General features: G+C 63.0%; 42 protein-coding genes and 1 pseudogene (1 of these 43 running past the window's edge). 15 read left to right on the forward strand and 28 right to left on the reverse strand.

What is annotated here, in order from left to right; all coding sequences use genetic code 11:
- Window positions 1-12: 12 nt before the first annotated feature.
- The 4 genes from urtA to BLP99_RS14885 all read right to left on the reverse strand — a co-directional run bounded on the left by urtA (window position 13) and on the right by BLP99_RS14885 (window position 4390).
- Complete coding sequence (gene urtA, locus BLP99_RS14870) at window positions 13-1278, reverse strand: urea ABC transporter substrate-binding protein (protein WP_072397855.1); 1266 nt, start codon at window positions 1276-1278, stop codon at window positions 13-15.
- 372 nt (window positions 1279-1650) lie between these two features.
- The gene (locus BLP99_RS14875) at window positions 1651-2661 is read right to left on the reverse strand and encodes a FecCD family ABC transporter permease (protein WP_072397854.1); all 1011 of its coding nucleotides are present in this window, start codon (window positions 2659-2661) and stop codon (window positions 1651-1653) included.
- Complete coding sequence (locus BLP99_RS14880) at window positions 2658-3605, reverse strand: ABC transporter substrate-binding protein (RefSeq protein ID WP_072397853.1); 948 nt, start codon at window positions 3603-3605, stop codon at window positions 2658-2660. The genes BLP99_RS14875 and BLP99_RS14880 overlap by 4 nt, the downstream gene beginning before the upstream one ends.
- Window positions 3602-4390, reverse strand: coding sequence for an ABC transporter ATP-binding protein (locus BLP99_RS14885; protein ID WP_072458621.1), 789 nt, complete (start codon window positions 4388-4390; stop codon window positions 3602-3604). The genes BLP99_RS14880 and BLP99_RS14885 overlap by 4 nt, the downstream gene beginning before the upstream one ends.
- A 305-nt stretch (window positions 4391-4695) precedes the next feature.
- Between BLP99_RS14885 and BLP99_RS14890 the strand changes: the two genes are divergently transcribed.
- Together BLP99_RS14890 and BLP99_RS14895 are read left to right on the forward strand one after the other, a co-directional pair.
- Window positions 4696-5001, forward strand: a complete 306-nt coding sequence (locus BLP99_RS14890) for a hypothetical protein (RefSeq protein ID WP_072397851.1) — start codon at window positions 4696-4698, stop codon at window positions 4999-5001.
- Between the two features lie 178 nt (window positions 5002-5179).
- Entirely contained in the window at window positions 5180-5524 is a 345-nt protein-coding gene (locus BLP99_RS14895; protein WP_072431718.1) for a hypothetical protein, read from the forward strand.
- Between the two features lie 8 nt (window positions 5525-5532).
- Here BLP99_RS14895 and BLP99_RS14900 read toward each other — a convergent pair whose 3' ends face one another.
- From BLP99_RS14900 to BLP99_RS14940, 9 genes are all read right to left on the reverse strand, one after another.
- Complete coding sequence (locus BLP99_RS14900; protein ID WP_092180651.1) at window positions 5533-6912, reverse strand: PepSY-associated TM helix domain-containing protein; 1380 nt, start codon at window positions 6910-6912, stop codon at window positions 5533-5535.
- A 190-nt stretch (window positions 6913-7102) separates the two neighbouring features.
- Entirely contained in the window at window positions 7103-9217 is a 2115-nt protein-coding gene (locus BLP99_RS14905) for a TonB-dependent copper receptor (protein ID WP_092180654.1), read from the reverse strand.
- Window positions 9218-9300: 83 nt separating this feature from the next.
- Window positions 9301-9717 (reverse strand): DUF2946 domain-containing protein, encoded by a 417-nt coding sequence (locus tag BLP99_RS14910; protein ID WP_072397907.1) that lies wholly within the window; start codon window positions 9715-9717, stop codon window positions 9301-9303.
- 57 nt (window positions 9718-9774) lie between these two features.
- Window positions 9775-10254 carry a copper chaperone PCu(A)C gene (locus BLP99_RS14915; protein WP_072397847.1) on the reverse strand — a complete coding sequence of 160 codons (480 nt, stop codon included), beginning with the start codon at window positions 10252-10254 and terminating at the stop codon, window positions 9775-9777.
- Window positions 10255-10300: 46 nt separating this feature from the next.
- The gene (locus tag BLP99_RS14920; RefSeq protein ID WP_072397846.1) at window positions 10301-10699 is read right to left on the reverse strand and encodes a DUF2946 domain-containing protein; all 399 of its coding nucleotides are present in this window, start codon (window positions 10697-10699) and stop codon (window positions 10301-10303) included.
- A gap of 169 nt (window positions 10700-10868) precedes the next feature.
- Entirely contained in the window at window positions 10869-11597 is a 729-nt protein-coding gene (locus BLP99_RS14925; RefSeq protein WP_072458618.1) for a cobalt-precorrin-6A reductase, read from the reverse strand.
- Window positions 11594-12691, reverse strand: a complete 1098-nt coding sequence (locus BLP99_RS14930) for a cobalt-precorrin-5B (C(1))-methyltransferase (RefSeq protein WP_072397844.1) — start codon at window positions 12689-12691, stop codon at window positions 11594-11596. Before BLP99_RS14930 ends, BLP99_RS14925 begins: the two co-directional genes overlap by 4 nt.
- Window positions 12684-13895: a precorrin-6y C5,15-methyltransferase (decarboxylating) subunit CbiE gene (gene cbiE, locus BLP99_RS14935; RefSeq protein WP_072397843.1), complete on the reverse strand. Its 1212-nt coding sequence runs from the start codon at window positions 13893-13895 to the stop codon at window positions 12684-12686. Before cbiE ends, BLP99_RS14930 begins: the two co-directional genes overlap by 8 nt.
- A gap of 118 nt (window positions 13896-14013) precedes the next feature.
- A complete protein-coding gene (locus tag BLP99_RS14940; RefSeq protein WP_072397842.1) occupies window positions 14014-14925 on the reverse strand; it encodes a zeta toxin family protein in 912 nt (303 codons plus the stop codon).
- A 331-nt stretch (window positions 14926-15256) separates the two neighbouring features.
- Between BLP99_RS14940 and cobG the strand changes: the two genes are divergently transcribed.
- From cobG to BLP99_RS14965, 5 genes are all read left to right on the forward strand, one after another.
- On the forward strand, window positions 15257-16576 hold the full coding sequence (cobG, locus tag BLP99_RS14945) for a precorrin-3B synthase (protein ID WP_092180656.1): 1320 nt from the start codon (window positions 15257-15259) through the stop codon (window positions 16574-16576).
- On the forward strand, window positions 16569-17195 hold the full coding sequence (locus tag BLP99_RS14950) for a precorrin-8X methylmutase (protein ID WP_072397840.1): 627 nt from the start codon (window positions 16569-16571) through the stop codon (window positions 17193-17195). Before cobG ends, BLP99_RS14950 begins: the two co-directional genes overlap by 8 nt.
- The gene (locus BLP99_RS14955; protein WP_072397839.1) at window positions 17195-17926 is read left to right on the forward strand and encodes a precorrin-2 C(20)-methyltransferase; all 732 of its coding nucleotides are present in this window, start codon (window positions 17195-17197) and stop codon (window positions 17924-17926) included. The genes BLP99_RS14950 and BLP99_RS14955 overlap by 1 nt, the downstream gene beginning before the upstream one ends.
- Window positions 17923-19623 carry a precorrin-3B C(17)-methyltransferase gene (gene cobJ / locus BLP99_RS14960; RefSeq protein ID WP_092180659.1) on the forward strand — a complete coding sequence of 567 codons (1701 nt, stop codon included), beginning with the start codon at window positions 17923-17925 and terminating at the stop codon, window positions 19621-19623. Before BLP99_RS14955 ends, cobJ begins: the two co-directional genes overlap by 4 nt.
- Window positions 19624-19912: 289 nt before the next feature.
- Entirely contained in the window at window positions 19913-26983 is a 7071-nt protein-coding gene (locus BLP99_RS14965) for a TcdA/TcdB pore-forming domain-containing protein (RefSeq protein ID WP_092180663.1), read from the forward strand.
- Window positions 26984-27019: 36 nt separating this feature from the next.
- Here the strand turns inward: BLP99_RS14965 and BLP99_RS14970 are convergent, their stop codons facing one another.
- A complete protein-coding gene (locus tag BLP99_RS14970; RefSeq protein ID WP_072431723.1) occupies window positions 27020-27670 on the reverse strand; it encodes a hypothetical protein in 651 nt (216 codons plus the stop codon).
- A gap of 214 nt (window positions 27671-27884) precedes the next feature.
- Between BLP99_RS14970 and BLP99_RS14975 the strand changes: the two genes are divergently transcribed.
- A complete protein-coding gene (locus BLP99_RS14975; RefSeq protein WP_072397835.1) occupies window positions 27885-28703 on the forward strand; it encodes a hypothetical protein in 819 nt (272 codons plus the stop codon).
- A gap of 12 nt (window positions 28704-28715) precedes the next feature.
- Here BLP99_RS14975 and BLP99_RS14980 read toward each other — a convergent pair whose 3' ends face one another.
- From BLP99_RS14980 to prmA, 8 genes are all read right to left on the reverse strand, one after another.
- Window positions 28716-29312 carry a MarC family protein gene (locus BLP99_RS14980; protein ID WP_072397834.1) on the reverse strand — a complete coding sequence of 199 codons (597 nt, stop codon included), beginning with the start codon at window positions 29310-29312 and terminating at the stop codon, window positions 28716-28718.
- A gap of 62 nt (window positions 29313-29374) precedes the next feature.
- Entirely contained in the window at window positions 29375-32146 is a 2772-nt protein-coding gene (locus BLP99_RS14985) for a hybrid sensor histidine kinase/response regulator (protein WP_072397833.1), read from the reverse strand.
- Window positions 32147-32245: 99 nt separating this feature from the next.
- Window positions 32246-33541 (reverse strand): phosphoribosylamine--glycine ligase, encoded by a 1296-nt coding sequence (gene purD, locus BLP99_RS14990; protein WP_092180666.1) that lies wholly within the window; start codon window positions 33539-33541, stop codon window positions 32246-32248.
- Window positions 33542-33695: 154 nt separating this feature from the next.
- A complete protein-coding gene (gene purH / locus BLP99_RS14995) occupies window positions 33696-35303 on the reverse strand; it encodes a bifunctional phosphoribosylaminoimidazolecarboxamide formyltransferase/IMP cyclohydrolase (RefSeq protein ID WP_072397831.1) in 1608 nt (535 codons plus the stop codon).
- A gap of 83 nt (window positions 35304-35386) precedes the next feature.
- The gene (gene fis, locus BLP99_RS15000) at window positions 35387-35707 is read right to left on the reverse strand and encodes a DNA-binding transcriptional regulator Fis (RefSeq protein ID WP_025211617.1); all 321 of its coding nucleotides are present in this window, start codon (window positions 35705-35707) and stop codon (window positions 35387-35389) included.
- Window positions 35704-36711, reverse strand: a complete 1008-nt coding sequence (dusB, locus tag BLP99_RS15005) for a tRNA dihydrouridine synthase DusB (RefSeq protein WP_072397830.1) — start codon at window positions 36709-36711, stop codon at window positions 35704-35706. Before dusB ends, fis begins: the two co-directional genes overlap by 4 nt.
- A gap of 184 nt (window positions 36712-36895) precedes the next feature.
- Complete coding sequence (locus BLP99_RS15010) at window positions 36896-38125, reverse strand: DUF3426 domain-containing protein (protein WP_072431725.1); 1230 nt, start codon at window positions 38123-38125, stop codon at window positions 36896-36898.
- A 30-nt stretch (window positions 38126-38155) separates the two neighbouring features.
- The gene (prmA, locus tag BLP99_RS15015; RefSeq protein WP_072397828.1) at window positions 38156-39034 is read right to left on the reverse strand and encodes a 50S ribosomal protein L11 methyltransferase; all 879 of its coding nucleotides are present in this window, start codon (window positions 39032-39034) and stop codon (window positions 38156-38158) included.
- A 321-nt stretch (window positions 39035-39355) separates the two neighbouring features.
- Here prmA and BLP99_RS15020 point away from each other — a divergent pair, with 321 nt between their 5' ends.
- On the forward strand, window positions 39356-43186 hold the full coding sequence (locus tag BLP99_RS15020) for a dermonecrotic toxin domain-containing protein (protein WP_256327860.1): 3831 nt from the start codon (window positions 39356-39358) through the stop codon (window positions 43184-43186).
- Window positions 43187-43263: 77 nt separating this feature from the next.
- Here BLP99_RS15020 and accC read toward each other — a convergent pair whose 3' ends face one another.
- From accC to BLP99_RS15045, 5 genes and pseudogenes are all read right to left on the reverse strand, one after another.
- Complete coding sequence (gene accC, locus BLP99_RS15025; RefSeq protein WP_072397826.1) at window positions 43264-44619, reverse strand: acetyl-CoA carboxylase biotin carboxylase subunit; 1356 nt, start codon at window positions 44617-44619, stop codon at window positions 43264-43266.
- 17 nt (window positions 44620-44636) lie between these two features.
- Complete coding sequence (gene accB / locus BLP99_RS15030; protein ID WP_076405638.1) at window positions 44637-45101, reverse strand: acetyl-CoA carboxylase biotin carboxyl carrier protein; 465 nt, start codon at window positions 45099-45101, stop codon at window positions 44637-44639.
- 48 nt (window positions 45102-45149) lie between these two features.
- The gene (gene aroQ, locus BLP99_RS15035; RefSeq protein ID WP_072397824.1) at window positions 45150-45602 is read right to left on the reverse strand and encodes a type II 3-dehydroquinate dehydratase; all 453 of its coding nucleotides are present in this window, start codon (window positions 45600-45602) and stop codon (window positions 45150-45152) included.
- Between the two features lie 185 nt (window positions 45603-45787).
- A pseudogene (locus BLP99_RS26970) lies at window positions 45788-46312 on the reverse strand (methyl-accepting chemotaxis protein); the annotation flags it as partial.
- Window positions 46313-47785: 1473 nt separating this feature from the next.
- Window positions 47786-49456 (reverse strand): GGDEF domain-containing response regulator, encoded by a 1671-nt coding sequence (locus BLP99_RS15045; RefSeq protein ID WP_092180673.1) that lies wholly within the window; start codon window positions 49454-49456, stop codon window positions 47786-47788.
- Window positions 49457-49730: 274 nt separating this feature from the next.
- Here BLP99_RS15045 and BLP99_RS15050 point away from each other — a divergent pair, with 274 nt between their 5' ends.
- From BLP99_RS15050 to BLP99_RS15075, 6 genes are all read left to right on the forward strand, one after another.
- Complete coding sequence (locus tag BLP99_RS15050) at window positions 49731-50798, forward strand: DUF2333 family protein (RefSeq protein WP_092180676.1); 1068 nt, start codon at window positions 49731-49733, stop codon at window positions 50796-50798.
- A 3-nt stretch (window positions 50799-50801) separates the two neighbouring features.
- The gene (locus BLP99_RS15055; RefSeq protein ID WP_092180680.1) at window positions 50802-51359 is read left to right on the forward strand and encodes an NUDIX hydrolase; all 558 of its coding nucleotides are present in this window, start codon (window positions 50802-50804) and stop codon (window positions 51357-51359) included.
- Between the two features lie 170 nt (window positions 51360-51529).
- Complete coding sequence (locus tag BLP99_RS15060; RefSeq protein WP_072397819.1) at window positions 51530-51901, forward strand: translation initiation factor Sui1; 372 nt, start codon at window positions 51530-51532, stop codon at window positions 51899-51901.
- Between the two features lie 130 nt (window positions 51902-52031).
- Window positions 52032-53945, forward strand: coding sequence for an arginine decarboxylase (gene speA / locus BLP99_RS15065; protein WP_072397818.1), 1914 nt, complete (start codon window positions 52032-52034; stop codon window positions 53943-53945).
- 303 nt (window positions 53946-54248) lie between these two features.
- Window positions 54249-55562, forward strand: a complete 1314-nt coding sequence (locus BLP99_RS15070; protein WP_072397817.1) for a type VI secretion system Vgr family protein — start codon at window positions 54249-54251, stop codon at window positions 55560-55562.
- On the forward strand, window positions 55559-56356 hold the full coding sequence (locus BLP99_RS15075) for a DUF4123 domain-containing protein (protein WP_072397816.1): 798 nt from the start codon (window positions 55559-55561) through the stop codon (window positions 56354-56356). The genes BLP99_RS15070 and BLP99_RS15075 overlap by 4 nt, the downstream gene beginning before the upstream one ends.
- Before the next feature lie 4 nt (window positions 56357-56360).
- Here BLP99_RS15075 and BLP99_RS15080 read toward each other — a convergent pair whose 3' ends face one another.
- A protein-coding gene (locus tag BLP99_RS15080) for an MATE family efflux transporter (protein ID WP_072458607.1) crosses the window boundary here: on the reverse strand, window positions 56361-57671 show its 3' portion. 39 nt of this gene lie beyond the right edge of the window; 1311 of the gene's 1350 nt are visible here — the last part of the coding sequence; its start codon lies off the right edge, out of view; it ends in the stop codon at window positions 56361-56363.

The raw sequence follows: 57671 nt of genomic DNA on the forward strand, positions 1-57671 counted from the left end.
ACACCCATGGACTCAGTTGCTCTTCACCGCATAGTCAGGCTTCTTGTCGTTGCCGGCGATGAACGGGCTCCACGGTTGGGCACGGATCGGGCCTTCGGTCTGCCAGACCACGTTGAACTGGCCGTCGGCCTGGATCTCGCCGATCATCACCGGCTTGTGCAGGTGGTGGTTGGTCTTGTCCATGGTCAACGTGTAGCCCGACGGTGCCGCGAAGGTCTGGCCGGCCAGGGCTTCGCGAACCTTGTCGACGTCGGTGGACTTGGCTTTTTCCACCGCTTGCGCCCACATGTGGATACCCACGTAGGTGGCCTCCATCGGGTCGTTGGTCACGGCCTTATCGGCGCCCGGCAGGTTCTTGGCCTTGGCGTAGGCTTTCCAGGCTTCGACGAATTTCTTGTTCGTCGGGTTATCCACGGATTCGAAGTAGTTCCAAGCGGCGAGGTTGCCGATCAACGGTTTGGTGTCGATGCCGCGCAGTTCCTCTTCGCCCACCGAGAACGCCACCACCGGCACGTCGGTGGCCTTGAGGCCCTGGTTCGCCAGTTCCTTGTAGAACGGCACGTTGGAGTCGCCGTTGACCGTGGAGATCACGGCAGTCTTGCCACCGGCCGAGAATTTCTTGATGTTGGCGACGATGGTCTGGTAGTCGCTGTGGCCGAACGGGGTGTAGACCTCTTCGATGTCCTTGTCCGCCACGCCTTTGGAATGCAGGAATGCGCGCAGGATCTTGTTGGTGGTGCGTGGGTAGACATAGTCGGTGCCCAGCAGGAAGTAGCGCTTGGCGCTGCCGCCTTCTTCGCTCATCAGGTATTCCACCGCCGGGATCGCCTGCTGGTTCGGCGCCGCGCCGGTGTAGAACACGTTCGGCGACATTTCTTCGCCTTCGTACTGCACCGGGTAGAACAGCAGGCCGTTGAGTTCTTCGAAGACCGGCAGTACGGATTTACGCGACACCGAGGTCCAGCAGCCGAACACCACTGCGACTTTGTCCTGGGTCAGCAGCTGACGACCTTTTTCCGCGAACAGCGGCCAGTTCGACGCTGGGTCCACGACCACCGCTTCAAGCTTCTTACCGTTGACTCCGCCCTTGGCGTTGATCTCGTCAATGGTCATCAGCGCCATGTCCTTGAGGGACGTCTCGGAGATCGCCATGGTGCCGGACAGCGAATGCAGGATGCCGACCTTGATGGTCTCGGCGGCCTGGACGGTCCAGGCCATGCCCATCGCGGCAATGCTGGCCGAGAGTGTAAAAGCCTTGATCAAGCTACGACGCTTCATGGTGCGATCTCCGTGGACTTATGAATTTTTTTCGAAGGCAGATGCAGACGCTGAAGGCGCTTTTGCAAGGGGTGTGCCCGGTCGGAAAAACACCCGTAAACAGGGAGTTGGCAATGACGGGAGCAGAACTTCTGCACCATCAGCGAACGCGTCATGGGTATTGGTGCGAAGGGATGCGCCACATTGGCGCGCAGTGGGGCAAGTGCCCTCCGGGAACAAGCCAGCTATGGCGAGGGGATTCATCCCCGCTGGGCTGCAAAGCAGCCCAACCAGATAGATGGCGACGGCAGGTTCCTGGGACTTCTGCGCAGCCCGACGGGGCGGTGCGACGTTTCGCTCAATCCCCTCGCCACAGGGCGAGTCGGTGACAAGTCAGCGGCGGCGCATCAGGCCGATGAAAAACAACCCGCCAATGGCAGCGGTGGCCACACCGATCGGCAAGTCCTCCGGTGCGATCAAGGTCCGGGCGGCCACGTCCACCCACACCAGGAACAGGCTGCCCAGCAGTACGCAGGCCGGCAGCAGTCGTCGATGTTCGGCACCCACCAGGCGCCGGGCGATGTGCGGCACCATCAGCCCGACGAACCCGATCGAGCCACTGATGGACACCAGCACGCCGGTCATCAGCGAGGCGATCAGGAAGATCCATACTCGCACTTTCGGCGCATTCAGGCCCAGGGTCACGGCGGTCTGCTCGCCGGCCATCAATGCATTCAACGGGCGAGCCATACCCAGCAGCAACACCAGCCCCAGCAGCACACTGGCAGCCGGCACCGCCAGCAATTCCCAGCGCGCCAGGCCCAGACCGCCCAGCATCCAGAACATCACCGCGGAGCTGGCGCGATGGTCACCGACAAACAGCAGCAGATTGGCCACCGCCATCATCACGAAGGATACCGCCACGCCGCACAGCAGCAGACGATCGCTTTCCAGGCGGCCCTGGCGGCTGGCAATCGCCAACACCAGCAGCATGCTCAGCAAGGCGCCGATGAACGCCGCCAGGGGCAGGGTCAGCAGGCCGACGATTTCGCCGACATGCAGCACCACGATCACCGCGCCCAGGGTCGCGCCGGAAGTGACGCCCAACAGATGTGGATCCGCCAGTGGGTTACGAGTCACCGCTTGCAGCACCGCACCGATCAGCGCCAGTCCCGCTCCAACCAGGGCGCCGAGGAGCAGGCGCGGGACGCGGATCAGCCACACGATGTGTTCCTGGCCGGGTGTCCAGTGGACTTGGCCTGCCCCGAAAGCCTTGTTCAGCAGGATGTCCCAGACCACCCCCACCGGCACCCGCGCCGGCCCGAAGCCCAGGGACACCACGCATGACACCAGCAGCAACGCGCCGAGCAGCACCAGCAGCGCGCCATAGCGACGTGTGGTCATCGGGCGTGGAATCCCTTCGCCAGGGTTTGCACCGCCAGTACGTTATCGATGCCCGGCGTGGCCTGGACATAAGGGATCACGATGAAGCGCCGCTGCCTGATCGCCTCCACCGACTGCAGGGCCGGATTGCTCAACAGGAACTGCTTTTTCTGCTCGGCGCTGACTTCACCGTAGTCGACGATCACGATGACCTGGGGGTTGCGCTCCACCACGTTCTCCCAGTTCACCCGGGTCCAGCTGGTCTCCACGTCGTCGAGAATGTTGCGTCCGCCCGCCGCCTCGATCAGCGCCTGGGGCATGCCCAGGCGCCCGGAGGTCATGGCCCGGTCTTCGCCGCTGTCATACAGGAACACCCGCGGTCGATCGGCGGGCAACTGTTCGCGGACTTCGGCCACTTGCGCCTGCATCGTGGCGATGAGTTCATTGGCGCGATCCTGGACGTCGAAGATCTTGCCGAGGTTGCGCAGGTCGTTATAGGTATCTTCCAGGGACGCCGCCGGACGTTTCATCACGAACGCGCAGGACTCGGTCAGCTCATACACATTGACCCCCAGGGGTTGCAGGGTCTGCGGTGTCAGGTCGCCGCCCACGCGCATGCCGTAGTCCCAGCCGGCGAAGAAGAAGTCCACGTTGGCATCGAGCAGGGTTTCCACGGAGGGGTACTTGGCCGCCAGCTCCGGCAGGCCTTCGAGGATCTTCGCCATCTCGGGAGTCACCGACTTCCAGCCACTGATGCCGCTGTAGCCCACCATGCGTGGCTTGAGCCCGAGGGCGAGCATCATCTGGGTCATGTTGATGTCATGGCTGACGGCGTGCCGGGGGGCCTGGTCGAACACGACCTGGCGGTTGCAGCTTTCGATCGTCAGCGGGTAGCGGGTGGCTTCGGCCAGGGCGTGGGCACTGCACAGCAGCATGGGCAGAAGCAGCAGGGAACGCAGGGTCATTGTTGGGTTATCCAGGTGATTCGTGGGTAGCCGGCCAGGGGATGTTCGTCCACCAGGGCTTCGATACCGAACACTTCGCGCAGCAGCGCGGCGGTCAGGACTTCTGCCGGCGTGCCGCTGGCGACGATCTGGCCGTGGTCGATCACGTACAGCCGGTCGCAGAAGGCAGCGGCGAGGTTCAGGTCATGGAGGCTGGCGAGGGTACCGATGCCGAGGCCCTTGATCAGTTGCAGCAGTTGCAGCTGATAGCGGGGATCGAGGTGGTTGGTCGGCTCGTCGAGGATCAGCAGTTGTGGCTGCTGGGCCAGTGCGCGGGCAAGGATAACCCGTTGTTTTTCACCGCCCGAGAGGGTCGCGAATGCATGGTCGCCAAAGCCTTCCAGACCGGCCGATGCCAGTGCCTGGCGCACAAGCCGCCGATCCTCGTGATCGTCGCCATCGAACAGGCCTTTATGAGGAGTGCGGCCCATGGCGACTACTTCTTCCACCGTCAGGCCGAAGGCGTCGGGAAACTCCTGCAGCACCACGGCGATGCGTTGAGCGCACCAGCGCGAGGATTGTTGCCAGACGTTGTAATGGGCCAGCTTCACCTCGCCATGTTCCGGTCGGCTGAAACGATAGGCGCAGCGCAACAGGCTGGTCTTGCCACTGCCGTTGGGCCCGATCAACCCGACGAATTCACCGGCCGCCACCTGCAGCGTGACGTCCCGCAGCTGGAACTGATGGTGGCAGTGACCGTGGCCCAGGGGCGTCCAGGCGAGATGGGTGAGGGACAGGGAGGTCATGCATCTACTCAAGTCATGGTGGCGCGCGCATCCCACAGGGTTGTGTTCGCGTTTTTCCAATAGCGGGCGCGATTGTAATGGTTCACGCCGCTTTCCGTTAACGCGCCGTCTTCAACCGCAGGATTAGATTGGCTCCGGTTGACAGCTCATCCCGCAACCGGGGCAGTGATTGCGTTGTAGCTTTGCCGTCTAAAAAAGAGCGAGGTAATTCCTAATCAGTTAAATGCACTGTCATTTATTACAGTTTATCTGGTTGCGGTTGGCTTTACTCTGGAGTCTCCACTACTCATCATGAGGATGAATCGATGAACCGATTGATAAATGGACTTACCCTGGCAGCATTGCTGGCAGGTATTCATCAAATCGCGCTGGCGGATGACTGCACCGAGGGGTGGCGCAAAAGCTCGGCCGCCCAGAGTTGCGGGGCGCAAGGCCAAGGAATAGGGGGCGGCTGGGCCGATATCAAGGATGAAGGCAACGGGCAGTGCTTGCTTCATACCTGGTGCACGGTAGGCCCAACCCACAATGGCATGCCAAACTCCTTCCGTGGCACGCCCGATACGCTGTCCAAGCTGCAAAATATCAACGGAGTGCTCAAGGTCGCTCCATGACTTTGAAAGGCGTCGAGGTCGGGCAGCGCGGAATCAGCGTCGACTCCGCGCTTGCCGTTTTGCCCCGAGTGCTGTCGCTTGCGACCGAAGTGGTCTGAAGCGGCATTGGTATCGAGAATGACCGCAAGGCCTGTTGGATGCGGGTCGGCCTGCTTCTCCTCAAGCGAGGTTGAAAGCCATGACAATGTCCAGGTTTCGGGTGTTTGTCGGCGTGCTGACCTTCTGGTGTCTGTTCATCCGCCCTGCTGCTACTTCCGAGCTTTCCTGCGAGCAGGCATGGGGAGCCAACCCCATCAGCTCCAGCTGCAAGGCGACGGTGAGCGCCGTGGAGGGGCGCCCACCTCGCGCGATGATCGAGCCTCAGGGCAACGGGCAATGCCGGATCACCGTGACGTGCAGAAACGCCTACGGTGGAGGCACGCCCAACGAGGTCGAAGGGGTCAGCGTCATCGAGGTGAAAAGTCTTCACATCTGCAACGGCATCCTTCAACGGGAGTCCTGTGGGGACCTGTTTCGACCCTGATCGTTTTTTCAGCGTACGGCATCGCTGTTGGTGCCTGGCGCCCAGCGCGAAACCAACACGCGGTCGACGATCCAGATCACCACCAGCGACGCGCCCACCAACGGAAACACCACCGCCAGGGCCAGCATGATGAACACCCCGGTCTTCCAGGTCGGCAAGTCGTGACGCAACGGCGGCACGCCGAACTTGCCCTGGGGCCGGCGTTTCCACCAGATCACCAGACCGCTGACGGCACTGAGCAGAATCATCAGGCAGATCAGCAGCACGATGATCTGGTTCAGCGGGCCGAACATCTTGCCTTCATGCAGCATTACGCCGGTTTCGGTGGCGCGGGCGACGATGCTGTACTGCTCCCAGCGCACGTCCGCCAGGACCTTGCCGGTGTATTGATCGATATGCAGGGTGGCGTCGTTGCGCGGGTCGTCGGCGAAGACGGCAATGGTGAATACGCCGCTGGCGGTCTTCGGCAGGGTGATGCTGTAGCCGGGCGTCACGTTGCGTTCGCTGGCGATGTCCTGCACAGCCTGCAGGCTGACCGTCGGGGCGGCGGGGCCTTCATGCTGGCGGCCATGGCCCATGTGTTCGGCATGGTCGCCGGACATCGGCATCGGAGTGTTTTCCACGGCCCAGGGCACGGTCTGGCGATGAGCGTTGTTGAGGCTGCGGGCCTCCACGTCGGACTTGGGTACGTCGTTCCACATCGCCGCCGGAAAGCGATTCCAGAGGTCGGCGTACTGCTTGCCCCAGAAGCCGGTCCAGGTCATGCCACTGAGCAGCATCACCAGCAGCAAAGCCGCGCCCCAGAAACCCATGACGACATGCAAGTCGCGCCAGAACAGCCGGCCGCGAACGTGCCATCGGGGCCAGAGTACACCGGCCGTCGATTGCCCGCGTGGCCACCACAGGTACAGCCCCGACACCACCAGCACCACGCCCCAGCCGGCGGCCATTTCCACCAGCCGGTCACCGATGGTGCCGATCAGCAACTCGCCGTGGATGGCCCGGGCCATGGCCTGGAGGTTGTTCTTCGCATCCTGTTCGCCGAGCACGTCGCCATGGTACGGATCGATGTACACATTCAATTCCCGGCCCTTTTCGATCACCACGAATTGCGCGCTGCGCCCGGCGTCGGGCGGCGGCAGGTATTGGGTGACCTGGCCTTCGGGGTAGGCCTGGCGAACCCGCTTGAGCAGGTCGTCCGCCGCCAGGGTGTGATGCCCGGCGGGTACGTTCAGCAGGCTGCCGTACATCAATGGGTCGAGCTGTGGCTTGAACAGGTAGATGATACCGGTCAGGGCCAGCATCACCATGAACGGCGCCACGAACAGCCCGGCATAAAAATGCCAGCGCCAGGCCAGGTTGTAGAAATTCGGTTTCGGTTGGCTCATTGCAAAGCGCTCCGCAGGGCAAATAGGTCGTTATGTTGTGCCGTCAGTCAAGGTGGGATCGAACCCTGTGGGAGCGAGCTTGCTCGCGATAGCAATGGTTCAGCCTGCATCGATGTTGAATGTGCCTTCGCCATCGCGAGCAAGCTCGCTCCCACGGTTTGTGTCCTTGCTGACGGATCTCCGGTGCCGGTTAGAAACTCATGTCCACCTTGGTCCAGAGCGTGCGCCCCGGTTCGTTGATGGCCTGCGGGTCGCTTGCCGGGTAGCCGAACCCGGCATTGCCGGCCAGGTTCAGGTGTTCGGCATAGGCTTTGCCGAACAGGTTGTCGACGCCGCTGCTGACCTTCCAGTGTTTGTTGATGCGGTAGGCACCGTTGAGCGAGAACACGCCGAAGCCCGAGCTCTTGCCATAGTCCTTGCCCACCACGTTGCCCCTGTTCTCGTCGACCCGATGCTGCGCCGCCACCACACGCCACAAGGCGCCGGCGCTCCAGCGGTCTTCGCTGTAGGTCAGCCCGAGGCGGGCATCGAGCGGTGGCATCTGCGCCAGGGCGCTGCCATCGCTGCTGTTCTTGCCCCAGGCGTAGGCCAGGGTCGCATCGGTCTTCCAGTGGTCGGTCAACGGGTAGGCCGCGCCCAGTTCGCCACCCATGATTCGCGCATCGATGTTCTCGGCACGGGAGGTGGTCCCCATCATGCCGGGCGTGTAGTCGAACAGGATGTAGTCGCGAATCTGCCCGACATAACCCGAGGCCCAGGCTTCGAGGGTTTCGCTCTTGTATTGCAGGCCGAAGTCGAGCTGGGTGGTCTTTTCCGGCTTGATCGAGTCGAAGGCATTCAGCGAACCGCTGGGGCCCGCGTTCGGCGAGAATAGCTCCCAGTAATCCGGGAAGCGTTGGGCGTGGCCCAGGCCCGCGTAAAGAGTGGTCGGGCTGTCGGCCAAGTCATGTTCATAGCGGACAAAACCGCTGGGCAGGGTGTCGGCCCGGGTCTCGTCGGCGGTGGGGTTGGGGCGGGCCGACATGCCGGAACCGATGCTCTGGCGATAGTCCTTGGCCGAGGCGCGGTCGAGCCGGGCGCCGCTCACCAGCCGGTCGCGGTCGGCGACGTACCAGGTCATTTCGCCGAAAACGCCATAGTTGTGGAAGTCGGCGTCCTTGGTGTACGGCAGATCCTTGTAGGTATCGATGCCCATGCCGCTGCGCTGGCGATGCTCGTTGGTCTGGGCGTCCAGTCCGCTGATCAACTGCACGTCGGCCCAGCGCCAGGTGGCCTTGATACGTGTGCCCAGGGTGCGGCGGTCGACATTGGAAGCCATGGGCCCGGCCATCATCCCGGTGCCGGATGGCGTGCGCAGGGTGTAGTTGTCCATGACGTGGTCGGCATAGTTGTAGTAGACCTGGGCCTCGACCTTGTCCAGCACGTCACCGATGTTCGATCGCTCGAAACGCAGCCCGAGGCTTTCGCGCTTGAATTGCGAACCGTCCATGCCTCGCCCTGCGTAGCGCGCTTCACCGTCGCCCTTGCCCGCGGTCAGTTCCAGCAGGGTGTCGGCGTCCGGCGTCCAGCCAAGGGTGACGTCGCCGTTCCACTTGTCGTAGCGCGATGGCACGGTGTCGTTGTTGCCGTCACGATAATCGTCCGAGTGGGCCGTGTTGCCGATCACCCGTACATAACCCAGTGGGCCGCCGGCGGCGGCATCCAGCACCTTGTCGAAGCGACCGTTGGAGCCGGCCAGCACACTGGCGTTGACCCGGGTGCCCAGTTCGCCGAACTGCTCCGGCTCGCGTTCGAACAGGACGGTCCCGGCCGATGCGCCAGGGCCCCAGAGCACCGTTTGCGGGCCCTTGATGACGGTGAGCTTGTCGTAGGTTTCCGGCGAAATGTAGGAGGTCGGCGCATCCATGCGGCCCGGGCAGGCGCCCAGCAGCATGCTGCCGTTGGTGAGGATATTCAGTCGCGAGCCGAACATGCCCCGCAGCACCGGATCGCCATTGGTGCCGCCGTTGCGTACCAGGGCAAAGCCGGGAATGGTCTTGAGGTAATCGCCGCCGTCACTGGCCGGCACCGGCTGGCGCGGATCCTTGGGATCGGTGACGACGGTCAGGGGTGAACTGGGGGCGATGGCGGTGATGACCGTCGGGCTCAGCTCTTCGAGCTGGCCTTCGTGATGATCGTGCTCATCGGCCAGCGTGTGTTGGGCCAGCAACAGGCCGCACAGCGCAGCGACCATAGGGCGTAAACGAACCCGTGGCTCGTTCGGGAGGCATCGAACCAAAGCGATGCCGGCAGAAAACCTGGACATGAGGATTCCATCGAACAGACGTAAACGACACGGTCGGGCAGCCTGGGGCTGTCTTGTGCGACCGGGTGAAGTAAGTGTCGGGCTTACGCGGCGAAGGGCGGTGCGCGGGTGCGGGCACCCGGGAAGAAGGAGGGCCGGACATGGCCCAGGCGTGGGGACGGGCTGGTGTGGGTGTTGGCCGTTGGCGTGTCGAAAACGGCGAAGGATTGTCCGCCCGGCAGGGCAGGGCAATTGAACAACAGGCTGCAGTAGCCGCACTTTTCCCACAGCGCATGGTGCTGGCTCTGGGGGGCACAGTGCTCGGCGGCTGTCGCGTCGTGCTCGGCTTGGGCACTCGTCGACATGTCCATCGTGTCCATGCCCATCATGCCCATGCTCATGTCCATATTCATGGACGCAGGCATAGGCCGATCCATCGGCATCGACTGAGAAATCAGTGGACCGATGAAGATCATCAGCATCGCGAACAGGCTGATCCAGCTGCCGCGTGCCAGGCTCATGGGCTGGCGACGGGGACGGGCCGGGCTGCTGCGGGGGTTACCCATGGACAAGCTCGATCAGTGTGCGTGCATCGACGGCTTGCTGCCGTCGGGGGCTTTTTTCTGCACCGCGACGTCGACGGTGATATCCCCGGCTTTTTCGAAATGCAGTGTCATGGGGAAACGCTTGCCGTCGCTCAAAAGGCTGCGGTCCTTGAGCTCCAGCAACATCACGTGATAAGCCATCGGCGCGAAGGTGACGGTAGCGCCGGGGGCGATATCCACCACGGGCACCGGCTGCATCTTCATCAGGTCGTCTTGCTTCACGTGCTCGTGGAGCTCGGCCTTGGCGGCAATCGGCGATTCGACGCTGAGCAGTCTGTCGGCACTCTTGCCGGTGTTGTGAAGCACGAAGTACGCAGCCACGGTGGGCGCGTTGGGTGGCAGTTCCTGGGACCACGGGTGGCCGATCTCCAGTTCCCCCGCTTTGTACTGATGTGCGTGGGCGAAGCCGACGGGAAGCAACAGGGCGGCCAGCAGGATGAGTCTGTTCAACATGGCAGTTCTCCGAAGTGATTCAGGGCGCAGGTATGTGCGAAAGGAATCAGACCAGAGGCGAGGCGCGGGGGTTGAGACTTGGCCATTGCTGGCGCGCAGTGAGGCTGTCGAGCGTCGGAGGGACGGCGCCGGCGTGGGCCAGTCGCGCATCCACGTACAATTGCGCAGGTTGCCCGGCCAGCGCCACCAGCGGCGCGGAACCGGAACAGCACCAGCAATGCTGCATCGTCGAGTGATCGTCGTTCTGCGGCGTATTCTGTTCGAACTTGCCCAGGGAAATCGCCACCATCTTCGTGCCGCTGGACGAACAGAAACTGCCCCAGAGCAGTTGCTCGGCCGGCGCGTTTGCAGTCGCTGAAGCGTTCCCGGAAAGCGGCATGGCGAGCATGTTGAACAGCACTGCGAAGCAGGCGATCCAGGCAAATGCAAGCCGTTGTCGGGACATGGGGCAATCCGCTCGGTTGGGCGATCAGGTGGCGGTATTTAGCCTGATCGAGGGGCAGAAGTAAAAAAGCCATGTGCGGTGTAGGGTCGCAGGGCTCGTATTAACAGTAGCAACAGATTCGCAAGGGAGCGTTCTGTCGTGGTGGCGACAAAATCCATGGCGCTTGATCTCAGGATCCGCGCGACGTGGACAGCGCTGCCAATAGCTCGTCGAGCGTCCCGAATTCCCGGTCCACTTCCGGCAATGGGGGGCGCTTCAATACCAGCACCGGTATCCCGCGTTCGCGAGCCACTTCCAGCTTCGGCTCGGTGGCCGTACTACCGCTGTTCTTGCTGATAAGCACATCGATCCGCCGTCGCTCGAACAGTTCGCGTTCGTCGTCGATATTGAACGGCCCGCGGGCGCCGATGACTTCGCAGCGTTCATTGCCGGGGTAAACGTCCAGGGCACGCAGGGTCCAGAACTGTTCGGGGGGAATTTCGTGCAGGTGCTGCAACGGTTCGCGGCCCAAGGTGAACAAGGGGCGGCGGAACGGCTGCAGGGCCTGGATCAGCGCGTCCCAGTCGGCCACCTCGCGCCAGTCGTCACCGGCCAGGGGGTGCCATGCCGGACGGCGCAGGGCCCAGCAGGGGAGGCCACAGGCGCGGGCCGCCTGGGCGGCGTTATGGCTGATCCGGGCGGCGTAGGGATGAGTGGCATCCAGCAACAGGTCGACGTGGTGCTCGCGGATGAATTGCGCCAGCCCTTGCGCGCCGCCGTAACCGCCCACGCGAACCTGGCACGCCAGGTCCGTGGGAACACGGCCGATGCCCGCCAGGCTGTAGATATGGTCAGGCCCCAGCGTACGGGCGATGGCCAGGGCTTCGGTGACGCCGCCCAACAACAGGATTCGATTCATTGCAGGGCTCCGGCATGACCGACGATCCCGCCCTGGCGGTCGATGGCGAAGACTTCGACCTGAACCTGGGCCGGTACGATGCTCCGGGCGAAGGCCAGGGCGTGCCCGCACACCGCGTCGCCCAGGGCGATGCCGGCGGCGCTGGCCATTGCCAGGGCTTGCTGGCTGGTGTTGGCATGGCGGATGTCATCTTGCAGAGCTTCATCGGCACCGACAGCGGCCGCCCATGCCGCCAGTTGTGGCAGGTCGATGCTCGAATGACGGCTGTGCAGGTCCATGTGCCCGGCGGCGAGCTTGCTGATTTTGCCGAAGCCGCCGCAGAGGCTGAGCTTTTCCACCGCAACCTTGCGGACATGCTTGAGTACGGCGCCAACGAAGTCGCCCATTTCGATCAGGGCGATTTCCGGCAGGTCGTAGACCCGGCGCATGGTGTCCTCACTGGCGTTGCCGGTGCAGGCGGCGATGTGCAGGTAGCCGTTGGTCTTCGCCACGTCGATGCCCTGGTGGATCGACGCGATATAGGCCGCGCAGGAAAAGGGCCGGACGATGCCGCTGGTGCCCAGGATCGACAGGCCGCCGAGAATGCCGAGCCGTGGGTTCATGGTCTTCAGCGCCAGGGCCTCGCCGCCCTCGACGTTGACGGTGACCTCGAAGCCCCCGGTGTAGCCGGTCTCCCCGGCCAGGCGGCCGAGGTGATCGCCGATCATCTTTCGTGGTACCGGATTGATCGCCGGCTCGCCGACCTCCAGGACCAGTCCCGGCCGCGTCACGGTGCCCACGCCGCGCCCTGCCAGGAAGCGGACCCCGGGCTCGGGCATCAGTCGGACCTGGGAAAACAGCAGCGCCCCGTGGGTGACATCCGGATCGTCGCCGGCGTCCTTGAGCGTCCCGGCCTCGGCCCCCAGTTCGGTCAGTCGACAGAACTCCAGGCGCATCTGCACGTGCTTGCCCTTGGGCAGGACGATCTCCACGGCGTCGGCACTGATGCCGCACAGCAACAGGCGCGCCGCCGCGAGGCTGGTGGCGGTGGCGCAGCTGCCGGTGGTCAGGCCGCTGCGCAGGGGGGCGGGTTGCTCGGCGGTTTCGTCACGCATCGAGGGGTTTTACCAATTCCAGCAACGTGATCGGCAGCGCCTGGCGCCAGGTGTCGAATCCGCCCAGTGGCTGGGCCTGGGCGACATGAATGCGGGTCAGCTCGCCGCCATGACGTTCGCGCCAGGCCATGAGCGCCACCTCGCTTTGCAGGGTCACGGCGTTGGCCACCAGGCGTCCGCCGGGCTTGAGCCGGCTCCAGCAGGTCTCGAACACGCCTTCACGGGTGACTCCGCCACCGATGAATACGGCATCCGGAGCGTCCAGCCCCTCCAGCGCCTCTGGGGCTCGCCCACGGATCAATTGCAGGCCGGGCACACCGAGGGCGTCGCGATTGCGCTCGATCAGGTCCTGGCGTTGCTCGTCCGCTTCGATGGCCAGGGCGCGGCAGCTTCGATGGGCGCGCATCCATTCGATACCGATGGATCCGCTGCCGGCGCCAACGTCCCAGAGCAGTTCGCCGGGCGTCGGGGCGAGGCGGGCCAGGGTGATGGCTCGGACATCGCGCTTGGTCAACTGGCCGTCATGTTCGAATGCGTGATCGGGCAAGCCGGCCAGGCGTGACAGGCGCAACGCCGTGGGGTCGGCCCGGCACTCGATGGCGATCAGGTTCAGGTCGGCGACGGCCGGATCGGCCCACTGGGCCGCGCTGCCCTGGATTCGCCGTTCCGCCGGGCCGCCGAGATGCTCCAGCACGGTCATGGGGCTGGGGCCGAAGCCGCGCTCGCGCAGCAGCGCCGCCACTGCCGCCGGGCTATGACGGTCATTGCTCAGCAGCACCAGCCTGACGCCCGTGGACAGACAGGCGTTGAGCGCCGCCAGGGGGCGCGCCACCAGCGACAGGGTGAGCACTTCCTGCAACGGCCAGCCCATGCGTGCCGCCGCCAGCGAACAGGACGAGGGTGCCGGGATGACCCGCATCTGCTCCGCAGCCACCTGCTTGGCCAGGCTGGCCCCCACGCCGTAGAACATCGGATCGCCGCTGGCCAGTACGCACACCGGCTCGCCGCGGCGTGCCAGCAGCGGTTCGAGGGAAAACGGACTGGGCCATGGCTCCCGCTCGCTGCGGATGCAAGCCGGCAGCAACGCCAACTGACGGGCACTGCCGACGATACGCGGGGCCTGCAGCAGGGCGTGGCGAGCCGTGCGGCCCAGGCCTTTGAAGCCGTCTTCGCCGATGCCCACGATGGTCAACCAGGGGGTCATCTTTGTTCCTCGAATGGGGTTGTTTGATTGGCGAACCGTTGCGTTCGCGAACCGGGCCGCCATCATAACGCGCCGAAACCCGTGGAAGCAGGATCCGCGCGACAAGTCGATGCCAGCCTTATCGACAGACGTACCTGAGGATATAGGCGTATAGGTCGTTGAAAACGGCGTCGGGCACGTGTTCGGCGTGTACTCGTGCCTCGTGGAGCGCCAGGTGGCATTGCCTGACCATTTCCTCGCGATCGCCAATGAGCTGGAGTCGATTGTTGACAATGGCTTCAAAGACACTTGCGTAGGCCACCTTGGGCCCGTCTATGACCAGGGCCCCGTTCGAGCCCCGGGTATAGGTATTCTGGACGCGCAGCAAGCGCTCCCGGAGCTGGCCGAGCCCGCGCTCGTAGAGGAACATCCGAGAGCCGTCGACTGCTTTGGCAGCGGTCTCGAGAGCGAGGATCGTCGCCTGGGCGTTAGCCAGGCTGGCATTGAGCGCCGACAGCGGGACGAACCTTTCCATCTCGTTTTTTTCCAGGCTCCTGAGTGCCCGGTGAATGCTCGACAGGTGCGCGAATTCTTTCTTGCAGGCAACGATGTGGGTTTCGAACTGGTACCCGGCGGCTGTCGCCATGGGGGGGAAGGTAACGAAGTCGATGCTGTCGAAGGCGCATTCCATGATGATGTTGTACCTGCACTGGAAGGCCTTCTCGAAGATTTTCGTGCTGACTTCCCGGACAAACGCCTCCGTATGCTCATAGGCGTGCGATGCGCCGTGCTTGATCATCTGTGGGTACTGCGGATGTTTTTCCCGGTACTCGGGCAGGTACAGGCGTACGTAGTTGTCGTAGCGCCGGGAGGGCAGGAGGTTCTTTTCCAGCAGATAGGTTTTGCCCGAGCCTTGCGCTCCGGCAGTGACCAGCATCCTGGGAACCGCCTCGGCCGTGATGCCACTCAGCAGCGTGGCAATGATTTCCTCGTACGCGGCGGTGACCTGCGCCGATGTGTAGGTGTAGGTGTGGTTCGGAGCGTGTGACATCCCTGATTTCCTTATCGAGGATTGGTTGAAGTAATCGCCTGCCCTTTGAATAAAGCGGTGTTTTCCGACTTGTTCAAACCAGTCCTGGTTTCAATTCATGTCACTGTTTTTAAAGGTAAAAAGTACTACGAGGCAGGCGACGGGATCCCACGCTCCGGGGGCTTGTCTGCCTTCGGCAGAAACTCGCTGGCGAGGTCGTCGGCCAGGCCGTGAGGGACGCGATTGGCAAGGGGGTTGCGCAATCCGACCGGCAAGCTTTTCATGACCCCCGGCAAAGCAGGCATAATGGCCGTCCTTCGCCGCCGTGGCGTGCCTCATTGACCGGTTTCCCTTGAACGAACGTCCATCCTCCTGCGTCATCCGCCCCTCGGGTTGTCCGGGGTTGCTGCGTGTCGTCCAGGCGCTGGACGGCGGGATCTGTCGGATCAAGCTCGACGGCGGGTCCATCCAGGCAGTCCAGGCTGAAGCCGTGGCGTCGGCGGCCGAGCGGTTTGCCGGTGGCGTCATCGAGGCGACTAATCGTGCCAACCTGCAGATCCGCGGGATCGGCCTCGAGCAGGAGGCCCTGATCGCCCAACTGCTGGCCGTCGGCCTCGGCCCTCATAAACCGGCCGGTGACGATGTCCGTAACCTGATGCTCAGCCCGTCGGCCGGGATCGACCGGCAGATGCTGATCGACACCCGGCCGCTGGCCGCGCGGATCCTGCTCACCCTGCAGACCCATGAACGCTTTCATGAGCTGTCGGCCAAGTTCGCCGTGCAACTGGACGGCGCAGAGGCCATGGCGATGCTCGAACACCCTCACGACCTGTGGCTGTCAGCCCTGGTCCAGGACGGTGAGCCTTGGCTGGCTTTCGGGTTGGCCGGCTCGCCACTGGATAAGCCGGCCGGGAGGGTGCCGCTGGGACAGGGGCACGCCCTGGTGGTGGCGGTGCTGGAACTGTTTCTCGACCTGGCCCGCCCGGACCAGACGCGCATGCGCCACCTGCTGGCGCAAATCACGGTGGATGCGTTCATCGCTCGATTGGCTCAACGCGTCCCCCTGCAACCATGCGGAGACTGGCGACGTCTCCCGTCCGAGGATGGATTGCACATCGGCATCCATTCTCAGCACGACGAGCGATTCTACGTCGGCGCCGCGCCCCCCTTGGGGCGGCTCGACGCCGCCATGCTGCGCGGCGCGGCGCAACTGGCACGGGACAAGGGCGATGGCAGCCTGCGCCTGACCCCCTGGCAAAGCCTGTTGTTGCCCAACATCGACCGCCAGGACGCGGACGAAGTGCTGGCGCGGCTCGAAGAGCTGGGCCTGGTGGGCTCGCTCGCCCGCCCCCTGGCGCACCTTATCGCCTGCACCGGCTCCAGTGGTTGCGGCAAGGCCCTGGCCGACACCAAGGCCGATGCCCGGCAATTGGCTGAACGGCTGCATGGCCAGGGCCGCGCCTTGAAAGTCCATTTGTCCGGCTGCCCGCGTTCCTGCGCGGCGGCCCATATCGCGCCCGTCACCCTGCTGGCGGTCGCCCCCGGTCGTTACGACCTCTATCTTCGCGATGCCGCGCTGCCGGGTTTCGGCGCGTTGCAGGCGCACAACCTGACAATCGAGTCGGTCGGCCACTGGCTCGACGCTCACCCCCGGAGTCCCCTTGATGCTTGATTACATCCGCGACGGTCAGGAGATCTATCGCAACTCCTTCGCGATCATTCGCGCCGAGGCGAACCTGGCGCGTATCCCGGCCGACCTGGAAAAACTCGCCGTGCGGGTCATACACGCCTGCGGCATGGTCGAGGCCGTGGATGGCCTGCAGTTTTCCGAGGGCGCGGGTACCGCCGGGCGCCAGGCGCTGGCCGCCGGTGCGCCGATCCTTTGCGATGCGCGCATGGTGTCCGAGGGGGTGACCCGGGCCCGGCTGCCTGCCAACAATCCGGTGATCTGCACATTGCGTGACGAGCGCGTGCCGCAACTGGCCCATGAGCTGGGCAATACCCGTTCGGCAGCGGCCCTGGAGCTGTGGCGCCCGCACCTGGAAGGCAGTGTCGTGGTGATCGGCAACGCGCCGACCGCGCTGTTCTACCTGTTGGAGATGCTCGATGCCGGCGCGCCGAAACCAGCGTTGATCCTGGGATTCCCGGTGGGCTTCGTCGGTGCCGCCGAGTCCAAGGCGATGCTGGCGGCCGACAGTCGTGGCGTGCCGTTCGTGATCATGCAAGGCCGGCTTGGCGGCAGCGCCATGGCCGCCGCCGCTGTCAACGCCCTCGCCACGGAGATTGAATGATGCAGCAGCCTGGACGTCTGATCGGCCTCGGCGTGGGCCCCGGTGATCCTGAACTGATCACGCTCAAGGCGCTGCGCCTGCTGCGGGAGTCGCCGGTGGTGGCGTACTTCGTTGCCAAGGGCAAGAAAGGCAATGCCTTCGGCATCATCGAAAGCCATCTGCAAGCCGAGCAGACGTTGCTGCCACTGGTCTACCCGGTCACTACCGAGGCGCTGCCGGCGCCGTTGTCCTATGAACAGGTGATCGCCGATTTCTACGATACCGCCGCCCAGCAATTGGCGGTGCATCTGGATGCCGGTCGCGACGTGGCGGTGATCTGCGAAGGCGATCCGTTCTTCTATGGCTCCTACATGTACCTGCACGATCGCCTGGCCGAGCGCTATGTGGCCGAAGTCATTCCCGGCGTCTGTTCGATGCTGGGCGGGGCCTCGGTACTGGGAGCGCCGCTGGTGTATCGCAACCAGAGCCTGTCGGTGCTGTCCGGTGTGCTGCCCCATGAGGAACTCAAGCGCCGCCTGGCCGATGCCGATGCGGCGGTGATCATGAAGCTGGGGCGCAACTTCCCCAAGGTCCGCCAGGTGCTCGGTGAGCTGGGCCTGGACGGGCGGGCGCTCTACGTCGAGCGGGCTACCATGGCCAATCAGAAGATCGTGCCGCTGGATGAAGTCGAGCCGATGTCCTCGCCGTACTTCTCGCTGATCATCGTGCCGGGCGAGCGGTGGCAAGGATGACGTCCGGGACTGCAGCAATCGTCATCCTCGGCCCGGGCAGCCTCGCAACGGCCCGGCGGATCCAGCAGCGCTATCCCGACGCGTTGATTCACGGTCTGGCCGGGCGGGTCGAGGGTGTGGATCGCTCCTACACCGAGTTTGGCGCGACGCTGCGCGAGCTTTATCAACAAGACACGCCGATCATCGCCCTGTGCGCGGCCGGCATCGTCATCCGTACCCTGGCGCCGCTGTTGCTGGAAAAAGGCGCGGAGCCGCCGGTGCTGGCAGTGGCGGAAGACGGCAGTGCCGTGGTGCCGCTGCTGGGCGGCCTGGGCGGCGTCAATGTCCTGGCCCGGGAGATTGCCGATACCCTGCAGGTCGCTGCGGCGATCACCACCAGCGGCGAATTGCGTTTCGGCACTTGCCTGTTGAATCCGCCGGGCGGCTATCGCCTTGGCGACCTTGAACAGGGCAAGCGCTTTGTCTCCGACCTGCTGGCCGGCGAGACGGTGCGCATCGAAGGCGCCGCATCCTGGCTGGACCAGGCGCAGTTGCCCCAGGACGCTCAGGCGCGCCTGGCGATCCGTATCGATTGCAGTGCGGCCCCGCCGTCGCCTGACGAGTTGCGCATCTACCCGCGCCAGGTGGTGGTGGCGACAAGGACAGGCAGGTCGGAGGTTGCCACTGTCGTCGCAGATGCCTTGCGCCAGGAGGGCCTGGCGGTGCAATCGCTGGCGTGCCTGCTGGCCCCTGACACCGACATGGCGCGTCCCGGGTTGCATCAGGCGGCCTCGGCACTGGAGGTGCCGCTGCGCTTCGCCCCGGCCGGTAACGATATTGCCCGGTGGATGAGCGAGTCCCTCGGCCAACCGGCATCGCTACGGGTCACCGCTGACCTGGCCATCGCTGTGGCCAAGCACCCCGTCGACCCGCAACGGATCGGCCGTCCCCGGGGGCGTCTGGCGGTGATCGGCCTGGGGCCTGGAGCGGCGCAGTTGATGGTGCCGGCGGTACGCGCCGAACTCGACCTGGCCACCGATGTGCTGGGCTATGAAACCTATGTGCGGATGGCGGGGCCGTTCCGGGCCGATCAGGTGCAGCATTGCACCGACAACCGTGAAGAAATGCAGCGTGCCCGGCATGCCTTCGAGCTGGCCGCCCAGGGCCGACGCGTGGTGGTGGTATCGTCCGGCGATCCAGGCGTGTTCGCCATGGCGGCAGCGGTGCTGGAAGCGCTCCATGAGTCGCCGGATGTCCACTGGCACAACGTCGATCTGCAGATCCTGCCGGGCGTCTCGGCCTCCCTGGCTACGGCCGCCCAGGCCGGTGCGCCCCTGGGGCACGATTTCTGCGTGATGTCGCTGTCGGACAACCTCAAGCCCTGGTCGGTCATCGAGAAGCGTCTGGACCTGGCCGCACAGGCAGACCTGGCCCTGGCGTTCTATAACCCGATTTCCCGGTCGCGGCCCTGGCAACTGGGACGAGCGCTGGAAATCGTCGCGCACCATCGCAGCCCTGAGACGCCGGTGGTCCTGGGGCGCGACATCGCGCGCCCGGGCCAGACGCTGCGGGTCACCACACTGGGCCAATTGACGCCGGACCAGGTGGATATGCGCACCATGGTGCTGGTGGGCTCTTCCACCACCTGTGTCTTTCCTCGCGCCGAAGGTGGCGACTGGGTATATACCCCACGCTGGTATGGCGAAAAGCCTCTTTGATGCAACTCGGCAGCCCGCTCGGGCTGCCATCACCCCGAGGTCTGCTTGGTTGCATGCGGTCGGTAAAACAGCAAGTTGTCGATAAGTTTGGCTGGTTACATGCTGTTCGGTTTTTATTTGGTAATTCATTCGGTTTGAACGACGAAGAGTGGTGAGTTAGTTTTGCGCCACCTTATCGGGCGTACTGCGTTCTGAAAGTTTATGTCCACGTGCCTGGATGCACGTGCAGTTTGCTGTTGCCGAAAACCGGCTTCGGCATGTTCGTATGCAATAAATGGAATTATTGGTGATGAGTGAGAGCGGAATAAAATCGACGCAGGGTTACGTCGATTTCATGGGTTTATTGAAACTCAAGGATCTTGAACAGGCATTGATGCCGCATAAAGGCACTGATCGATACGAGGCGGTGCTGCGTTATTACTTTGGCTGTATCGCCTCGCTGGATTCGCCATCGATGTTGGAGCCGCTCGGGTTGCTCAAGCAGGCGTTGAAGGCATTCCAGGGCGTCGGACGTCATCGGCGCACGGCGGAACCGGCGCCGTCCGGCGCTGCCGAGTCGATGGACCTGGCGCACATCTGCACTGCCGTCGAAAGTTTTGAGGCGCGTCTGCAAAACAGCGTCGAAAAGTTGAGGGCAGCGGCGCTCGAAGTTCCGAAAAATTTGCATTTCGTCTGGCTGGGAGGCGGCATTGGCGCTATTCAGCGCGACTATATAAATATCTGGCAAAAGGTGATGGTCGACGATGGTTATCAACTTAATCTCTGGTATGACAGCGATGCGTTGTTGGCTTATGAAACCAATCGGATCATTGTCGAAGCCGCCAAGGCCGATGCCATGCTCAATGGTGCATTGGACATTACCGATGCATTTGAATTGGGCGACCGCTACGAAGAGCGGGTGATTGTCCTGAAGCAGCAGATGTTTGCGCATATCAAGGATGTGGTGGAAAGCGGCGGTAGCGCCGATGACGCGAGGATCGATCTGCTGGTCCGAGCCTATGGCCAGGACAAGGCTCGGCTGACGGCCTTGAAGGCGGCCAACCTGCTCAGCCTTTCGGCAGTGGCCGAAGGGAGCCTGGCATTGCGCGATCTTGCCCGGGGCGAGGCCCCCTTGCAGTTGCAGGATATCTACGAGCGGGAGATCAACCTGCGTTGCAACCTGGCTTCCGGCTCGGATGTCGTGCGTGTAGAAGCGCTTTTCGGCGAAGGCGGGTTCTACGCTGACGTCGATAACCTGCCGCCTTTGCTGGATAAACTGGGCGCTGTGGATATCAGCGCCTTCCAGACGGACGCCCGCCTGGGTGTGCTGCAACTGTTGCTCGATCACAACCCTGAGTGGATGCCGGGTCGCCAGGCATTACGCAGCCGATACAAGGATTATCAGGACCAGGTCCCATTGCAAAGTCGTGAGGCCCTCGAGCGTTTCGCCGACAGCAAGCCCGGGCTCAAGCAGGTATTTCGCATACCGGCGCAGCGTCTCGCCCGGCCTTACGAACTGCGCGCTGTAGCCGAGCAGCATTCGATGAGCAACGCGTTCCTGATGGCTCATCCAGGGGCGGCGATGCTCAAGACCGTCATCGACCGCTTCAGGCTCAACTATGAACTCGTCGATGCCACCGCGCACCTGGCCGATGAGCAAAACGTTGCCTTCACCGATATCCGCACCATGGAACAGCTTGCTTCCCAGGCCGCGACAGCGATCTTCGGCAACTTGCACGAGCTACCCCCGGAAGAGGAGATGGCGATTTCTTTCCTGGCTCAGGCCGCCGCCACTTACTACAGCGACGGCATCCGCCCCCAGAGCGAAGTGACCATCTACCTGACCGGGCCCGGAGCCATGCGCGCCGCCATGCTGGATTATCAGAAGGCCAATTTCACCCCTCGAAGTGCCGAAGGATGGAGTAGCGAGCTCGCCATACCTGCTGTCGCAACGGTGAACCGGGCCACCGAGGAAGAACTGGACCATTCCTGGAAAGAAAACGAAAGCGACGTCGTGCAATGGCTGGGCAATGAGAAAAAACGCTGGCAACAGGGCCTCTTCCAGGCGCGTTACGCCGGTGAGCTGGCGGAACTGCTCAAATACCGCACGCTTCAGTTCGATGAAGGCTGGCCGGTGGTTGAAGGGCGTCACGTGCTGTCCACCGACTTGCTGCAGCATCTGGCCGATCAGTTGGGCGAGCCTTTCATGGCGATGATGGGGCGCAGCCATACCGGCGTGGTGGCCTTCGACCAGCCCATACCGCTGAGTTTCGATGCGCGCCAGGCAATTCGCGCCCAAGGTTCCAGCCTGTTGGCGCCTGCCTCGTTGGGCGATCCGCAGACGCAGCGGCTTTCTGTTGCCGAAGTGCTGGGCCAGCTCGCCGATGGCGATCTCGACGTGGTCCAGTTGAGCCCCTTGCAACGCCTGCTGTTGGGTACCTTGATCGGCGCGAAGTCCCTGGACAACCGCAACTTCGATGCACTTCGCCCGCACCTGGACAACCTGGCCAACAACCTTGGCGAGCGGGGGACCGTGGGCAGCTACGCCATGATCGAGCAGGCGTTGTACCGACAGCAGGCGCCGGCATTCCTGGCCGGACTGGCTGACCCGGTCGAATATTCGCTCCTGCATTCGGACACTGCCCTGGGCCTGAAGAAAGACGCCTTGGAGCGGCCGCTGACATTGCGCCAGTGGGGGCGCCAAGTGGCCCGGATCCAGCGACTGGCGCAGCTCGAGTTCCGTATCCGGGTCACCGAGCGTGTCGGAGTCGTACTGGATGGTTTCGAGGCCGACGTGACCAAGCCTGTGCCCCAGGATCTGCTGCTGCAGGGCGAAGGGGACAGGGTGGGCGGACGTTGCTATCCATTGACCCTGGCCATGGCGGCGGCCTTGTCGACGGGAAAAGCGGCGGTCAACACCTTGCGCGAGCGCTTCTACCTGGGAGCCATCGAGCCCGAGGCAAGCGATTGCGTGACCTTCCTGCAAGGGGTGGAAGCATTGCGTGAGGTGCAGGTCGGTGACGTCGGCAGCGCGCTGGCGCGCTCGGACCTGAAGCAGGTCGTGGAGGCGTTGCAGGCCAGGACCACCACCAGCACGTTGATGCTCAGCTCCGACAACCACGCCATGCTGGTGGCCAGGACTGTCGAAGGCGAGCGCAGTACCTATCATTTCTACGATCCGAATTTCGGTGTCTTCGAGTTCGAGCACGCCACGCGGTTCAGGCAAGCGCTGGAGCGGTTTTTCCTCGATCAGGGAATGGCCGGTTATTACGCCGCCTACGGCGACGCGACGCGTCCCACCTTCGATTTGCTTGAACTGGACGGTACGCGCGTGTCGAAAATTGCGTTACCGGGTGCGATCAAGGTCTCGGACCTGCTGCATCCCGGTGCCTTGCCAGGACAGGCGCAACATCCTGTCCAACAGCGGCTGGCCTCTGCCCGTGGGCAGTCGCTGATGAGCAATCCCCGACTCGGCAGTTGCCTGCTGGCGCTGGATGGTCATTGGTGGGGACAGCAGATCGCGCAAGTGACTACCGGCCTGCGTCAGCAGGATCAGTTGGCCCCCCGGCTCGTGCCTTTGTTCGAGACCCTGGAGATCATGTCGGATGGCACGTACCGGGTGAGCCTGATCGATCCTGAAGAGCCCGAGCACCTGGTGCGGGTCACGTCGGATGACCACCGGCTCCTGCGGATCAAGAGCTACCTGTCGGAACGCTTCCTGGCCTTGGCCAACAAGCCTTCCCTGCCCAGCGATCCTGCCGAGGTGGGCAGTGTCCACACCCTCAATGCCGGCTTCGCCATCCAGGCGCTGATGATGGCGCTGACCGCGCATGAAGGGCCTGATCGACCGCTGTCCCTGGCAGTCCGGCTGCACGCCTATGTCAATTACGCGCAATTGGTGCATGGCGTCGTGTCCGATGTGGCGGGCCTGGTCGGGCTGGTCCGCCAGGCGCTGGCAGAAGAGAAACTGATCGCCCGCACCGTCGCTCCCGTGGTCAAGGCGGCCGTGGGGTCTGGCTTGAGCGAAGCGACCGGCGGCCTGCTGCAACTGGCGAATGTCGGGTTCGACATCTATCAGTTGGCCACCGCGACCAACGAAGTCGCACGTGCCCAGTTCGGTACTCAATTGGCGTTCGACTCGGCCGGCCTGGTGTTGTCGGCCGGAGCACTCGCTGCGGGCTCCGCCACCGCAGGGGCTTTTCTAGGCGGGGCGGGGGTGATCCTGGGCGGGTTGGCGGTGGGGGTGGCGGCGTTGGCCCAGGGGTTCGCGACCATTGCCGAAGAAGCCAAGCAGGTCGGGCTGTTCTTCGACGAGATGACAAAGGCGCATCTGCAGCCCTATCGGTTTGACGCCCATGGCAACGCGTGGCTCCCGAACGCCTCGTTGATTGTCCGGACACTGGACCTGGCGCGCGGCCAACTTCAGCTGGACAGTCCCAGGTTGTACCCGTTGCGGGATCATTTCGGTGTGCCGACGTTCGATCTCGACTATGACCGTTCGATCGACATCCGCAGCGAATTGCGCCTGCCCGGTCGGGTCATGTTCACACCGCCCGCCGGGCAGGCCATCATGCTGCCCGGCACGCCGCAAGCCTGCTATCGCTATGAGTACAAGGCGCTGCCATTCGCCAGCCTGCGCCATGATGCCGGGTTCGACACGGCACGGCGCCTGGAGAAGAGGAAAGCCGATGGCGGCTGGCTGTTCCTGTTTTCGTTCTATTCGTTTCCCAGCGACTACATCCTGTACCGCCTGGTCCCGGATTACCGGCCAACGGTCATCGATGTGCTGCTCGACGACCACGAGCGTTCACTGGTGGTGCCTGCCATCCCCACGGACTGGCGCGGGAAGATCGCCTATCAGATCCGCAGCGCCGGCAAACGCTGTGCGGTAACGCTCAATCCTGGCGTGAGCCTCACCCTGGAGTCGTTGAGCCTGCAGGAGGCCAGTTGGGTGCTGGACGCTCCTTGGGCCAGCGAGGACGATATCCGCCTCGAGCGCTACACCAGGATGTTCGTTGGCGATGTCCAGGTGAACTTCACGGGGACGCGCCGCCACGCCATATTGCTGCGCATCAGCGGGAATCAGGTGTTCCAGGTCGAGATGACGCAGCTCAAGCTGGCCCTCATCGAGCAGGACGTGCCGCCAGGCATGGATCGGCAGGTGTTGCAGGCGCACCTCAAGGCTCTGGCCCGCGAGCATCGCCTGGTGATGCCCTACACGCCTGTGCACCACTATCTGGTTCCGTTCGAAAAGCCGGACGAGCCCCGTTATCTCACGGCCTGGTATGACGCCCGGGAAGATCGTTTCCTGTATATCCGCGACGATGTACCGGGTGCCGAGGATGCGATCCTGGGGACCGTGGTGGGCGGCTACGCCTACTTTTTCGAGCCGGCGAACCTGATCGTCTGGCAAGTCGATGCGGTCACCGGGCTGCTGAGCCACCGTTATTGGCTATGGCCTGCGAAAGACAGGCAGACGATCATCAAAAGTGTCGAGGCGGATGCCCAGGGGGTGGTGCATGTGGCGCAGGAAATCACCCGCGAGGACCAGACCACCGAGGTGCTGGTCTATGTCATCCACGATGGGCAACTGCTGCTGAGTTCCGTGACCCGGGATCTCGATCCGACGCTTGAATCGGTGTTCAGCGCCAGCGAAACGCTGGCCGACTGGTCGCAGGTACTGGGTGCTGGCTACTCCTTTACACCGTACGTCGCTGACCGTACCTATGCCACCGTCAACTGGCAGCCGGCCCCCTTTGTTTCGGTCTGCTGGAAGATCGACGAGACGTTGCGAGACATGGCCTGGGTTCGCCGCAGCGATCAGTTGATCATCCGCCCCTCGCCGAGACGCAATCATTACCGTGGGTGGCCGGACTCGATCAAGAACCTCACCGATCTGACGCTGCTCACACCGGCGCAGGGGAGCGATGTGTTCGTCATCTACGACAGGACCAGGCAGGAGCTGTGCCGCAGGCAGCGCACCCTGGTGGAGGGAAAAGGGCAGTGGTCCAACCGATGGCTACGCTCCGAGAAACTGGACAATATCATCGCCGTCGAGGACGGCTATCTGGCACTGATGTCCGATGGCCTGTTCTACAACCTGACGGACCAGGGACGCCAGGAACTGGGCGGTGTGACCGAACATTGGTTCAAGGACCGCGCGTACTGGTGGTCGGCACTGGACCCGTTGGCCCGGCGCTATCCGGGCAGGCCCCTCGCCTTGATCGGCCTGGCCAACTTCAAGGGGGATGCGAAGCTGGGGGCCTGGTACATCGACAACAGATTGCTGTTGATCGACCCGGGGCATGGCAAGGAGTTGCGACTGCTCAGGACGACTCCGGACGGCGAGGCGGCCTGGCTGTTCAATGTTTCAAATGGTGAAGTCTATCGCCAGGCGTTCATCGATCCGCAACGCCTGGAGCCGGCCTTTGGCGAAGGCTCGCAATTGTTGCAGGCTGACGCCCTGCCCGTCCCGCAACGTGTATGGGCGCCCTGGCAGTTCGCCGAACTGACGGTCGAAGGGGCTGGCTTGCGTGGCGTGACATTCGAAGGCGTGGTGGTCTCGTTGCGAGAGCCGGAGCCGGCGTTCATCACCGGTGTCACGCTGGAGTGGAGCATCGCTCAGGGGGGGCGCGAGCATGAAGGACTCAAGCGATTGCTGGAGTATCCTTTCCATGGCCCGCTGTTGTCGGTGGAGGATCCCGATAACCTGAAATGGTTCGTCACCCAGAGCAAACGCCTGATACGGGTTCCACGGACCGCGATTCCCGAGTCCTTCGAAGTGCTTGGGACGAAGAAGCAAACCAACCTGCTGATTCACGAAAGCCGCCATGGAAAACTGCTGACCTATCCGGACATCGGGCATGCGGGGCCCCTCAGTTATGTGCAGCGCGTTGGCGAGGTCATGGTCATGGAAGGGCAGACCAAGATCGACGATTTCCTGCCGCTCATGCCCGACGGCATCACGACCCTGGTCCTGCGCATGGGGCAAGGCACGCAGAGCTACCGATTGTCGAAAGCGGCCTGGTTGAGGCTCGAGTCGGTCATTCTCAACTGCCGGCATACCCTGGACAACGCAGCGACAGAGCCGGGCAAGCTGATCTGGGAATTGGACGAACCGGAAAAGCTGCTGCTGAGTCTTGTCGATGAACACCTGGTAATCATCGACCCGGACAATGGGCACAGTGTGATATTCCGAGAAGCCTATGCCGCGGATATCAATCTGCGTGGAGAAGTGCTGCTCAGCTTTGAAGAACATCGGCGTTATGCTGTTTCGACGCTGGTCAAGCGAATGGACGCTCGGCAGAAGTCTCAGGACAGCATAACGCTGAAAGAGTTGCTGAGCGTCCCGCAAGTATTAGAGAGCAACCTGGTGGGTTGAGACGGCCTAAAGTGCTGAATTAGATCATTCTGCCATTCATGAGGCGATTCTCCTTAAATTGAATCGCCGCATGGATTGCTCGTTCAGTTTGTTCCTGATCAGTCCGCGCTTGCGCTCCAGTTCGCTCCTGTCCAATCTTAAAAAGATGCGTTGCTGGGTGATTGTGGCCGAGCGCTGTTCCCAGTTCCAGAACAGAAAACCACGCTTCTTGATGTTCACGTTCAATTGGAGTTTATACACGGCGATGTTCAGATTGTTTTGGGTGTCGTAGCGAGCCGGAATGATCTGGAACGATTCCCCCTCCCGGGTTTCATTGTCGAATGAAAGCATGGCCAGGCGCTCGATCTTCAACGCGTCGAGGGTGTCGATCATGGCGTTCGCCTGCCGCGAATCCCTCATGGACCAGGCGCTTTGGACCAGGAAGTCGGCCACGGAGCCCGATACGAGATGTTGCGTGCGGGTGAAGATGGAGTCGCCATGTAGCGCCCAGCCGAGGAAGTTCAGGGTGCGGGCATATTCTTCGAACCAGCCCTTGGCGTCGGTGTAGCGGTCATGGCCGAGGTCCGCCGATTGGGTGGCGATGTTGTTGCAATCGGCAATATCGTTGTGGTCCTGCAGGGACAGCGTTTCGATATAAGACAGCAGATTGGGGCCTGTGACCAGTCCGGTCAATGATTCGTCGTTCATGGAAGATTCTCCTTGGGAATGTTTTTTTATAAATACAGTGCAAGGAGAAAAGTGTGTATGGCTAACGCCGCTTATTTTGAGGCTGAATATTTTATTGTAATGAGCGGTTGTAACTACATACGCTGTAATGGGGCGGAGTTGTAGTGCGTTTGAATAATAAATTAGATTGACGCTGGTCCGCAGGAGCGGTCATTGAATAACCAAGGAAAGTTATATGGAACAGTTTGAAAGTAAAATCAGCGTTGAACAAAGTATTGAACTGATCGGCGCCCGTATCGACAGGCGCAAGGCGCTGGCTTCTGCCCATCGACGCGTGCGTCGTTCCGCAGAAATGCATGACAGCCCTACCAAGGCCCTGGATGCACTGATGCTGGGGGATGCGTTGCTGGGCTACGGCACGAACATGTCGCTCACCAACATGGCGATCATGGAAAACCTGATGACCATGGCGATCATGGAGGCCAACTACGAAGTGCCTCGCGGCAAGAACACCCTGGCCTGGTACGACGCCTTTATTCACTGTCTGCGGGACCTGGGGTGTTTCGTGGCCGATGATGGCTACACCCGCTACTCCGAAAGCTCCCAGCGGGTGGACATGGACAATGTCATCAGCGATATCGTCAAGGGGATCATCGACGGGGTGAAGGCCAGCGTGCCGGCGGCTTCGGTGCTCGGTGCCGTGGTGAACACCACGATCGACGGCCTGAAGCAGGACAACAACACCCTCAACCTGTTCAACAGCCAGGTCAAGACGCCCGAAGGGGCGCGCCTGTCGGTCATCCCTTGCGAGCAGTTGGCCAACGGTACCCTGATCGCTTCGTCTGCCTCGATCAGGCAGGTCGGTACTTCGAGTAACGGCGGCGTACTGTTCGTGAACTGGCAGTCCTCGGCGCGGGAAATCTTTCGCGGCAAATCGTTGGTGACCTTCAATCCGGCGCGCTACGAAGAGTTCCGGCAGGACATCGAAGAGTACCTGGGCGAGCACCGCAGGGAAGTCCTGCGCCAGCGATTCAACCGTCGCAGGCTGGGGTGAAGGGGCGTCGGGCTATGGCCCCAGATAGCCTTTCACCCCTGTGAAGATGATCTGCGCCGCCAGCGCGCAGACAAACAGCCCCATCAAGCGACTGACGATCTGCAAGCCCTGGTCACCCAGGATCCGCTCGATGCGGCTGGACAGGTAGAGCACGACGCCGACAGTGAAGCTGGCCAGGGCGATGCTGACGATGGCGGTGAGTTTGTCGTCCCAGTGCGGCTGGCTCACGCCCATCACCAGCAAGGCGCCGATGGTGCCAGGGCCGACAGTCAGGGGAATGGTCAGCGGGACGATGGTCACGTCCTGCTGAACGTTGTCGGTCTGTACGGCCGACTTGCCCTGGGCCATCCCCAGCGCCGAGATGAACAGCACGCTGCCAGCGCCGATACGGAACGCATCCACGGTAATGCCGAACACAGTGAAAATCACCCGCCCGAACAAATACAGCAAGACGCTGGAGACCAGCGTTGCGATCGCGACCTTCCAGGCCAGGCGCCGTTGTTCCTTGCGCGAATAGCCACGCGTCAGGCTGATGAAACAGGACAACACGAAGAAGGGGCTGTAGAGCACCAGCATCTTCAGGTAAACGCTGAACAGCACATGGAGCATGGTCGAGGCTCAAGGCAGAGAAGGACGACGGGAGTCTATCAGGCGATGGGACGTCTGTCGGCTCAGGACGTTTGCGCCGTGCGGTTCTGCTGTTCGCGCTGGGCCACCCAGTGTTCGATCAGCTCACGCAGTTGCGACAGTTCCACCGGCTTGGCCATATGACCGTCCATCCCTGCCTGGCGGGCCCGTTCCTTGTGTTCGGCCAGGATGTGCGCCGTCAGGGCGACCACCGGCGTGCGGGTCCGCTGGTTGCCCATCTCCCATGCACGCAATTGCTGGGTGGCGGAGAAACCGTCGAGGATCGGCATCTCGCAATCCATCAGGACCAGGTCGTAGCGTTGCTCCTTCATCGCCTTGAGGGCTTCTTCGCCGTTGCTGGCGGTGTCGGGTTGCAGGTTGAGCTTGCCGAGCATGCCGCGGATGACCTTGGTGGAAATGCTGTTGTCCTCGGCCACCAGGATGCGGAAGTCGCTGGGTACCTTCACCGGGGCGGTAGGCCCCGCGCTTGCCGGGGAACTGGGGGCGTGGCCCCTGTTGCGCTGGTTCAGCTCGTCGGCCAGGGTGGTCTTGAGGGTATAACCGGCCACCGGTTTGGCGAGGATGCGCTTGACCCCGCTGTTGCGTGCCACGATCTTGCTCGGCGCGTTGCTGATGCCGGTGAGCATGATCAGCAGGATATCGTGGTTCAGGCTCGGATCTTCCTTGATCTTGGCCGCCAGTTGCATGCCGGTCATGCCTGGCATGTTCTGGTCCAGCAGGACCACGTCGAAATAATCGCGCAGGTGCGCCTTGGTGCGCAGCAGCGCCAGGGCCTCCTTGCCCGATGGCACCGCGCTGACGTTCAGGCCCCAGGCGCTGCATTGCTGCACCAGTACCTTGCGGCAGGTTTCGTTGTCGTCGACCACCAGCACCCGTGCGCCTTGCAGTGGGCTGTCGAGGTCGGAGGTCGGGTGTTCGAGGCGGTCCGGGTCCAATGGCAGGGTCAGCCACAGGGTGCTGCCCTGGTTGCCGCTCTTGATGCCGAACTCGCCGTGCATCAGCATGATCAGCTGGCGGGCGATGACCAGGCCCAGGTTTCCACCCAGGCGCGTGGCCGAGAGGAAGTTCTTGCTGTGCAATTCGGCGTGCATCAGCGTGTCGCGCTCCTCGGCATCCATGGGCGATCCGCTGTCCTGCACCGCGATGCGCAGGCGCGGCTGCTTGCTGCGCTCGTCGAGGGCCACGACGATCAGTACTTCGCCTTCGTCGGTCTTCTTCAGGGCATTTTCCAGCAGGCTCAGCAACGCCTGGCGCAGCCTCGTCGGGTCGCCGCTGATTACCCGGGGTACCTGGGGCTGGATGAAACTGATCAGTTCGACATTCTGCTGTTCGGCCTTGGCGCGGAAGATGCTCAGGCAATCCTCGATCAGCGCGTTGAGATCGAACTGTACGTCGTCCAGCTCGATCTGGCCGGATTCAAGCCGGGAGATGTCGAGAATCTCGTTGATCAGGGTGAGCAGCTCGTTACCGGCGCTGTGGATGGTCTGCACGTAGTCGCGTTGCTTGACCGACAGTGGCGTGCCCAGCAACAGTTCGGTCATGCCCAGCACGCCGTTCATCGGGGTGCGGATCTCGTGGCTGATCTTGGCCAGGAATTCCGCCTTGGCATTGATCTCGGCGTTGCTGGCAGCCAGGTCGCGGCTGATGCTGAAACGACTTTCGTTGATCGAGCGCTGGCGCTCGCCCAGGGCGACGCTCATCAGCAGACCGCTGATGCAGATGAACACCAGCAACGTGACGATCAGGCCCTGGGGTGCCACTTCGGTGAGGCCTTGCAGCGCGGGCAGGATGATCAGCGTGCCGAGGTTGAAGACCACCATGGCCGCGACGAACAGCCGGGCCGGGCGGTAGCCCTTCTGCCAGTGCCAGGCGCTGACGAACAGCATGCTCAGGCCGGCCAGGGCCACCAACGCATAGGTCATGATGTTGAGCGGCAGCGTGTTGACGAACAGCAGCAACAGGCAGCACAGCATGATGAAGACGATGTCCCCCAGCAGCAGCCGATTCAGCGGGTGCGGCCCCAGGGGCGCGAAAAAGCGGTAGGCGAACATCAGCCCGCAGGGCGCGGTCAGCAGCAGGGCCAGGTAGGCGCCAGGCGTCTGCACCGCTGGCCAGTCCGGTAGCCAGCCTCCCGCAAGGTTCAGCAACAGCACCAGGCTTAGCATCAGCAGCCCTTCACAGGCCGCCAGCCACAGGCAACTGCGTGAGCGGGTGTAGGCGTAGCGGGTGAGGTTGTGCAGGATCAGCATGGCGATGCAGCCGAACAGCAGCCCATAGATCAGGGTCTGGTTCTGGTCGGCGGCGGCCATGATTGCCGGTTGCAGTGTGATATAGGGACGCAGTTCGTGCCGCGATGCCAGCCTGAGGTAGACATCCAGGGGCTTGTCGCTGCGGGGCAGGGCCAGCATGACGTCGCTGCTGGGCACCGAAGGCTCGGTGCGAGGCTGGGCATTACCGCCGATCTGCTGGTCGATCAGTGCGTCGCCGTCCAGTACGTAGAGGTTCAGGCGCGACAGGTCGGGCGCGAAGATACGCAGGATCTGTTCATGTTTGTCGGGCGCCAGGCGAAAGCGCAACCACAGCGCGCCCCCCGGTTCGGCCGCCTTGAGGCGGTCCAGGTCGATGGGGCTGAATTGATTGGTGTAGCGGGCGGAGCGGATGTCGCTCAGCTTCAGGTCGCCCTGTTCGTCGAGCAATACCGCCCAACCACTGCCTGGCGCGGCCTGGGCCGGGAGCATGCAGAGCAGCGTCAGCAGGGTAACGGTAAAGCCTATGGCAATCCTGAGCCAGCGCACGGCGAGTTCCCTTCAAAGGTTGATGCCAGATTATAACTATGCGCGGCGTCCCGGCAGACAGGCAAGGGCCACACGCCCCTGCCTGGCTGAAAGGCCGGGTTATTGCAGATTTTCACCACGCTCGCGGGCAATGGCACGATAGCCGATATCCTTGCGGTAGAAACAGCCTTCCCAGTCGATGGCGGCGGCCAGCCTGTAGGCTTGCTGCTGGGCGGCGTCGACGCTGGCGCCCATGGCAGTGGCGCACAGTACGCGACCGCCGGCGGTGACGATCTGGCCATCCTTGAGCGCAGTACCGGCGTGGAAGACCTTGCCTTCCTGCTGGGCCGCTGCGTCCAGGCCATGGATCACGCTGCCCTTGGCGTAGTCGCCCGGATAACCTCCGGCAGCCAGTACGACGCCGACGCTCGGGCGCGGGTCCCACTGGGCTTCGACCTTGTCCAGCGCCTGGGCCAGGGCGGCTTCGACCAGCAGCACGAGGCTCGACTGCAGGCGCAACATCACCGGTTGGGTCTCAGGATCGCCGAAGCGGCAGTTGAATTCGATGACTTTTGGGTTACCGGCCTTGTCGATCATCAAGCCGGCATAAAGGAAACCAGTATAGACGTTGCCTTCCTCGGCCATGCCGCGCACGGTCGGCCAGATCACCTGGTCCATCACGCGCTGGTGCACCTGGGCGGTGACCACCGGGGCTGGGGAGTATGCGCCCATGCCACCGGTGTTCGGACCGCTGTCGCCGTCGCCGACGCGCTTGTGATCCTGGCTGGTGGCCATCGGCAGGACGTTCTTGCCGTCCACCATGACGATGAAACTGGCTTCTTCGCCGTCGAGGAACTCTTCGATCACCACGCGGGAGCCGGCATCGCCGAAGGCATTGCCGGCCAGCATGTCGCGCACGGCGGCTTCGGCCTCGGCCAGGGTCATGGCCACGATCACGCCTTTACCGGCCGCCAGGCCATCGGCCTTGATCACGATCGGAGCACCCTTTTCCTGCAGGTAGGCCAGGGCCGGTTCGATTGCGGTGAAGTTCTGGTAGTCGGCGGTCGGGATCTTGTGACGTGCCAGGAAATCCTTGGTGAACGCCTTGGAGCCCTCCAGCTGGGCGGCACCGGCGGTCGGACCGAAGCAATCCAGGCCACGGGCGCGGAACAGGTCGACGACACCGGCCACCAACGGCACTTCCGGGCCGACGATGGTCAGGGAGACGTTCTTCTCGGCAAAATCGGCCAGCTGTTCCAGGGCCAGCACGTCGATGGCGACGTTTTCGCACTTGGCTTCGATGGCGGTGCCGGCATTGCCCGGTGCCACGAAGACCTTCTGCACACGCGAATCCTGGGCCACTTTCCAGGCCAGGGCGTGTTCACGGCCGCCACTGCCAATGATCAAAACATTCATTTCAAAAACCTCGGATGACGCTGATTCTGTTGAGCATCGCGCAGATGCTTTTCTGTGGGAGCGAGCTTGCTCGGATGGCGGCGTGTAGTGGACTTCAATGTTGACTGATCCGACGCTATCGCGAGCAGGCTCGCTCCCACAGTTGATCGGTGTATCAATGACGGAAGTGGCGCATGCCGGTGAATACCATGGCGATGCCGGCTTCATCAGCGGCTGCGATCACTTCGTTGTCACGCATCGAACCGCCCGGCTGGATCACTGCGGTAATACCCACCTTGGCGGCATTGTCGATGCCGTCGCGGAACGGGAAGAACGCGTCGGAGGCCATGACAGCGCCCTTGACCTGCAAGCCGGCGTGTTCAGCCTTGATCGCGGCGATGCGGGCCGAGTTCACACGGCTCATCTGACCGGCGCCGACACCGATGGTCTGGCGGTTCTTGGCGTAGACGATAGCGTTGGACTTGACGTACTTGGCCACTTTCCAGGCGAAGATCAGGTCGTTGATTTCCTGCTCGCTGGGGGCGCGCTGGGTCACGACTTTCAGATCGTCGCTGCCGATCATGCCGATGTCACGGCTCTGAACCAGCAGGCCGCCGTTGACACGCTTGTAATCCCAGGCCGGTGCGCGGTCGGCCGACCATTGGCCGCAGGCCAGCAGGCGCACGTTGGCCTTGGCGGCGACGATGGCGCGGGCTTCTTCGCTGACCGAAGGGGCGATGATCACTTCGACGAACTGACGCTCGACGATGGCCTTGGCGGTCTCGGCGTCCAGTTCACGGTTGAAGGCGATGATGCCGCCGAAGGCCGATTCGGTGTCGGTGGCGTAGGCCAGTTCATAGGCCTGGCGGATACCGCCCTCGGCGTCCGGGCTGACCGCTACGCCACACGGGTTGGCATGCTTGACGATCACGCAGGCCGGTTTGACGAAGCTCTTCACGCATTCCAGCGCGGCATCGGTGTCGGCCACGTTGTTGAACGACAGCTCCTTGCCTTGCAGCTGGGTGGCGGTGGCGATGCCGACTTCGGCAGGCTTGGCTTCGACGTAGAATGCCGCGCTCTGGTGCGGGTTCTCACCGTAGCGCATTTCCTGGGCCTTGATGAACTGGCTGTTGAAGGTGCGGGGGAACTCGCTGCGGCCTTCGGTGCTCAGGGTGTCGGCGGCCTGGTTCACGGTGCCCATGTAGTTGGCGATCATGCCGTCATAGGCGGCGGTATGTTCGAAGGCCTTGAGCATCAGGTCGAAACGCTGGGCATAGGTCAGGCCGCCGGCCTTGAGGTTCTCCAGCACGCTGGCGTAGTCGCTGGCGTTGACCACGATGGCCACGTCCTTGTGGTTCTTGGCTGCGGAGCGAACCATGGTCGGGCCGCCGATGTCGATGTTCTCGATGGCGGTCGGCAGGTCGCAGCCTGGCTTGTTGATGGTGGCTTCGAACGGATAGAGGTTGACCGCCACCAGGTCGATCGGCTTGATGCCATGTTCGTTCATGATGGCATCGTCAATGCCGCGACGGCCCAGGATCCCGCCATGGATCTTCGGGTGCAGGGTCTTGACCCGACCGTCCATCATTTCCGCGAAACCGGTGTAGTCCGCGACTTCCACTGCGGCGACGCCGTTGTCCTGCAGCAGCTTGAAGGTCCCGCCGGTGGAGAGAATCTCGACGCCCAGCTGTTGCAGCTCACGGGCGAATTCGAGGATCCCGGTCTTGTCGGAGACGCTGATCAAGGCGCGGCGGATCGGCAGGCGGGTGGTCTGGTCGGTCATTTCAATTTCCATCAAAAGCAAGGGAAGTCAGCAAAAAAGGCGACCGTTTTTTACGCGGGCGCCTTTCTGGTTTGATTGAATGCTTACAGCAGATCGTACTGCTTGAGTTTCTTGCGCAGGGTGCCGCGGTTCAGGCCCAGCAGCTCACTGGCCTTGGTCTGGTTGCCCTTGACGTAGTTCATCACGCTTTCGAGCAGGGGTGCCTCGACTTCCGAAAGCACCAGGTTGTACACATCCGTGACGGCAGCGCCCTCAAGGTGGGCGAAATAATTGTGCAGCGCCTTCTCGACGCTCCCGCGAAGGGTCTGACCCTCTTCGCTGGGCGTATTGAGGTGCTGTTTCAAATTCACGTTGTCGCTCACGGGTGTTATTCCACTCACTAAAGTCTCGGTCATCATCGTCATGCGGCCACCCCTTCGTCCCCTGTCAGGCTCTTGTAACGTTCAGCGAAGAAGGCCTGAACGTCGGCGCATTGTGCTTGCGTACCATCCAAACGATTGAAGCGGGCGCGAAACTCCCTGGCGCCCGGCAGGGTTGCGAGATACCAGCCCACATGCTTGCGAGCGATGCGTACGCCCATGACTTCTCCGTAGAAGGCATGCAGCGCGGCCAGATGCTCCAGCAGAATTCGTTCCACCTCGGACAATTGCGGCGCAGCGAGCTTTTCGCCGGTGCGCAGGAAATGTTCGATCTCACGGAAAATCCACGGCCGCCCCTGGGCGGCCCGGCCGATCAACAGGCCGTCGGCACCGGTCGCGTCCAGCACGTACCGGGCCTTCTCGGGCGAATCGATATCGCCATTGGCGAAGACCGGAATCGACACCGCCTGCTTGATCGCGGCGATGGTGTCGTACTCGGCCTCGCCGGTGTACAGGTCGGCACGGGTGCGGCCATGGACTGCCAGTGCCGTGATCCCCGCCTGTTCGGCGATCTTCGCCACCGTCAGGCCATTCCTGTTTTCCCGGTCCCACCCGGTGCGGATCTTCAGGGTCACCGGCACATCGACCGCGGCGACGACCGCCTGCAGGATCTCGGTAACCAGGGCCTCATCCTTCAACAGCGCGGAACCGGCAGCCTTGTTGCAGACTTTTTTCGCCGGGCAGCCCATGTTGATGTCGATGATCTGTGCCCCCAACGCCACGTTGGCCCGGGCCGCTTCCGCCAGCATCTGCGCATCGCCACCGGCGATCTGTACCGAGCGGGGCTCGGGATCGCCTTCGTGGACCATGCGCAGACGCGATTTGCGGGTGTTCCACAGCGTCATGTCGCTGGTGACCATTTCCGAAACCACTAAACCTGCACCCAGTCGCTTGCACAGCTGACGAAAGGGCTGATCGGTGACGCCCGCCATGGGGGCGAGAACCAGACCGTTCTGCAATGTATATGGGCCGATGCGTACCGCCGACATAGGACTTCCCTGAAGTGGGGCCGGATCATGAGACTTCGAAAAAGGGTTGGCATGATACCCGCTCTCGATGACTGGATAAAGATCGAATTGGATAAAATCTGAACAGCTGATTCGTTATCGCCAGCGGTTTGGTCTGGGTGGGGTCGCCCAGAAAGCCGTCGTCATTCGCCTGACGCGGGTCGCCTCACTCGGGCGAGTGGAAGCTCAGACTGTAGTTCACCGCCTTGGGACCCGGGTCCAGGATATCCAGTGCGATGTGGATCGGTGTCTGCGGGGGCATTTCCCCAAGGCCTTCGACATCGCCGCCCAGGTACTCCCCGGGTTTGAAACGACGGCTGGCGATCAGGTGACCGTTAAGGTCGGCGAACCGCAGTTCCAGCAGAGGGAACGGCTGGGAGAAGGGCGCACGATTGTAGATGATCGCGTCCACCACCAGGGCGCCACTGAACTCCGGGTGGCTGCGTACCACCAGGTTGCTGCTTTTGATCTTCGCGATATCGACCTTGGATGGAACGTCGCAACCGATGACCGGGCAGACTTGCAGGAACCAGGGGCGATATTGATCCTGGCGGGCCAGTTCTTCGAAGTGATAGGCGATGTATTGTCCGGCCAGGGCCGCGGTGGCCAGCAGGATCAACAGGCTCCACAGCAAGCGTCGGCCCCATGGCGAGCGACGCTTGCGCCAGTCCAGCCGCAACGGGTCGTCGTCCAGGTCCTGCAGGACTTCGGCGCGAATCCCGGGTTCCTGGCGCTCGCGTTTCTTGCGCGGCGGCGTCGCCGGCTCCGGCTCTTCGTCGAGGTCGTCGGTGGCAGACAGGCGTTCGAGATGTTCACCGGGCTCGTCCACGGGCTCCAGGCGTAGCGGGGCGACAGGTTCGTCGTCCGGCTCCAGGGGCTCTAGGGTCAGGGACAGGGAAGGCTCGGTGCGCGGCGGTCGGGCGGGCTCATGAGGCGAGAACGGCTCGATCGGCGCCTGGGTGACGGCCTCGAAGCGCTCGGCGGGGGATTCGCTGTACAGGCTGTCGGACCAAGCCTCTTGCTCGTCGGACAGGGGATCGCGTTGTGCGCTCAGATTGTCTTCGCGGCGTCGACCGGCAGTGCCCGGCGCCCGTTTGTCGCGCCGTTCCAGGCGAGCCAGCTCCTTGTCCAGGTCATCGAGGTCCAGCTCGGCGGCGGTCCACTGTTTCTGGCTGATGGCACGGGGCGGCGCTTCGGTGGCGACAGGCTTGACCGGTGGGGCAATGGGGACAGCGGTTTCCTTGGCGGCGCGTTGTTCCAGCAATTGCCGTGCGGCATTGAACACCTGCAGGCACGAGCCGCAGCGAACCACCCCGCGCGCCACGCTCAATTGAGTATGGCTGACGCGGAAACTGGTGTGGCAATGCGGGCACTGGGTGACGAAGCTGTCGGTCATGCGGCAATCCGGTGGATACAGGCGGTCATTCTAGCGCCGACGTCCGGTGATGCGCACCCAGCCATCACGATCGGCGATCGGGTCCAGGTCAAAGTCCGCGGCATAAGCGGCGGCGACTTCCGCGCCCTGTTCGGCGAGGATGCCCGACAACGCAAGGCGCCCACCCGGCCTGACCAGGCTCGACAGTTGCGGGGCCAGGGAGACCAGCGGGCCGGCCAGGATGTTGGCCACCAGCACATCGGCCTGGACCTGTGGCAAGTCCTGCGGCAGATAAAGCGGGAAATGCTCAGGGTCGATGTTGTTGCGCCCGGCGTTGTCGCGAGAGGCTTCCAGGGCCTGGATGTCGATGTCGGTGCCCACCGCTTCCCTGGCGCCCAGCAGGAGCGCGGCAATGGCCAGGATGCCCGAGCCACAGCCGAAATCGAGCACGTTGCACCCTTTCAGGTCCTGGCCATCGAGCCATTCCAGGCACAGCGCGGTGGTCGGGTGGGTACCGGTGCCGAATGCCAGCCCCGGATCCAGCAGCAGGTTTACCGCGTCGGGTTCGGGCGCCGCGTGCCAGCTTGGCACGATCCACAGGCGCTGGCCGAAGCGCATCGGCTGGAAGTTGTCCATCCAACTGCGTTCCCAGTCCTGGTCTTCGATCACTTCGCTGTGATGTTCCGGCAGCGGGCTGCCGGTCAGCTCTTCGAGATGGGCCAGTACGCCAGCCGCCTCGGTGCCGCCTTCAAATAGCGCCAGCAAGTGGGTGTGGGCCCACAGCGGGGTGGTATTGAGTTCCGGTTCGAAGATCGGCTGGTCTTCGGCATCCATGAACGTTACCGACACGGCGCCTGCTTCGAGAAACGCGTCTTCGTAGGTTTCGGCTTGTTCCGGGCGGATGGCCAGGCGTACTTGCAGCCAAGGCATGGCGGGCACCTTTGGAAATAAATCTACAGGAGCAGCCCCAGGGCTGCGAAAGCTGCGCAGTGTACGCCAGGTCGAGGTCAAAGTGGATAAGCGTGGCTCGTCTCCTGGCCGATATACATATGTATGGCCCCGGCACGACGCGGGGCGGATAAGGTGCGGGTCCACACGACAGGGAGGAATGTGATGGACAACACTGCCGAACGGCAAGGGAAGGCGAACGGCACGGGGCCGGTGCCTTCCCCCCAGGGGGAAACTGCACAGGGCATTTTGCAGAAACTGACTCGATGGCAGGCTGCGCTCGATGCTCGATGGAACAGCCAGATGACTTTTCTGGAGGTGCTGGAGGAGCGTCTGCTAGTCGAGCTGCGCACACACTTTTACGAAGGCAACATCGATCCGCATTTCATAGGCACCCTGATGGACACGGTGCTGCAGCGATTGATCGACCGGGAACTGGTGGTCATCGATGAAGAGCAGGATGCGCCCTACCGTTGGGAGGGGGCGGCTGACCGGGGATTCGCGGCCGAGCGCCAGGAGGTCATCGCCCAGACAGTCGAAGGGGTCGCATCGGGTCTTGTCGACCACTACAAGGATTATCTGCGGCGCCATTGGCGGATGACTGGTCTCGACCCAGAGCTTGGAGAGAGGGTCGGGCAGCGACTCAACGAGCACATGGCTCTCATCGACCTGGCTTTCCAACCTGCCCGACTGGCGGGCCTGGGCGTCGATGAGCTCCGAGAGACGATCGAGCTGTTCCAGGATTCATGGCGTCGCGGCAATCGATTGACCGCCTTGGCTACGCCTTTGGAGCGACGGAGTCTTGAGGCAATGACTCGCGGGCAGTTGCCTGACTGGCTGCGAACCCTGGGCGAGGCCGAGCGTACGCAACTGGAGACGTTGCAGGAGCAGTCCACCCAAGCGGCGGCGCTGGTGGATGAATTGCTCGATGGCCTGGGTTCGCTACGGGCCTTTGCGCGGCAACTGGCCAGGGAGTACGTCAGGCATGAGCTGGACATGGAAGTCGAGCCGGACAGTATTCGCGTGCAGTTGCTGTGGCGAACCGTCATCGACCAGCCGGTGCGGGCCCACAGCCTGAGCGAGCTGTTGACGGTGGGGCCGTTGAGGCAGGACAGCGTCTCGGTGTTCCTGGTGGAAAACGGCGGCATGTTGCGCAACCAGCCTCTTTCATCCGCCTTCATTACTCAGTTGCTGACCCAGGTGGACGCTCCGGCCGGCTACCGGCAGGCGCTGGTCAGCCGCTATGGCCGCGACGACCTGAAGGACGCCTTGTTCGACTGGTTCGTGGCGCGGCTTCTGCATAGCGCGTTCGTCGCCCGTTGCGCGGGCCATTTGAAACCTGCCCACCATGACGCGGTGAAAGCCCTGTGTACAGGCGGCCCCATGGTACAGGCGGGCAGCCTTTTCCAGGTGGCCGGGGTAGTGCTGCCAAACGCATTGAAATGCACTGACGTCTTGCTGTTCTATCGCCATGACCTGCAAGGTGATCTGCTGCTGTATGCCCCGGACAAGCCGGATGGCCAGGAGTGGATCGAGCTGCCATCGCTGTGGGCGGTCAGCGTGGAGATCGGCGGTTGGACCCGAAGTGAAGCGGGTCGCGAATATTTGTTGCAGCGGATTTCTCCAGCCGATCGGAGCGTGGCCCGGGAATACTTTGCCAAGGTGGCGGACAAGCCATCGTTCTGGAACGCCAGCAAGGATCCCAGGGCCACGGTGACCGGCTTCCAGGCCTGCGTGGGTGACATCGTCGCAACCGGCCTTGCCCACAACCTCGCGCAAGTGGAGCAGGACGAATCGCCTCTTTGGTACAGCGCGCTACCCCTGGAGTCACGGCGTAACATCAGCAGCTTGAGCCAGGAGCTCCTGAGGCATCAGCAGGTGTTCGACAAAGCGCTTGCGGGCTATGAAGTGTTCGCCGATTTCGCCAGGCGCGTCGTCACCCAGGCGATCGCACCCTACATGCGCAGCAAGGGTGTCCAGGAGCCGGTGGACCCCGCGACGGTGCTCATCGACTACAGCCCCGGGCTGGCGGGTGGCAAGACGCAGGTCGCCAGCCTGCTGGATCTCGCCATCTACGGCTATGACGACAACTCAGGGATCGACCATCCCGCAAAAGGTGTGCGCTCATCGGTGGGGCAGGACCTGAGCCAGGTTCGCAGTGCGGAGCTGGCGTCGTATCTGCGGCGGGCGTATCTGGGCGAGCAATATGCGGCGCAGGTCCGTGCCCGGTTTCTCGACGCCAGCACCCCGCAGTACGCCAGGCGGCGCAGTGCCTACCGCAATCTGCTGCTGACCCGGATGGACCGCGACCTGCGTGTCGCAACAGGCAAGTCCCAGCTCAGCGCCGACGAATTCTGGTGGCTTACACGCCAGGTCACCCTGCTGAGCGAGTCGGTGCCCACGGTCGGCCCGCTCTACTCGGGCTCGCTGGTGCAGCGCGAAGGCGTGATCAGGTTCTCCGTGGGTGGCCATATCGTCATGGGTGTCTACGTCTTTACCTACTTCGATCCGAAGGGTTTTTCCTGGTTGTACACGCCTGACGCTCCGGACGGCGTCACGTTCCGCCCGTACCGCGATTTCACCGGCAAGGTCGTCGCGCGTCTGCATGACTACGTGCTGGCGCGAGTCGCACTCGCTGCGCGCACGGCCGTCAGGCGCTCGCTGTTGGTCCTGCAGGCATCGAAAGGTGGCCTCGATACCTTGCGCGAGTTCAATCGGGTGATCGATATCCGGACCGAGTTCGATGCCTGGGTAGAGCGCGCCATCAGCGATGTGGAAGATGTCACCAAAAGCCGCGCCGAGGTCATCAGGGAGCAGGTGATCAAGGGGCTGCTGTTTGCGTCTGCCCCCGTGTGCCTGGTGTACCCGCCCTTTGCCCTGCTGCTGGATGCGGTCTTCATCGCCGCCAGCGTCAGGCAGGCCGCCGAGGCGCATGGGCAAGGCGACACGGATCGCGCCCTGGCTTACTGGCTGATGGCCTCCTGGGGCGTATTCTTCGCCGCGCTGGGAGCCGGAACCCTTGCCTCCCTGGTGGGCAATGGAGCCAGGAGCCTGAAACAGGTCATGACGCCGATGTCATTGTCCGCGCAGCGTTTGCGGCGCGTGGCGCCGGTCATCGCCAAGGACACCGGGCCGGTCGTCCAGCCCATCCGTTTCAAGCCAAGGCAGGCGGTCGGCAAAACCCCTGGGAATCTGGAGCGGGTGACCGATGAAGGCCTCTTCCAGGGTACCTATCGCAGCCCCTCCAGCGCGTCGCAGCCGCAAAACAAGTACTACATACGCAGCAAGGGCAAGTACTACCAGGTGAAAGAGGACCCTTACTTCGGTGGCCTGTGCCTGGTGGACGCCAGTCGTCCCGATGCCTTGTACAAACTGCCCATCCGCAGGATGGGGGATGGCAAGTGGGTGCACGACAAAGTCGGCTTGAGGGGCGGCGCCGACGATGTGCTGGTCCTCGGGCGCGTGAAGGACCTGCGCGAAGCGTTTCCTGGCCATGTCTACCCGGATGTATCGAGGGGCGCCTTGCAGGGCGAGGCGGTGGTGGCAAGGTTCAGCGAATCGGTGGCGGACAACTATCTGTTCTCGCTGAACGCCCAGACATGCGTAATCGCTTCGTTGTATAACCCGAGCACCAGGGTGGGGGCCGTCATCCATTTCGATCACAATATCCGCGCCCTCATCGAGCGCAGCCTGGGGGATGTGATCCGGCGCCTGGGCGGTGCGGCCAAGGATATCCGCGCCACGCTGGCGGGGGGAGATTGGCTGACGGGGGCTGACATTGGCGGTCGAGTGAGGTCGGCGATGAGGCGCAAGGGGTTGCGACCCACCTGGGATCACTGGTCGTATTCATCCTGCTTCGGCAATACCTATGGAGTCTCGCTGGACCTGCGCAGCGGTATGACCTCGGTCTTCAAGACCTCTCGCAGCCAGGTCGAGCGCTATTACATCCCGGTGCTGGCCAGGGCGAAGAAGAGTTCCGACCCGGTGTCGGCGCGGGCGCGCGAATTCATGGCGCGCGTACGCAGCGAACCGCTGGCGGCCAGTGCCAACGGTGCGGTGCTCACCTTCCAGGGCCGACCTGCGACCTCGGCCCAGATCGAGGCACACGCGTTCCCCACGGTGGCGCTGAGCTGACCCGTTCATCGTCACTGGGAAAGGAAAAAAAAAGACCCCGGCCAACGGACCGGGGTCTTTTTTACATCACACGGGCATCAATGCTGGTTGGCCAGCTTGTGCTCCAGGTAATGGATGTTGACGCCACCTTCGCAGAAGCCTTCGTCGCGGGTCAGGTCGCGGTGCAGCGGGATATTGGTCTTGATCCCGTCCACCACGATTTCGTCCAGCGCATTGCGCATGCGCGCCATGGCTTCGTCGCGGGTCGCCCCGTAGGTGATCAGCTTGCCGATCAACGAGTCGTAGTTCGGCGGAACGGCATAACCGCTGTACAGGTGCGAGTCGACACGAACGCCGTTGCCGCCCGGGGCATGGAAATGCTTGACCGTGCCTGGGCTTGGCATGAAGGTTTTCGGGTCTTCGGCGTTGATCCGGCACTCCAGTGCGTGACCGCGAATGACCACGTCATCCTGGGTGAACGACAGCTTGTTGCCAGCGGCGATGCTGAGCATCTCCTTGACGATGTCGATACCGGTGACCATTTCCGAAACCGGGTGCTCCACCTGAACACGGGTGTTCATTTCGATGAAGTAGAAACGACCGTTCTCGTACAGGAACTCGAAGGTACCGGCGCCGCGATAGCCGATGTCGATGCAGGCCTTGACGCAACGGGCCAGCACTTCCTGGCGTGCCTTCTCGTCGATGCCCGGTGCAGGCGCTTCTTCGAGGACCTTCTGGTGACGACGTTGCAGCGAGCAGTCGCGGTCGCCCAGATGGATGGCGTGACCCTGGCCGTCGGACAGTACCTGGACTTCGACGTGGCGTGGGTTGGTCAGGAATTTTTCCAGATAGACCATCGGGTTGCCGAACGCCGCGCCCGCTTCGGAGCGCGTCAGCTTCGCCGAGGAAATCAGGTCTTCTTCCTTGTGGACTACGCGCATGCCGCGACCACCGCCGCCGCCAGCGGCCTTGATGATCACCGGATAACCGACTTCGCGACCGATGCGCAGGGCGGTTTCCTCGTCCTCAGGCAGCGGGCCGTCGGAACCTGGAACGGTGGGTACGCCGGCCGCGATCATCGCGTGCTTGGCCGAAACCTTGTCGCCCATCAGGCGGATGGTTTCGGCTTTCGGGCCGATGAAGGCAAAACCGGAGTTCTCGACCTGTTCGGCGAAATCGGCGTTTTCCGCCAGGAAGCCATAGCCTGGGTGAATGGCGGTGGCGCCGGTCACTTCGGCCGCGGCGATGATCGCCGGGATGTGCAGGTAGGAATGCGCAGCCGATGCCGGACCGATGCAGACGGACTCGTCTGCCAGGCCCAGGTGCATCAGTTCCTTGTCGGCCTTGGAATAAACGGCGACGGTCTTGATGCCCATCTCTTTGCAGGCGCGCAGGATTCGCAGGGCGATTTCACCGCGGTTCGCGATCAGGACTTTTTCCAGCTTCGCAGTCATCAAAGGCTCTCCGCGGTTCAAACGATGGTGAACAGCGGTTGGTCATACTCAACCGGCTGGCCGTCTTCAACGAGGATGGACTCGATCACACCGCTGGTTTCAGCTTCGATGTGGTTCATCATCTTCATGGCTTCGACGATGCACAGGGTGTCGCCTTTCTTCACGGTCTGGCCCACTTCAACGAAGGACGGCGAGGTTGGGGACGACTTGCGATAGAAGGTGCCTACCATCGGCGAGCGAGCGACGGTGCCGTTGAGCGCAGGCGCGGCGGCAGCGGCTGGAGCAGCAGCAACTGCAGCAGGTGCGGCCGGAGCCGGTGCGGCGGCCGGAGCCTGTACAGGGGCCGGGGCGTAGTACTGCTGGGCCGGAGTCTTGCTGTGACGGCTGATACGTACGGACTCTTCGCCTTCCTTGATCTCGAGCTCGTCGATGCCGGACTCTTCCAGCAATTCGATCAGTTTCTTAACTTTACGGATATCCATGAATCATCAACTCCCAAGGGTCGGTCAGGGGCGTTTAACGCTTGTTGTTCAAGCTGTTGCCTGTCTTTCAAGCTGCTCTAGGGCGGCCTCCAGGGCCAGTCGGTAACCGCTGGCGCCAAGGCCGCAGATCACTCCTACCGCTACATCGGAGAAATAGGAGTGATGGCGGAAAGGTTCGCGTTTGTGCACGTTGGACAAATGCACTTCGATGAATGGGATGCTCACCGCCAGCAGCGCGTCACGTAATGCGACACTTGTATGCGTAAAAGCTGCGGGATTGATCAGAATGAAGTCCACGCCTTCGTCGCGGGCGGCATGAATGCGGTCGATCAGTTCGTACTCGGCGTTGCTTTGCAGATAGAGCAAATGATGGCCGGCGGTGCGGGCCCGCTGCTCCAGATCCTGGTTGATCTGAGCGAGCGTGACGGCCCCGTAGACGCCCGGTTCGCGGGTGCCAAGCAGGTTCAGGTTGGGTCCATGCAGGACCAATAGGGTCGCCATCTGCTGTTCCTTGTTATCCGTGAGCAGGTGTCAGAACCCGGCGACTATGCCGCAAAGCCTTTATGACTGTCCAGTTCTCGGCAATAGCCAGCACGATGACCGATGTTTGCGCGAAATTTGTGACCGTGCTCTAAAAACCGGTCATCCGTGGCGCAAAAGCCTGGATTGGCAGGCTGTGCCGCGAGTCAGACGCGAAAGGCTTGCACGGCGGTGTGCAGGCGCCCACCCAGGACCAACAGGTTGTCACCCTGTTCCCGGCCCTGGCCGATGCGCAGCAGGTTTTCCCCGCCCAGTTGGTGGATGCGTTCGCTGTGATCGCGAATCTCGCTGACCGCGCCGCTCTGTTGGGCGGTGACGTCGGCGATGCGCACCGCGGTGTCGGCGATGGTCTGGATGGCATCGACGATCTTGTCCAGTGCACCGTCGGCCGCTTGGGCCTGGTTGGCGGTGGCCTCGGCGTGTTCGACCTGGGCGCGCATGCCGTCCACGGACTGGCGCGCGGCCAGTTGCAGGCGCGCGATCAGGGCCTGGATCTCGGCCGTGGCCCCTGCGGTACGCTGCGCCAGGGAGCGCACTTCCTCGGCCACCACCGCGAACCCCCGGCCCATTTCCCCGGCTCGAGCGGCTTCGATGGCGGCGTTGAGGGCCAGCAGGTTGGTCTGGTCGGCGATCGAGCGGATCACCGTCAGCACGCCGCCAATGGTGGCCGATTCCTCGGCCAGTTGTTCGATCATCTGCGCGTTGCCTTGCACCTCGCCCACCAGTGCATGCAGCCCGGTGAGGCTCAGGCCAATGACTTTCTGCCCCTGTTCCACAGCGTGTCCGGCGCTGCGGCTGGCCTGCGCGGCCTGGCTGGCGTCACCGGCGACTTGCTGGATGGTTGCCTCCAATTCACTGAGGGAATCGCGGATCAGTGCCGTGTCGCCGGCCTGGTGCTCCGCGCCGCTGTGCATTTGCGCACTCAGCTCGGCCAGGGCCCGGCTGCTGCCGGCGACCTGCTCGGCATTCAAATGGATGGCCCCTACCAGGTCTGTCAGATAAGCGCGCAGTCGATTGAGCGATGCCTCGATGTCCCGCAACTCACGGTTGCTGGCGCCGACATGGATATCGCGACTGAAGTCGCCTTCGGCCCAGGTCGATAGCGCGGGCGCCAGGTGTGTCAGGGTCCGGGCCAGGCGTCGTTGCAGGGTATCGATAAGCAGGGCGATCAGCAGGATCAGGCCGATCATCACGCCTTGGATCAAGCGGACCTCTCCTTGGATCTGTCCGTGCTGGGCACGCACAGCGGGCTCCATGGCATCAATGGCCTGCTGCACATCGGCGGTTTTCAGGTGCGTGGCGTTGCTCAACTCGGTGCGCTTCTGGATCAGTGCCTGGGTGCGTCCCAGCTCTGCCGGATAACGGCCAAGCAGGCTGTTGAGTTCACGCTTGAGGGCAATGCCGGCGTCTTCGGCGGCGGTCTTTTCCTGGGTTTCCAGACCCATCAGTGCGGCGAAGTCATCGCTGCCGGATTCGCTGCTGGCCGTTACGCCGAGCAACGGAAGGCTATCGATCTGTTCGGCCTGGGTGCGGATATTGGCCAATTCCCGTTCGACGTCGGCGGCCAGTTCGCTGCGGCCGCCGCTGACCATTTTTTCCCGGGTCAGCGACAGCCGGCCCAAATGCTGCGATGCGGCGAACAGTGGGGCCAGGTAGGCGGGTGCACCGTTGGCGTATTGGGCGAGGCGGTCCAGGTTGGCGCTCAGCTCACGTTCGGCCTGCAGCAGCAGGGCCTGGGGATCTGCGGCCAGTTTGCCGGCGGCCAGCAGATCGTTCTTGCTGAAGCCATCGAGGCTCGACAGGCTCGGGCGCAGGCCCTGGGCCAGTTCCGGCGGGAACTGGTCCAGATCCTGTTGCAAGGTTTCGAGGGCCTGGGTGGCGGCGCTCAGGCGCAGGGCGTCGCCGCTGGCCAGATAGTCCTCGATGTTGCGAGCCACTTCGCCCTGGAATTGCCGTGACAGCCCCAGGTAACGCTCCATCAGCAAATAGGGGCGCTCCAGGGCGATCTGAGACCACCAGAGCGTGGCGCCGAGGCCAAGACACACGGCCACCAAAAGGAGGGTATTGAGGTTCGTCAGCAGCTTCAGGCGCATCGGGGTCTACCGGGGGCAGAATCGTAAGTGCTTGAATTTATTGCGCCTTGGTTACAGGTTTATGACTGAATCGGTGGATTCCGATGAAAAAGTGGCACTTTGCTTTGATTGGTGCGCGCTCTGCACCCGATTACGGCCGGCATGCTTGGCGCGGTACAGCGCTGCATCCGCCTGGCTGGCCATCATCAGGCTGTCGGACGTTTCGCTCATTTCCACCACCCCGGCACTGAATGTGCACCAGAGGTCATGGGGCTGGGCCGGATAGTGGATTTCGGCAAAGCGCTGGCGAATTTCATCCAGTACCGTGCATGCGGCGTCGATATCAGTGTCGGGCATGACAATGGCGAACTCCTCGCCGCCATAACGGCCGATGAAATCGGTCTTGCGCAGCCGCTGCTTGAGGAACAGCGCCAGGCTCTTGATGACCCGATCACCCATGGGGTGGCCGTGGCTGTCGTTGACTCGCTTGAAGTGATCGATGTCCAGCATGGCGAAGCTCAGGGGCTTGTCTTCGCGACGAGCGCGGAAGCAACAGTCTTCGAGCAACTGCAGGATATGGGTGTGGTTGTACAGCCCCGTAAGGCTGTCGCGAACCATGCGCGCCTTGATATTGCGCGCCCGGGCCGCGCGGTTGCGCACGGTGGTGATCAGGTGCCGCGGCTTGATCGGCTTGGTCAGGAAGTCGTCGCCGCCCTCGCTCATGGCATCGAGTTGCTTGTCCAGGTCATCTTCGGCGGACAGATAGATGATGGGCACGCTGACATAGCGGTCATTGTGACGGATCACCTTCGCCAGTTCCGTACCGGTGCAGGCAGGCATGTACATGTCGAGGATGATCAGGTCTGGCTGGAAATCGGCCAGTTCGGCCATGGCCTGGATCGGCTCGATCAACGTGCGGGTCACGATGCCGGCGCTGTTGAGCAGGCGCTCGGTGTGCAGGGCCTGGGCGCGGGAGTCGTCGATGATCAGCACTTTATAGGGCTCGTACTGGGCCACGCAGGTCAGCACTTCGATCTTTTCCAGCAGGCTCGAGGCTTCCAGGGTTCCGGTCAGGAACTCCTGTCCACCGGCCCGCACCGCCGCCAGGCGGGTCGGGGTGTCGGTTTCCAGCAAGCTGAAGAACAGCAGCGGCAACGGCTGCTCCAGGCCTTGCTGGGCTTCGGCGGCCAGTTTCAGGCCGATACCGGGGCCGCTGAAATCCACATCCATGACGATCGCTGCGGGGAGGCGCTCCACCATCGAGGCGCGAAACGCCGCGACACTTTCCAGGGCCTGGGCGCTGAGGCCGAAGAATTCCAGCTGCTTGGCCAGTCGTTCGGCACGGTCATGGTCTTGCAGTAGCACATAGATAGGCTTGCGCAGCGGCGGCAGGAAGGTTTGTTCGAGCTGATCGCCATGACGCAGGCCGGTGCGGGACAGGCGCTGCATCAAGCGATTGATTTCAGTGATCAGGTGGCTGCTCAGTCGTCCGCGATTGGCATCCACCGCTTGCAGCGACTGGCTGATGCCCTGGGCCAACTGGGTATGCTCCGGTTGCTCGAAGCGCTCGGCGAAACGCTGCAGGCGCAGGGTGGCTTCGCTGAGCTCCGACAGATCGGTGCTGGACCATTCGCTGCGTTGCAGGCGCTGCCATATCTCCAGGATCTGGCGAGCCTGATGAATTACCCGCTGGGCAAAGTGGTGCTTGAGGCGCTCACGGCTGGGGTCTTCTGGCTCGGTCATATCCTGACTACTAGTTAGGGTGCATGCTGAGGTCGACTGGTGGCTCTATGCTAGCACCTCTTTTCCCTCGCATGAGTGTCATACGTCAATAATCTGCCTCGGGATGAAATTCAGTTTCTGACCCAATGGTCATCATAGGCCGATGACGGCGCTTCCTTTATAGTGGCGGTCCGATTGCCTCGCCCTGGCTGGCGTGATTCCGCGTTTCAAGTCAGGCACGATGGCGTAGGGTTGTGGTCGAACCGTGAACTCAAGTGATTGAAGGGACATCGCCATGCTGGACTGGAAAAACCGCGCGGGCAGCGCGCCTGAACGTGCCGCCGAGCCGAAATCGGCCACCCGCAGCTACCTGGGCGGGCTGTTCTTCAGCCGCGCGCTGGCCACGCTGGTGGGCCTGTACCTGCTGGTGACCATCGCCATCGGTTGGTACTGGAGCCAGGAGCCGTCCCTGTTCCCGGTACAGCAGAATGCCCAGGCGGCCGCCGAGAAAGACGGCCGGCAGATGGTGGTGGGCTATACCACTGTCGAGACCCTCAAGAGCGTCGCTGGAACCCTGCTGATCAAGCCGGGCGGCTATATTTCCAACGACCGGTTCCCTCCAGGCCTGTGGATGGACAACATGTCGAGCTGGGAATACGGCGTGCTGGTCCAGGTCCGCGACCTGAGCCGTGCCTTGCGCAAGGACTTCGCCCGTTCCCAGTCCCAGTCCGCCGAGGACGCCGACCTGGCCAAGGCCGAGCCGCGCTTCAACTTCGACAATCGCAGCTGGGTGCTGCCCTCCAGCGAGTCGGAATACCAGGAGGGCATCAACTCCTTGAGCCGATACCAGGCACGCCTGTCCGACCCCAGCCAGAAAAGCGCCCTGTTCTACGCCCGTGCCGACAACCTGAACAACTGGCTGGGTGACGTCGGCACCCGCCTGGGCTCGCTGTCCCAGCGGCTGTCGGCCAGTGTCGGTCGGGTCAAGCTCAATACCGCATTGAAAACCGAGGCCCCTGCGCCGGGCCAGGTGCCGGAAGTCGACGAAGAACGTGTCGAAACCCCGTGGCTGCAGATCGATAACGTGTTCTATGAAGCTCGCGGCCAGGCCTGGGCGCTGTCCCACCTGCTGCGGGCCATCGAGGTGGACTTCGCCGATGTGCTGGCGAAGAAGAACGCCACGGTCAGCGTGCGCCAGATCATCCGCGAGCTGGAAGCGTCCCAGGAGCCGATCTGGAGCCCGATGATCCTCAATGGCAGTGGCTTCGGCGTCCTGGCGAACCATTCGCTGGTCATGGCCAACTACATTTCCCGTGCCAACGCGGCGGTGATCGACTTGCGGCAGTTGCTGAACCAGGGCTGATCCATGAACGAAAGCGCCCGGGAGGCCGCCCATCGGGTGGCCTCGGATGCCGAGCTGATCGCTTGGGTCGACGAAAACGATAACCTGCTGGGCAGCCTGGTGCGCTCGGAACTGCGGGAGCGTGGCCTGATCGGACGCGGCACCTACATCATGCTGTTCAATTCGGCCGGTGAGTTGTGCGTTCACCGCCGGACCTTGAGCAAGGCGATCTATCCCGGTTTCTGGGATGTGGCTGCGGGCGGAATGGTGCAGGCGAACGAGACCTACGCCGAGTCGGCGGCCCGCGAGCTGGCGGAAGAACTGGGGGTGAGCGGCGTTCCACTCATCGCCCACGACCATTTCTACTTCGAAGACCCCGGCAGCCGGCTATGGTGCTCGGCGTTCTCGGCGGTGTGGGACGGCCCTCTGGTCCTGCAGCCGGAAGAGGTGCTCGAGGCGCGTTTCCTGTCCATCGGGCAGGTGCTGGAAGAAATCCGGTGCAAGCCTTATTGCCCGGACTCCCTGGCGGCCCTGGAGCGCTATTTGCGGGTCCATGGCGAGGGCGTCGCAAAGAAGCAGTAAATTGGCGCCGATTGGCTCTTAGCAAGTCGGCTTTTTGCCGTTACACTGCGCGACTTTTCAAGCTGGACCGGCGTCTGCCGGTCCAGTAGCGCTGCCCCTGCCTGAGTGGGGCTTCGCGGTCGGGGCACTGCTTGTCTCGGCCAGTCTTTGTCCTCCCGAGAGGATTGCCGGTGGCCAAAAAAGCCGCATCCTTCGCCGCCCTGGGTGGCCTGGTATTTTCTACCGACGCCGGTCGTCATTGCCCTGATTGCCGCCAGCCGGTGGATGCCTGCATCTGCAAACAGACCGTCATCCCCGCCGGGGATGGTATCGCCCGCGTGCGCCGCGAAAGCAAAGGTCGCGGCGGCAAGACGGTGACCACCATCACCGGCGTGCCGTTGGCCGAGGACGCGCTCAAGGAACTGGCTACTACGTTGAAGAAACGCTGTGGCACCGGTGGCGCGTTGAAAGACGGTGTCATCGAGATCCAGGGCGATCACGTCGAGCTGCTGCTGGCCGAACTGGCCCGGCACGGTTTCAAGGCGAAAAAATCCGGCGGCTGAACGGCTTTCTAAACTCAGCCCGGTGAGCAAGGTCTACCCTGCTGACAGGCAATTCGTCATCTTCACTCTCCAGACTGCGCCGGCCTCTGACCGGATGGCGCATTTTCGACTTCATTCATAGGGGACTTCGATGTCCGTACGACGCACACGCAAAGACGATGGCAGCCAATGGACAGTTGCGGACAGCCGCAGTGTTTACGGGATTCGCCATTGGGGGGCCGGGTATTTCGCGATCAATGACGCCGGTCGCGTAGAAGTCCGTCCGAACGGTCCCGACAGTTCACCCATCGACCTGTTCGAACAGGTCGACCAGCTGCGCCAGAGTGGCCTTTCCCTACCTCTGCTGGTGCGCTTTCCAGACATCCTGCAAGACCGTGTGCGCCAGCTTACCGGTGCATTCGACAGCAACATCGCGCGTCTGGAATACCAGAGCCAATACACCGCGCTTTATCCCATCAAGGTCAACCAGCAGGAAGCGGTGATCGAGAACATCATCGCGACCCAGAACGTTTCCATCGGCCTGGAAGCCGGTTCCAAGCCGGAGCTGCTGGCGGTGCTGGCCCTGGCGCCCAAGGGCGGGACCATTGTCTGCAACGGCTACAAGGATCGCGAGTTCATCCGCCTGGCGCTGATGGGCCAGAAGCTGGGTCACAACGTGTTCATCGTGATCGAGAAAGAATCCGAAGTCGGCCTGGTGATCGAAGAGGCCGCGTCCCTCAAGGTCAAGCCACAGGTTGGCCTGCGGGTTCGCCTGTCGTCCCTGGCCTCGAGCAAGTGGGCCGATACCGGTGGCGAGAAATCCAAGTTCGGTCTCTCTGCCGCCCAGTTGCTGTCGGTGGTGGAGCGTTTCCGCGGCGCCGGCCTGGACCAGGGGATCCGCCTGCTGCACTTCCACATGGGTTCGCAGATCGCCAACCTGGCGGACTACCAGCATGGCTTCAAGGAAGCGATCCGTTACTACGGCGAGCTGCGCAACCTCGGCCTGCCGGTGGATCACATCGACGTCGGCGGTGGCCTGGGCGTGGACTACGACGGAACCCATTCGCGCAACGCCAGCTCGATCAACTACGACATGGACGACTACGCTGGTGTCGTGGTCGGCATGCTCAAGGAATTCTGCGACGCCCAGGGCTTGCCGCATCCGCACATCTTTTCCGAAAGCGGTCGCTCCCTGACCGCCCACCACGCGATGCTGGTGGTGCAGGTGACTGATGTCGAGAAGCATCACGACGACGTGCCGGTGATCGAAAACAAGGAAGCCTTGCCCGAAACCGTGCAATGGCTGGTCGATCTGCTGGGGCCGACCGATATCGAGATGGTCACCGAAACCTACTGGCGCGCCACCCACTACATGAGCGACGTGGCCGCCCAGTACGCCGACGGCAAACTGACCCTGGCGGAGAAAGCCCTCGCCGAACAGTGCTACTTCGCCGTGTGCCGTCGCCTGCACAACTCCCTCAAGGCCCGCCAGCGTTCCCACCGCCAGGTGCTGGACGAGCTCAATGACAAGCTTGCGGACAAGTACATCTGCAACTTCTCGGTCTTCCAGAGCCTGCCGGACACCTGGGCCATCGGCCAGGTGCTGCCGATCCTGCCGCTGCACCGCCTAGACGAAGAGCCGCTGCGTCGTGCCGTGCTGCAAGACCTGACCTGCGACTCCGACGGCAAGATCAAGCAGTACGTCGACGAGCAGAGCATCGAGACCAGCCTGCCGGTGCACTCCCTCAACCCGGGTGAAGACTACCTGCTGGGTATCTTCCTGGTGGGGGCCTACCAGGAAATTCTCGGCGACATGCACAACCTGTTCGGTGACACCGACTCGGTGAACATCTACCAGAATGCCGACGGCAGCGTGTACCACGCCGGTATCGAAACCCACGACACCATCGAGGACATGCTGCGCTACGTGCACCTGTCGCCGGAGGAGTTGATGACCCACTACCGCGACAAGTGCGCCAGCGCCCGCATCAGCGCCGCCGAGCGGACCCAGTTCCTCGACGCCTTGCGCCTGGGGTTGACCCGTTCGTCCTACCTGTCTTCCTGAGCGGAGCCTGAAGCGCCCGGTGGTGGGGGAATATTCCCTCGCCGCCGAGAGCTTTTCGGCGGCCCCACGACCGATTGGCATCGCCCTTTCGAGCTGTCAGAAAATACGCCGTGTGCTGCGGGGATTTTCGGATAGTCCCGGAGGGCGTTTTTATTTGTGCCGTTGTTATTTCCACACACCGGTCCATTTAACCCGTGCTGTCCTTATTTCATGTAGTCCCTTTCCTAACTTGTACTTGGGCCCTCTACTCGGCCATGGCTCTCAGCGAGAATCCCCGGCCGCCCCTCCTGTAGAGATACGCCGATGTCCGATCCAGCCAACGAGCCACTCTTTCGTCTGGAGATAGCCGGTCTGCCCGAACCCTTTGTCGTGTCGGCCTTCATGGGTAGCGAAGCCATCAACGAGCCGTTCAGCTATGACGTGGAGCTGTTGCCCGGTGATGCCCACCTGGACCTGGCGGCAATGTTGTACCGCAGCGTCTGGTTGAGCTTCGGGGACTCGGGCCGGGGTATCCATGGTCAGCTTCATGAACTTGTGCAACACCGGCATGACGGCGCTTACCGGGTGCGTATCGGGCCGAAGCTGGGGTGCCTCGCGCAACGCTTCAACCAGCGGGTATTCAGCGCTCGCACCGTGCCTCAGATCATCCGCGAGGTGCTCAAGGCCCACGGCATCGGCGGGCACGACCTGTGCCTGGATCTGGAAAAGGATTATCCCCCGCTGGATTACTGTACCCAGTACCGGGAATCGGATCTGCGATTTCTCCAGCGCCTGTGTGCCCAGGCTGGCCTGCATTTCCATTTCGAACACGGGCGCGCAGGACATTGCCTGGTCATTGCGGACGGTTCGCGCAGTTTTTCGCCAGTCCGGGAGGCGAGTTATGGCGCCGGATGCCAGGCCCCTGGCGTCCACCTGTTCAACGTGCAAACCGCCGCTTGCGAGGCGCAGCTCGCCGAGGGCCATAGCGACCTGATGAATCTGCATTGCGGGCAGGCTCTGGTGCTGTCCGCTCATCCGTTCGAGGCCTGGAATCGACGCTGGCTATTGACCCGGGTCGAGCATCGCGGCGATGCCGGTGGGTACGGCAATCACTTTCACGCCGTTGCCGATGGGCAGCCGCTTGCGGCTGACAGGCCTTCGAAGCCGCGCATGCTGGGCCAGCAACGCGGGTGGGTGGCGGCGGTGGACGAGTCAGCGTTGCAGATGGCGGGGCGGGTGGCGGTGCAGTTCGACTGGGTCTACCAGGGCGAGGGAGCCAGCCCCAGTCATTGTTGGTTGCCCCTGGCGCCGGAACTCGCCGCTTGCGGGCCGGGCGCAATCGATGAAGGGACCGAGGTGCTGGTGAGCTTTATCGAAGGCGACCCGGATCGTCCCATGGTCAGTGCCTTTCTCGGCGGTCGGTTATCCATGCCAATGGAGAATGAGGCGGCTGGGGGAGCCTTCCACGAGCCGGCCAGCTCGTTCGGAGTCGATCCTGTGTTGTTGGCTGCGATCCAGGCGGCCGAGCCGCTGATCCTGTTGTGTCTGTTGCCTGGGGGCGGCAGCTTCAGTCCCTGTGGCCAGCCGGTGTGCACCTGCCGGCTGATCACTCAAGGCGGCGCGAGCTCCGCCCCATGAGTGCTGTCGCCATGTCCGGGTCCACGCCTCAATGGTTGCTGCTCGACCTGCCGGGCGCACCGGGTGCGGCGCGCCTTCTGCACGAGCAGTTCGCAGAGGTTCGGCGTTTTGCCTTGTTCGAGCAGACCGAATGGCATGGGCTTCGGGAGCATGGCCCGCTACTGGTGGACTTGCAGCAATCGCCGGCCCTGGCCGGGCTGTGCCATCTGGATCCGGACGCCTGGCCGGGGTTGCTGCTGGTGAGTGCTTCGCCAGTCGCGCAGTTGCTGGCCCATCTGCGACGAATGCTGGCGGTGACGCTGGGCCTGCATCACAAAGCGTTGCTGAGCTATTACAACCCCCACACCGCCAGCTATTTCTTCGACGGTTGCGACCCGGCCGAACTCAGTTGCTGGCTGGGCCCCATCAGCCTGATGCGCTGGTTCGGCGGAACATGGGCCGACCGGGCCATCGGCAGCCAGGGCTGGCAGCAACTTTCCAATCCCGGTCTACCGGTTGGCGCGTTGGAAAACGAGCACAGCCTCAGCATCCGGCAGCAGAACAAGCTGCAACAGTGCCTGCTGGAACGTCATGCCTGGCAATGGTCGTGCGCCACCCGACGCGATTACCGGGTGCTCTGGGAATACCTGGAGCAAGGATTGAAACTGGGGTTTACCGAACGCGAAGTGCTCGATGGCTGGTTGTGGCTGCGCCTGCAGTACCCCGATGCCCGGCCGGTGCCGGAACTCAGGGGCGAGTCGCAGCACGAGCGTCTGGAATATCTGCGTCGGTCGTGGCAGAACGGCGAAGGCTGAAGCGTCAGTCGGCGCGGGCACCGAGCCAGCGGTCGTGTCGATGCAGATGCCAGGCGAAACCGCCGAGGGTCAGGCTGCGCAGCGACATGAACAGCAGGAAGGTCACCCACAACCCATGGTTGCCCAGGCCTTGCAGCGCCCAGGCGAAGGGCAACACCAGCAGCAGGGTCAGCAGCATGCCGTTGCGCATTTCCCGGGCGCGGGTGGCGCCGATGAACAGGCCGTCGAGCACGTAGCTCCACACCGCGATGAGCGGCAGGAGCGCCAGATAGGGCAAGTAGCGGTAGGCGGTGGTGCGTACGTCGGGGATGTCGGTCTGCATATCGATGAACAGATGCCCGGCAATCAGGAACAGCAGCGCGAATCCGACACTGGCAATCAGCGACCAGCCACAGGCCACCACCAGCGAGCGGCGCAGGGCCAGGCGATCGCCAGCACCGGTGGCGTGGCCGCACAGCGCTTCGACGGCATGAGCCAGGCCGTCCAGGGCATGGGCGGTCAACAGCAGTCCATTGAGCAGCAGCGCATTGGCCGCCACCGTCGCGTCTCCCAGCCGCGCGCCCTGGACCGTGATCAGGAAAAAGACCGATTGCAAGGCCAGGCTGCGGATGAAGATGTCCCGGTTCACTGCCAGCAGCGGACGCCAGCTCTGCCAAATTCCCAGGACTGCCCAGGCGATCCGTCCCGGCCAGGCGTGCAGGGTCTGGCGGGCCAGCACCAGGCCCACCAGCGCACCGGTCCACTCCGCCAGCACCGAGGCCCGGGCCGAGCCGATCACGCCCCAGTCCAGGCCGAGCACGAACCACAGGTTCAGGACGATGTTCACCAGGTTGGTGGTCAACAGGATCGCCAGCGGTGCCCGGGCATTCTGCGCCCCCAGGAACCAGCCCACCAGCGCATAGGCGGCCAGCGCCGCCGGCAGGCCGAAAAGCCGGGTATGAAAGAAATCCCGGGTGAGTTGATCGAGTTCCGCCGACGGCTGCATGAAGTGCAGCGCCACGTCGCTCAACGGCACGCCTACCGCGCCGAGCATCACCGCCAATCCCATTGCCAGCAGCAGGCCTTGCAGCAGCACCTGCCGCAACGCCGCCCCGTCCCCGCGTCCGGCAGCCTGGGCCGCGAACCCGGTAGTACCCATGCGCAGGAAGCCCATGGCCCAGGCCAGCACCGTATACAGACTGGCCCCGACCGCCACCGCGCCCAACTGATGCGCATGAGGCAGGTGACCGATGACGGTACTGTCCACCAGCGCCACGAGGGGGACGGAAATATTCGAGAGAATCATCGGCGCAGCCAGTGCCCAGACCCGGCGATG

Origin of the sequence: Pseudomonas sp. NFACC32-1 (assembly GCF_900101215.1) — a bacterium.
GTDB lineage: Bacteria > Pseudomonadota > Gammaproteobacteria > Pseudomonadales > Pseudomonadaceae > Aquipseudomonas.

Bases quoted from the DNA above. Each gene is read 5' to 3' on its own strand.
- urtA (WP_072397855.1), bottom strand. From the start codon at position 1,278: ATGAAGCGTCGTAGCTTGATCAAGGCTTTTACACTCTCGGCCAGCATT.
- BLP99_RS14875 (WP_072397854.1), bottom strand. From the start codon at position 2,661: ATGACCACACGTCGCTATGGCGCGCTGCTGGTGCTGCTCGGCGCGTTG.
- BLP99_RS14880 (WP_072397853.1), bottom strand. From the start codon at position 3,605: ATGACCCTGCGTTCCCTGCTGCTTCTGCCCATGCTGCTGTGCAGTGCC.
- BLP99_RS14885 (WP_072458621.1), bottom strand. From the start codon at position 4,390: ATGACCTCCCTGTCCCTCACCCATCTCGCCTGGACGCCCCTGGGCCAC.
- BLP99_RS14890 (WP_072397851.1), top strand. From the start codon at position 4,696: ATGAACCGATTGATAAATGGACTTACCCTGGCAGCATTGCTGGCAGGT.
- BLP99_RS14895 (WP_072431718.1), top strand. From the start codon at position 5,180: ATGACAATGTCCAGGTTTCGGGTGTTTGTCGGCGTGCTGACCTTCTGG.
- BLP99_RS14900 (WP_092180651.1), bottom strand. From the start codon at position 6,912: ATGAGCCAACCGAAACCGAATTTCTACAACCTGGCCTGGCGCTGGCAT.
- BLP99_RS14905 (WP_092180654.1), bottom strand. From the start codon at position 9,217: ATGTCCAGGTTTTCTGCCGGCATCGCTTTGGTTCGATGCCTCCCGAAC.
- BLP99_RS14910 (WP_072397907.1), bottom strand. From the start codon at position 9,717: ATGAGCCTGGCACGCGGCAGCTGGATCAGCCTGTTCGCGATGCTGATG.
- BLP99_RS14915 (WP_072397847.1), bottom strand. From the start codon at position 10,254: ATGTTGAACAGACTCATCCTGCTGGCCGCCCTGTTGCTTCCCGTCGGC.
- BLP99_RS14920 (WP_072397846.1), bottom strand. From the start codon at position 10,699: ATGTCCCGACAACGGCTTGCATTTGCCTGGATCGCCTGCTTCGCAGTG.
- BLP99_RS14925 (WP_072458618.1), bottom strand. From the start codon at position 11,597: ATGAATCGAATCCTGTTGTTGGGCGGCGTCACCGAAGCCCTGGCCATC.
- BLP99_RS14930 (WP_072397844.1), bottom strand. From the start codon at position 12,691: ATGCGTGACGAAACCGCCGAGCAACCCGCCCCCCTGCGCAGCGGCCTG.
- cbiE (WP_072397843.1), bottom strand. From the start codon at position 13,895: ATGACCCCCTGGTTGACCATCGTGGGCATCGGCGAAGACGGCTTCAAA.
- BLP99_RS14940 (WP_072397842.1), bottom strand. From the start codon at position 14,925: ATGTCACACGCTCCGAACCACACCTACACCTACACATCGGCGCAGGTC.
- BLP99_RS14950 (WP_072397840.1), top strand. From the start codon at position 16,569: ATGCTTGATTACATCCGCGACGGTCAGGAGATCTATCGCAACTCCTTC.
- BLP99_RS14955 (WP_072397839.1), top strand. From the start codon at position 17,195: ATGCAGCAGCCTGGACGTCTGATCGGCCTCGGCGTGGGCCCCGGTGAT.
- cobJ (WP_092180659.1), top strand. From the start codon at position 17,923: ATGACGTCCGGGACTGCAGCAATCGTCATCCTCGGCCCGGGCAGCCTC.
- BLP99_RS14965 (WP_092180663.1), top strand. From the start codon at position 19,913: ATGAGTGAGAGCGGAATAAAATCGACGCAGGGTTACGTCGATTTCATG.
- BLP99_RS14970 (WP_072431723.1), bottom strand. From the start codon at position 27,670: ATGAACGACGAATCATTGACCGGACTGGTCACAGGCCCCAATCTGCTG.
- BLP99_RS14975 (WP_072397835.1), top strand. From the start codon at position 27,885: ATGGAACAGTTTGAAAGTAAAATCAGCGTTGAACAAAGTATTGAACTG.
- BLP99_RS14980 (WP_072397834.1), bottom strand. From the start codon at position 29,312: ATGCTCCATGTGCTGTTCAGCGTTTACCTGAAGATGCTGGTGCTCTAC.
- purD (WP_092180666.1), bottom strand. From the start codon at position 33,541: ATGAATGTTTTGATCATTGGCAGTGGCGGCCGTGAACACGCCCTGGCC.
- purH (WP_072397831.1), bottom strand. From the start codon at position 35,303: ATGACCGACCAGACCACCCGCCTGCCGATCCGCCGCGCCTTGATCAGC.
- fis (WP_025211617.1), bottom strand. From the start codon at position 35,707: ATGACGATGATGACCGAGACTTTAGTGAGTGGAATAACACCCGTGAGC.
- dusB (WP_072397830.1), bottom strand. From the start codon at position 36,711: ATGTCGGCGGTACGCATCGGCCCATATACATTGCAGAACGGTCTGGTT.
- BLP99_RS15010 (WP_072431725.1), bottom strand. From the start codon at position 38,125: ATGACCGACAGCTTCGTCACCCAGTGCCCGCATTGCCACACCAGTTTC.
- prmA (WP_072397828.1), bottom strand. From the start codon at position 39,034: ATGCCTTGGCTGCAAGTACGCCTGGCCATCCGCCCGGAACAAGCCGAA.
- BLP99_RS15020 (WP_256327860.1), top strand. From the start codon at position 39,356: ATGACTTTTCTGGAGGTGCTGGAGGAGCGTCTGCTAGTCGAGCTGCGC.
- accC (WP_072397826.1), bottom strand. From the start codon at position 44,619: ATGACTGCGAAGCTGGAAAAAGTCCTGATCGCGAACCGCGGTGAAATC.
- accB (WP_076405638.1), bottom strand. From the start codon at position 45,101: ATGGATATCCGTAAAGTTAAGAAACTGATCGAATTGCTGGAAGAGTCC.
- aroQ (WP_072397824.1), bottom strand. From the start codon at position 45,602: ATGGCGACCCTATTGGTCCTGCATGGACCCAACCTGAACCTGCTTGGC.
- BLP99_RS15045 (WP_092180673.1), bottom strand. From the start codon at position 49,456: ATGACCGAGCCAGAAGACCCCAGCCGTGAGCGCCTCAAGCACCACTTT.
- BLP99_RS15050 (WP_092180676.1), top strand. From the start codon at position 49,731: ATGCTGGACTGGAAAAACCGCGCGGGCAGCGCGCCTGAACGTGCCGCC.
- BLP99_RS15055 (WP_092180680.1), top strand. From the start codon at position 50,802: ATGAACGAAAGCGCCCGGGAGGCCGCCCATCGGGTGGCCTCGGATGCC.
- speA (WP_072397818.1), top strand. From the start codon at position 52,032: ATGTCCGTACGACGCACACGCAAAGACGATGGCAGCCAATGGACAGTT.
- BLP99_RS15070 (WP_072397817.1), top strand. From the start codon at position 54,249: ATGTCCGATCCAGCCAACGAGCCACTCTTTCGTCTGGAGATAGCCGGT.
- BLP99_RS15075 (WP_072397816.1), top strand. From the start codon at position 55,559: ATGAGTGCTGTCGCCATGTCCGGGTCCACGCCTCAATGGTTGCTGCTC.